Origin of the sequence: Hyphomonas sp. UBA3195, from assembly GCF_002366485.1 — a bacterium.
In the GTDB taxonomy this organism is placed as follows: Bacteria; Pseudomonadota; Alphaproteobacteria; order Caulobacterales; family Hyphomonadaceae; genus Hyphomonas.
In genome coordinates, this window is record NZ_DEXB01000041.1 from 2,189 (window position 1) to 59,063 (window position 56,875).

51 protein-coding genes (1 of these 51 only partly in view) are annotated in these 56,875 nt (G+C 59.4%); 35 read left to right on the plus strand and 16 right to left on the minus strand.

Features of this window, described 5'->3' with window-relative positions; translation table 11 throughout:
- Positions 1-216: hypothetical protein (locus B2344_RS12440; protein WP_206993149.1), on the plus strand; the 216-nt coding region annotated here is incomplete at its 5' end.
- Here B2344_RS12440 and B2344_RS12445 read toward each other — a convergent pair.
- The 3 genes from B2344_RS12445 to B2344_RS12455 form a co-directional block, all read right to left on the minus strand.
- Positions 213-350: a hypothetical protein gene (locus B2344_RS12445; RefSeq protein WP_156947946.1), complete on the minus strand. Its 138-nt coding sequence runs from the start codon at positions 348-350 to the stop codon at positions 213-215. The two genes, B2344_RS12440 and B2344_RS12445, sit on opposite strands and share 4 nt — an antisense overlap.
- An 85-nt stretch (positions 351-435) precedes the next feature.
- Positions 436-1,776 carry an ATP-dependent DNA helicase gene (locus B2344_RS12450; RefSeq protein ID WP_206992133.1) on the minus strand — a complete coding sequence of 447 codons (1,341 nt, stop codon included), beginning with the start codon at positions 1,774-1,776 and terminating at the stop codon, positions 436-438.
- Between the two features lie 116 nt (positions 1,777-1,892).
- Entirely contained in the window at positions 1,893-2,417 is a 525-nt protein-coding gene (locus B2344_RS12455; RefSeq protein WP_034817126.1) for a GcrA family cell cycle regulator, read from the minus strand.
- 275 nt (positions 2,418-2,692) lie between these two features.
- Here B2344_RS12455 and B2344_RS12460 point away from each other — a divergent pair, with 275 nt between their 5' ends.
- Both B2344_RS12460 and B2344_RS12465 read left to right on the plus strand, forming a co-directional pair.
- A complete protein-coding gene (locus B2344_RS12460; RefSeq protein ID WP_206992134.1) occupies positions 2,693-3,529 on the plus strand; it encodes an ABC transporter permease in 837 nt (278 codons plus the stop codon).
- A gap of 91 nt (positions 3,530-3,620) precedes the next feature.
- A complete protein-coding gene (locus tag B2344_RS12465; RefSeq protein ID WP_290485325.1) occupies positions 3,621-4,235 on the plus strand; it encodes a hypothetical protein in 615 nt (204 codons plus the stop codon).
- Between the two features lie 72 nt (positions 4,236-4,307).
- Here B2344_RS12465 and B2344_RS12470 read toward each other — a convergent pair whose 3' ends face one another.
- Positions 4,308-6,443, minus strand: coding sequence for a caspase family protein (locus B2344_RS12470; RefSeq protein ID WP_290485326.1), 2,136 nt, complete (start codon positions 6,441-6,443; stop codon positions 4,308-4,310).
- A 57-nt stretch (positions 6,444-6,500) separates the two neighbouring features.
- Positions 6,501-7,475, minus strand: a complete 975-nt coding sequence (locus tag B2344_RS12475) for an endonuclease/exonuclease/phosphatase family protein (protein ID WP_206992137.1) — start codon at positions 7,473-7,475, stop codon at positions 6,501-6,503.
- Between the two features lie 874 nt (positions 7,476-8,349).
- Here B2344_RS12475 and B2344_RS12480 point away from each other — a divergent pair.
- Both B2344_RS12480 and B2344_RS12485 read left to right on the plus strand, forming a co-directional pair.
- A complete protein-coding gene (locus tag B2344_RS12480) occupies positions 8,350-9,681 on the plus strand; it encodes a Na+/H+ antiporter NhaC family protein (RefSeq protein WP_290483807.1) in 1,332 nt (443 codons plus the stop codon).
- Positions 9,682-9,903: 222 nt separating this feature from the next.
- Positions 9,904-10,797, plus strand: a complete 894-nt coding sequence (locus B2344_RS12485; protein WP_290485327.1) for a hypothetical protein — start codon at positions 9,904-9,906, stop codon at positions 10,795-10,797.
- 565 nt (positions 10,798-11,362) lie between these two features.
- Here the strand turns inward: B2344_RS12485 and B2344_RS12490 are convergent.
- Genes B2344_RS12490 through B2344_RS12500 form a run of 3 tightly spaced genes read right to left on the minus strand, consistent with a single transcriptional unit; the run spans position 11,363 to position 16,653 of the window.
- Positions 11,363-12,082 carry a hypothetical protein gene (locus tag B2344_RS12490; RefSeq protein WP_290483805.1) on the minus strand — a complete coding sequence of 240 codons (720 nt, stop codon included), beginning with the start codon at positions 12,080-12,082 and terminating at the stop codon, positions 11,363-11,365.
- A 24-nt stretch (positions 12,083-12,106) separates the two neighbouring features.
- A complete protein-coding gene (gene uvrB, locus B2344_RS12495) occupies positions 12,107-14,302 on the minus strand; it encodes an excinuclease ABC subunit UvrB (RefSeq protein ID WP_290485328.1) in 2,196 nt (731 codons plus the stop codon).
- Positions 14,303-14,334: 32 nt separating this feature from the next.
- On the minus strand, positions 14,335-16,653 hold the full coding sequence (locus tag B2344_RS12500; protein WP_290485329.1) for a hypothetical protein: 2,319 nt from the start codon (positions 16,651-16,653) through the stop codon (positions 14,335-14,337).
- Between the two features lie 201 nt (positions 16,654-16,854).
- Here B2344_RS12500 and B2344_RS12505 point away from each other — a divergent pair, with 201 nt between their 5' ends.
- From B2344_RS12505 to B2344_RS12515, 3 genes are all read left to right on the plus strand, one after another.
- Positions 16,855-17,292 carry an ester cyclase gene (locus B2344_RS12505; protein WP_290483530.1) on the plus strand — a complete coding sequence of 146 codons (438 nt, stop codon included), beginning with the start codon at positions 16,855-16,857 and terminating at the stop codon, positions 17,290-17,292.
- A 96-nt stretch (positions 17,293-17,388) separates the two neighbouring features.
- Complete coding sequence (locus B2344_RS12510) at positions 17,389-17,745, plus strand: PilZ domain-containing protein (RefSeq protein WP_206992145.1); 357 nt, start codon at positions 17,389-17,391, stop codon at positions 17,743-17,745.
- A gap of 849 nt (positions 17,746-18,594) precedes the next feature.
- Positions 18,595-20,052: a sigma-54-dependent transcriptional regulator gene (locus tag B2344_RS12515; RefSeq protein WP_206992146.1), complete on the plus strand. Its 1,458-nt coding sequence runs from the start codon at positions 18,595-18,597 to the stop codon at positions 20,050-20,052.
- Between the two features lie 66 nt (positions 20,053-20,118).
- Here B2344_RS12515 and B2344_RS12520 read toward each other — a convergent pair whose 3' ends face one another.
- Both B2344_RS12520 and B2344_RS12525 read right to left on the minus strand, forming a co-directional pair.
- Entirely contained in the window at positions 20,119-21,090 is a 972-nt protein-coding gene (locus B2344_RS12520; RefSeq protein ID WP_290485330.1) for a bifunctional helix-turn-helix transcriptional regulator/GNAT family N-acetyltransferase, read from the minus strand.
- Positions 21,091-21,187: 97 nt separating this feature from the next.
- Positions 21,188-22,087: a hydrogen peroxide-inducible genes activator gene (locus B2344_RS12525; protein WP_034816385.1), complete on the minus strand. Its 900-nt coding sequence runs from the start codon at positions 22,085-22,087 to the stop codon at positions 21,188-21,190.
- A gap of 121 nt (positions 22,088-22,208) precedes the next feature.
- Here B2344_RS12525 and B2344_RS12530 point away from each other — a divergent pair, with 121 nt between their 5' ends.
- From B2344_RS12530 to murG, 12 genes are all read left to right on the plus strand, one after another.
- Positions 22,209-22,769: a peroxiredoxin gene (locus tag B2344_RS12530; RefSeq protein WP_034816389.1), complete on the plus strand. Its 561-nt coding sequence runs from the start codon at positions 22,209-22,211 to the stop codon at positions 22,767-22,769.
- A 221-nt stretch (positions 22,770-22,990) separates the two neighbouring features.
- Positions 22,991-23,524 carry a carboxymuconolactone decarboxylase family protein gene (locus tag B2344_RS12535; RefSeq protein WP_206992148.1) on the plus strand — a complete coding sequence of 178 codons (534 nt, stop codon included), beginning with the start codon at positions 22,991-22,993 and terminating at the stop codon, positions 23,522-23,524.
- A gap of 420 nt (positions 23,525-23,944) precedes the next feature.
- Entirely contained in the window at positions 23,945-24,457 is a 513-nt protein-coding gene (locus tag B2344_RS12540; RefSeq protein ID WP_290480488.1) for a division/cell wall cluster transcriptional repressor MraZ, read from the plus strand.
- Positions 24,457-25,479, plus strand: coding sequence for a 16S rRNA (cytosine(1402)-N(4))-methyltransferase RsmH (rsmH, locus tag B2344_RS12545; protein WP_206992150.1), 1,023 nt, complete (start codon positions 24,457-24,459; stop codon positions 25,477-25,479). Before B2344_RS12540 ends, rsmH begins: the two co-directional genes overlap by 1 nt.
- Positions 25,476-25,817 (plus strand): cell division protein FtsL, encoded by a 342-nt coding sequence (gene ftsL / locus B2344_RS12550; protein WP_206992151.1) that lies wholly within the window; start codon positions 25,476-25,478, stop codon positions 25,815-25,817. Before rsmH ends, ftsL begins: the two co-directional genes overlap by 4 nt.
- Positions 25,814-27,442: a peptidoglycan D,D-transpeptidase FtsI family protein gene (locus B2344_RS12555; protein WP_206992152.1), complete on the plus strand. Its 1,629-nt coding sequence runs from the start codon at positions 25,814-25,816 to the stop codon at positions 27,440-27,442. Before ftsL ends, B2344_RS12555 begins: the two co-directional genes overlap by 4 nt.
- Entirely contained in the window at positions 27,439-28,878 is a 1,440-nt protein-coding gene (locus B2344_RS12560; protein ID WP_290485331.1) for a UDP-N-acetylmuramoyl-L-alanyl-D-glutamate--2,6-diaminopimelate ligase, read from the plus strand. The genes B2344_RS12555 and B2344_RS12560 overlap by 4 nt, the downstream gene beginning before the upstream one ends.
- On the plus strand, positions 28,875-30,308 hold the full coding sequence (locus B2344_RS12565; protein ID WP_290485332.1) for a UDP-N-acetylmuramoyl-tripeptide--D-alanyl-D-alanine ligase: 1,434 nt from the start codon (positions 28,875-28,877) through the stop codon (positions 30,306-30,308). The genes B2344_RS12560 and B2344_RS12565 overlap by 4 nt, the downstream gene beginning before the upstream one ends.
- Positions 30,308-31,501 (plus strand): phospho-N-acetylmuramoyl-pentapeptide-transferase, encoded by a 1,194-nt coding sequence (mraY, locus tag B2344_RS12570; RefSeq protein ID WP_290485333.1) that lies wholly within the window; start codon positions 30,308-30,310, stop codon positions 31,499-31,501. The genes B2344_RS12565 and mraY overlap by 1 nt, the downstream gene beginning before the upstream one ends.
- Before the next feature lie 10 nt (positions 31,502-31,511).
- Entirely contained in the window at positions 31,512-32,927 is a 1,416-nt protein-coding gene (gene murD / locus B2344_RS12575; protein WP_206992155.1) for a UDP-N-acetylmuramoyl-L-alanine--D-glutamate ligase, read from the plus strand.
- A 38-nt stretch (positions 32,928-32,965) separates the two neighbouring features.
- Positions 32,966-34,075 carry an FtsW/RodA/SpoVE family cell cycle protein gene (locus B2344_RS12580; protein WP_206993152.1) on the plus strand — a complete coding sequence of 370 codons (1,110 nt, stop codon included), beginning with the start codon at positions 32,966-32,968 and terminating at the stop codon, positions 34,073-34,075.
- A complete protein-coding gene (gene murG / locus B2344_RS12585; RefSeq protein ID WP_206992156.1) occupies positions 34,068-35,165 on the plus strand; it encodes an undecaprenyldiphospho-muramoylpentapeptide beta-N-acetylglucosaminyltransferase in 1,098 nt (365 codons plus the stop codon). Before B2344_RS12580 ends, murG begins: the two co-directional genes overlap by 8 nt.
- Here murG and B2344_RS12590 read toward each other — a convergent pair.
- Entirely contained in the window at positions 35,162-35,650 is a 489-nt protein-coding gene (locus B2344_RS12590) for a DUF3291 domain-containing protein (protein WP_290483538.1), read from the minus strand. The two genes, murG and B2344_RS12590, sit on opposite strands and share 4 nt — an antisense overlap.
- 189 nt (positions 35,651-35,839) lie before the next feature.
- Here B2344_RS12590 and murC point away from each other — a divergent pair, with 189 nt between their 5' ends.
- Both murC and B2344_RS12600 read left to right on the plus strand, forming a co-directional pair.
- Positions 35,840-37,264, plus strand: a complete 1,425-nt coding sequence (gene murC / locus B2344_RS12595; protein ID WP_290485334.1) for a UDP-N-acetylmuramate--L-alanine ligase — start codon at positions 35,840-35,842, stop codon at positions 37,262-37,264.
- Positions 37,265-37,356: 92 nt separating this feature from the next.
- Positions 37,357-38,859 carry an MFS transporter gene (locus tag B2344_RS12600; RefSeq protein WP_206992159.1) on the plus strand — a complete coding sequence of 501 codons (1,503 nt, stop codon included), beginning with the start codon at positions 37,357-37,359 and terminating at the stop codon, positions 38,857-38,859.
- A 13-nt stretch (positions 38,860-38,872) separates the two neighbouring features.
- On the opposite strand, the gene B2344_RS12605 is transcribed toward B2344_RS12600, so the two are convergent.
- From B2344_RS12605 to B2344_RS12615, 3 genes are all read right to left on the minus strand, one after another.
- The gene (locus B2344_RS12605) at positions 38,873-39,478 is read right to left on the minus strand and encodes a TadE/TadG family type IV pilus assembly protein (protein ID WP_233347828.1); all 606 of its coding nucleotides are present in this window, start codon (positions 39,476-39,478) and stop codon (positions 38,873-38,875) included.
- Between the two features lie 5 nt (positions 39,479-39,483).
- Entirely contained in the window at positions 39,484-40,041 is a 558-nt protein-coding gene (locus B2344_RS12610; RefSeq protein ID WP_034816417.1) for a TadE/TadG family type IV pilus assembly protein, read from the minus strand.
- 123 nt (positions 40,042-40,164) lie between these two features.
- The gene (locus B2344_RS12615) at positions 40,165-40,608 is read right to left on the minus strand and encodes a pilus assembly protein N-terminal domain-containing protein (protein WP_051607959.1); all 444 of its coding nucleotides are present in this window, start codon (positions 40,606-40,608) and stop codon (positions 40,165-40,167) included.
- Between the two features lie 306 nt (positions 40,609-40,914).
- Between B2344_RS12615 and B2344_RS12620 the strand changes: the two genes are divergently transcribed.
- The 9 genes from B2344_RS12620 to B2344_RS12660 all read left to right on the plus strand — a co-directional run bounded on the left by B2344_RS12620 (position 40,915) and on the right by B2344_RS12660 (position 49,976).
- Entirely contained in the window at positions 40,915-41,076 is a 162-nt protein-coding gene (locus tag B2344_RS12620; RefSeq protein ID WP_084333459.1) for a Flp family type IVb pilin, read from the plus strand.
- A gap of 148 nt (positions 41,077-41,224) precedes the next feature.
- Positions 41,225-41,740 (plus strand): A24 family peptidase, encoded by a 516-nt coding sequence (locus B2344_RS12625; RefSeq protein ID WP_206992160.1) that lies wholly within the window; start codon positions 41,225-41,227, stop codon positions 41,738-41,740.
- A 100-nt stretch (positions 41,741-41,840) separates the two neighbouring features.
- Positions 41,841-42,683: a Flp pilus assembly protein CpaB gene (gene cpaB, locus B2344_RS12630; RefSeq protein WP_051607960.1), complete on the plus strand. Its 843-nt coding sequence runs from the start codon at positions 41,841-41,843 to the stop codon at positions 42,681-42,683.
- Between the two features lie 2 nt (positions 42,684-42,685).
- Positions 42,686-44,251, plus strand: a complete 1,566-nt coding sequence (locus B2344_RS12635; RefSeq protein WP_290485335.1) for a type II and III secretion system protein family protein — start codon at positions 42,686-42,688, stop codon at positions 44,249-44,251.
- Between the two features lie 10 nt (positions 44,252-44,261).
- A complete protein-coding gene (locus B2344_RS12640) occupies positions 44,262-44,972 on the plus strand; it encodes a CpaD family pilus assembly protein (RefSeq protein ID WP_051607962.1) in 711 nt (236 codons plus the stop codon).
- A 26-nt stretch (positions 44,973-44,998) separates the two neighbouring features.
- Positions 44,999-46,387 carry an AAA family ATPase gene (locus B2344_RS12645; protein ID WP_206992163.1) on the plus strand — a complete coding sequence of 463 codons (1,389 nt, stop codon included), beginning with the start codon at positions 44,999-45,001 and terminating at the stop codon, positions 46,385-46,387.
- 19 nt (positions 46,388-46,406) lie between these two features.
- On the plus strand, positions 46,407-47,915 hold the full coding sequence (locus tag B2344_RS12650; protein WP_206992164.1) for a CpaF family protein: 1,509 nt from the start codon (positions 46,407-46,409) through the stop codon (positions 47,913-47,915).
- A gap of 3 nt (positions 47,916-47,918) precedes the next feature.
- A complete protein-coding gene (locus tag B2344_RS12655) occupies positions 47,919-48,947 on the plus strand; it encodes a type II secretion system F family protein (protein WP_290485336.1) in 1,029 nt (342 codons plus the stop codon).
- A gap of 9 nt (positions 48,948-48,956) precedes the next feature.
- Positions 48,957-49,976 (plus strand): type II secretion system F family protein, encoded by a 1,020-nt coding sequence (locus B2344_RS12660; protein ID WP_206992165.1) that lies wholly within the window; start codon positions 48,957-48,959, stop codon positions 49,974-49,976.
- Between the two features lie 76 nt (positions 49,977-50,052).
- Here the strand turns inward: B2344_RS12660 and B2344_RS12665 are convergent, their stop codons facing one another.
- Complete coding sequence (locus B2344_RS12665; RefSeq protein ID WP_290485337.1) at positions 50,053-51,024, minus strand: tetratricopeptide repeat protein; 972 nt, start codon at positions 51,022-51,024, stop codon at positions 50,053-50,055.
- A gap of 119 nt (positions 51,025-51,143) precedes the next feature.
- Here B2344_RS12665 and B2344_RS12670 point away from each other — a divergent pair, with 119 nt between their 5' ends.
- Positions 51,144-52,505: a leucyl aminopeptidase family protein gene (locus B2344_RS12670; protein ID WP_290485338.1), complete on the plus strand. Its 1,362-nt coding sequence runs from the start codon at positions 51,144-51,146 to the stop codon at positions 52,503-52,505.
- 26 nt (positions 52,506-52,531) lie between these two features.
- Positions 52,532-53,446 carry an alpha/beta hydrolase gene (locus tag B2344_RS12675; RefSeq protein WP_290485339.1) on the plus strand — a complete coding sequence of 305 codons (915 nt, stop codon included), beginning with the start codon at positions 52,532-52,534 and terminating at the stop codon, positions 53,444-53,446.
- A 20-nt stretch (positions 53,447-53,466) separates the two neighbouring features.
- Here B2344_RS12675 and B2344_RS12680 read toward each other — a convergent pair whose 3' ends face one another.
- Positions 53,467-54,144 carry a hypothetical protein gene (locus tag B2344_RS12680; RefSeq protein ID WP_206992169.1) on the minus strand — a complete coding sequence of 226 codons (678 nt, stop codon included), beginning with the start codon at positions 54,142-54,144 and terminating at the stop codon, positions 53,467-53,469.
- 60 nt (positions 54,145-54,204) lie between these two features.
- Between B2344_RS12680 and B2344_RS12685 the strand changes: the two genes are divergently transcribed.
- Both B2344_RS12685 and B2344_RS12690 read left to right on the plus strand, forming a co-directional pair.
- Positions 54,205-55,062: an SDR family oxidoreductase gene (locus B2344_RS12685; RefSeq protein ID WP_290482250.1), complete on the plus strand. Its 858-nt coding sequence runs from the start codon at positions 54,205-54,207 to the stop codon at positions 55,060-55,062.
- Between the two features lie 107 nt (positions 55,063-55,169).
- Positions 55,170-56,875, plus strand: partial view of a tetratricopeptide repeat protein gene (locus B2344_RS12690; protein ID WP_290482251.1) — the 5' portion only. It continues 22 nt past the right edge of the window; 1,706 of the gene's 1,728 nt are visible here — the first part of the coding sequence; the start codon lies at positions 55,170-55,172; the stop codon falls past the right edge of the window.

Consider the following 56,875-nt stretch of genomic DNA (forward strand, 5'->3'; position numbering starts at 1 on the left):
ATGGTCGTCCTCATTGTGCTGATTTCAGTCGGCGCAGGTGTGGTGAACAACTATCTGAAACTGAAAGCCAACGCCAAATCCGACAAGGGCGCGGACGAAGACATCCGGCGCGTCCTCGGTGAGGTCGACCGGTTGAAGGAACGTGTTCGGGTTCTGGAAAAGATCGTAACCGATCAGGAGCGTCAGCTGTCCGACGAAATTCGCAAGCTGGCCTAGTTGCCGCCGCCGCCGGGGATGCGCATACGCCGTCTTTGTGCAGCCACTTGTGACAGCGTCTTGCGTTCGCTTGCTGCGCCCATGTCGCGCCTGAGCAGGCAGCGACGCTGACGGCGTTCAATGATGGCATTCATGACGTGTCTTTCTCTTGTTGCGGAGTATAAGAGATGATCAGAATGCGGCGTCATTGTGAGTGAAAGGTTAATGCCTCGGAATGGCCTAAATCAGGGCGCCATCGGCCTTAGCGAAGCGTGCGAGCAGATAGGCATCGGTATCTTCGATCGTGTCGAGCTTGCCGAAAGCGAAAGCCTCCCGGTCCAGCACGAGGTCTCGCGGACGCAGCTCGCGACTGATCGACAAGCCATCTAGAGATCGTGCACGCGAAAAGGCGACATAGGCTTGTCCGTGGGCGAACATACCTGAATCGAAATCGATGAAGACCTTGTCGAGCGTCAGGCCCTGTGCCTTGTGGATGGTCACGGCATAGGCAAGGCGCAGCGGCATCTGTTTGAATGTGCCGACCACTTCGCGCTTCACTTTTTTGGTTTCGGGGTCCAATTCGTAGCGGTATTTTTCCCAGGCCGTCGGTTCGATTTCGTAGACATGATCGTCGATCTCGACAATTACGCGGGTTCCGGAAAACCCGGCGACTGTGGCCAGAGTCCCATTCACCCAGCGCCCTTCGGGATCATTCTTGATCAGCATCACCCGCGCGCCTTCCTTTAGTTCGAGGTCGGCTTCGGTCGGATAGGCCTTCTCATCGAACTGGCCCTGCACGTCAGCCTCAAATGTTTGCGATCGTGTATTCAAGCCTTCGAGCCGGGCCTGGTTGATACGGTAGGCATTGGCATTGTTGGGCGTCAGGACAACATGGGTTTCAGAGGCTTCGACAGCAGATCTCGTGCTGACCAGTCCGCGCAACACGGCCTCGTCATTTGGCGTGACCCGTCCGGTGCGCAGCGCGCCCAACAAGGCGAGGAAGCGAGGTTCGGCCTGCCGAAACACATGTTTGAGGGCCAGCAGGGAGAATTCGGCATCTTTGAAGGCAGGTGCGTTGAAGAAATAGCTTCCGCCATAGCGCTCACGCAGGATCGGCGCTTCCTGGCCCGAGACAACCGGAGGCAGCTGGTGCAGGTCGCCCGACAGGATCATGCGCACGCCGCCAAAGGGCCGTTTGGAGGCGCGGTTTAGCTTCAGGCTTTTGTCGATGGCATCCAGCATGTCAGACCGGACCATCGAGATCTCGTCTATGATCATCGTGTCGATGGCCTTGACCAGCCGTGTCGAGCGCAGCCGCTTGATGTCCGTGGGCTCGATCAGGCGTGGTGGGAATTTGAAGAAGGAATGGATCGTCTGCCCGCCGGCATTCATGGCCGCCACACCCGTGGGAGCCAGCACGATGGCCTTCTCGCCCGCGCCTGCCAGGAACTTGCGCAACATCGTGGTCTTGCCAGTACCTGCGCGGCCAGTGAGGAACAGATTGCCCTGTGCGCCGGTGCCGGTGGCGACCCAGTTTGCGGGCGTGGCATAGATGGTGTCGGGGGTGGTTTCGGTGGTCACGTGTCTGGCTTAACGGCGTTTTGCGCGGAAGGCGAGGGTGGCCCTGCCGGGAGTGGAAAAGCCCCCGAAGAAACACTTCGGGGGCTTCCAGTCAGCCATAAGAATGCGTGCCGGGTTTAGCCGGCAATACGGCGGACATAATCATAGGCGCCTTTGCGGCTGTCCCGTTTGCGTGCGGGCTGGAACGCCACTTTCGCATGTTCGGAACAGTATGGACCGCAATCAGATTTGCGTCCGCAGAAAGCGAATTTCGGATCGGCTGGATCCCCAATCGGCCATTTGCACATGGAGTCGCGCAGCGTGAGGATCGATGCGGGTTCCCCGTCAGCCTGTTGCAGCGGCGGCAGCGGCGCCATCACTTCTGTGCGCTCTACCGGGCGCGGAGCCGCGGTCTCCGGAGTTGCCGGGGTTGCCACCTTGACGCTGCCATCAGGCAACACGCGCGGCTTCGGACGGGCCAGCCGTGGGGGGCGCTTTACCGGGCGGGATGGTGTCGCGCGACCCGACAGGCCCAGGCGATGGACTTTGCCGATAACAGCATTGCGAGTGACCCCGCCCAGCTGTTTGGCAATCTGGGAAGCCGAATGGCCTTCCGCCCAGAGTTTCTTCAGCACGCTTACCCGTTCTTCGGTCCAGGACATGGTTGATGTCTCCCAGCTCGGTTCAAGATCGTTAACACTTACGATCCATCAGCCCCTATATATTGAGATGACTTGATACACGTCATCCGCTCAGCACCTAGATATCGTATCAGCAGCGAAACGAAACACAACATGCAGCGCAGGCTTTCCACAGGCTTTCTACATATTGTGGTTAACTGCATCAGCCTGTGGACAAAAGCGAGGCAGCCAAATTTCCGAAGTTTTTCCGCGTCTTGCCCCTCGCAGACTCAGGTAAAGACGCCTAGATACTGCGCATGACCGATACAGCTGCTGACCAGACCTCCGCCCATCGCCTTGTCCGCCAGTATGGCAAAATGAACGGGTTGGGACTCTGGACCCTGTTCAAGCGCGAGATCGGCCGCTTCCTGAAAGTGTGGATGCAAACCGTGTTTGCGCCGGTCGTTACGACACTTCTTTTCATGACGGTTTTCAAGCTGGCCTTCGGCGAGCGCGGTCGGCTGACGGGTGATTTCGAGGGGCTGAGTTATATCGAGTTTCTCGCACCTGGCCTGATTGTCATGGCGATCCTGCAGAATGCGTTTCAGAACACAAGTTCCAGCCTCGTGCAGGCGAAGTTCAATTCCACCTATGTCGACTTCCTGATGCCGCCGCTTTCCCCCATGGAGCTGACCATCGGCTTTATCGGCGGATCGGTTGTGCGCGGCCTGCTCGTCGCCTTTATTTCCGCCATCGGCATCCAACTCAGCGGCCTTGCTGATCTCAGCGTGGCGCATGTCTGGCCAATCCTGTGGTTCAGCATCACATCTGCGATCGCGCTTGGCGCACTAGGTGCCATCGGTGGGATCTGGGCCGACAAATTCGACCACTTGTCTGCCGTGACCAATTTCGTGATCGTACCGCTCACATTCCTGTCGGGCACGTTTTACGACATCAAGGTCATGTCGGAACCCTTCTACACAATGGCTCTGCTGGACCCTTTCTTCTACATGATTGACGGGTTTCGGTATGGTTTCCTGGGCGTTGCTAACAGCTCCGTGATTGTTGGGGTCTGGGTAACGGGATTGCTGTCTGTTGCAGGCATATTCGCTGTCTGGCTCATGTTTCGGTCGGGCTACAAGCTGAAAGCCTAAGACTCCCCTCAGGCGGGAGCAGCATTGACGCTCCAGTTCCGTCCCCCTTGAATGCCGGAAATCCCGGCAGGGGAAAGAATTGGAGAAAATCATGGGTAGTGGGAAATTCCTCGCAGTTGCGATTGCTGCAACGGCACTTCTGGCGGGGTGCCAGATGATGCCGGCTGAACAGACAGTCGGCGAATATTGCGCCAATCCGGACAAGGCCGACGAGGCTGTTTGCAAACTGAAAATGGAAATCGACGGCAACAGCACCGCGCTGGCCGATACTGATATGCGTCTGTCACAGGCTCGGAACATCGCGGATAGCGCCACGGAGGCGGCTGCGCGAGCCCAGGCAAGCGCAGATGCGGCGAGAGCGCGCGCGGACGCGGCGATGGCGCTGGCCGAAGAGGCTAATGGCAAGGAAGTCCAGTGCGAAACCCGCACCATACAGAATTCCGACACGGGTTCCTGCCGGCCCGGCTATGCGCTGACCAGCTGCACGCAAACCCGCTACACCTATCGGGCAGGGGGCATGTCTATCCTGCGAGAGATCAATGACGAGCAGTGCCGCTTCAACAGCCGCGTGCTGGAAATGCAGGTTCGCTGCTGTGCGGTGTCCGGGTCGGCGCCGCAGCCGGAAGACACGCTGATCGAGAATGAGGTCCCACCGCAGCCGCCTCAGCCGGAAGCTCCGAAAGAGCCGGTGCCGGTCAGCCCGTAACGCAGACTGTCAGATTGAACTTCAGAGCCGCCGGAACCGTGTTCCGGCGGCTTCTTTCTTGCGCTCCATTGCTCAGTTGCTGTCCTGAACGAAGTAAAAGTCGCCACCCGTTGTACCATCGGTGTAGATGGGGCGCTGTTTCTGTCCAGTGCGTGCAGCGACGGCATCCTGGACACGCTTGAACACGACATTGGCCGGATCATCGAGGGTGCTGATGAGGGCGGAGAGTTCTTCAGAATAGACTCCGTCATCAGCGGCTGTCTTGCCGGGTTCCGTTGCAAAGGCCTGGAACACGCCGGACGCCCAGCCGACCGGGCTGTAGGCTCGCATGAGGCCACGGCTCTGATCATCCATTACCGTTCGGCAGGCGTCAAAGACGATGAACGAAGTCGGTGCGACTGTGGTCGAGACACGGTTGAAGATCTGTTCAAAACTGACGCCAAAGTCGCGAATGTCGTCCGGTGACGCGCCGGGAATATCGGTCGGCAAGATGAAGTTCGTACCGTCGACGTTCACGCCATGACCCGAATAATAGAAGAAGGTGACCGGATAGGCTCCTGCATCCTTGCGTGCCTTGGCCATGCGGCCGAGCAGACTCAACGCGCGAACCGTCTGGCGTTGGCCGAGATCTTCGCATTGCAGGACCGAGAAGCCGACGCCAGTCAGTGCCGCGGTGATCCGGTCGCCATCGTCATGGGTCACAGTCAGGCGACTGACAGGGGGCGTATAGGCCAGATTGCTGAGCACCATTGCCTGACGGTCCGCATTCGGGCCGGCGACCCATGTGCAGCCTGCGATCTCGGTGTCGGGCAACAGGCCGGTCGCCGCGTTGGCAATATCGGCGGGGCTGGAAAGCGTTGACGGGTTTGATGCGTTGGTGGGCGCCAACAGTGTATTTGCGCCGCTGAGGGTGGAGGCCATGTCAGCTTCAGGCGCAGGGGAGCGACTTGCGACCGAGGTTGCTTCAGCAACCGGCCCCGGATCGACCAGCAATTCTTCAATCGATGTGACCTTGATTGAGAGTGGTATGGTTTTCACGGCGCGGGCAAACCGTTCGCCATTCACGTCGACAGTTTCCGATACGGTGAAGGTCAGATTGGGCGTTCCAGCCTGGCGTGGCGTGACCTGCCACTGCCAGAGCGTTGGCGACCCAGGCAAGACAGGCTGCTCAGAAGGTGTGGTGGCGACGAAGTCGTAACCCTCGCCGGAAGCCGAGGCCGTCATCACCTGGCTTGCGCGGACGGTGTCAAAGCGGAGCGACATGGCACTTTCTGAGCTGCCTGGCGCAAGGCCCGTGCCCATAATGCCACGTAGCGATTCATCCACTTCGGCTTCACTCGTGTTGCGCTGAAGAGGCTGGATGGCGACTTCGAGGAAATAGGGCTGGCCGAGCACCATCTGTTCCGGCGCATGGTGTGCGATGCGGCCACTGTCGAAATCGTTCGCCGCTTCGGCTGCGAGTTCTGAATATCGATAGTCCCATTCTGGGCACGGCCGTATGAGTTGGGCGTCGTCCAGCGTCACGGTCTCGCTCCAGAAACAAAGCGGCTTTTCGACGATGCCGACTTCATAACCGTCTCCTGCAAGATCAATGGCGAGCGCATCCAGCGTGGTAATGAGGTCGCCATCGATGCGATGGATGGCCTGCGTAAACGTCTCGGCATTCATATCCGTACAGGTAACGAGCAAGGTCCGGGGTGCGGAAATCTCCGCTTGGCAGGTTTCGGAATAGCCCGGACCCGCCGCGGTGGCTTCAAGATCCGAGAAATCTCCTTCCTCAAGGGCTGCGAGCAACTCAAGCATGGCGGGATCATCTGCGTACAGCTCACGAATATCGTCGATTTCATCAGCCGGTGCCGAGGCTTCATTTTCGTAGGCGTCTTCTTCGTCGGAATAGCCCCACTCGGATCCGGCATCTCCATATTCGCCATATCCTGTTGACCAGTCGGGCTCGTCTTCGACCATCGCCGGTGGCGGAGGTGGCGGAGGTGGCGGAGGTGGCGGAGGTGGCGGTGCGGTGGGGCGAGGAGGTTTTTGCTCCGGACGGTAAGGGGCCGCTGTGGGCATCTCCTGCCGCTCTGATGGACCGGGGTCGGGCGTGACGACTTCAACTGAGGCGGGCGCGCGTTGAGCGGTCTCCGAGGTCTCGCACCCGACGAGGATGGTCGCCAAGACCATCAAGCTGATAGTGAGTGTAACTGGCCGCATCACCATCCCCCTGTTTATGGTTAAGCAGAACCTACACAGTAATCAGAGGGATGCCAATCAAACCGACCGCAGTTGAAAACCATAAAGCATTGGATAGTGATCTGATCCGCATGGGCGAAGGCGCCGGATGGTCACGAGGTCGAAATCCCGTGTCACAAAGGCGTGGTCCAGCGGCCAAGCCAGGAAAGGGTTTTTCGCGCCATAGGAATTGTAGAGACCACGTCCACGCTTGGGATCGCAAAGGCCGGCATGTTGCTTGAACTCCCGCACCATCCAGGACCAGCCGACTTCGTTGAAATCGCCGATCACCAGAGCAGGTCGCTCCTGCTCGCGCAATTCATCGGCGACGATCATCAACTCGTCATCAAGATGCTGTGTGTCGTCGCGGGGGCGTGGCGGGCGTGGGTGGATGCAATAAAGACGCACCTCACTACCAGCCATGTCGATGTCCATCGTGAGTGACGGCACGTGATCCTGACAGAAATAGCGTTCCTGGGCCTGATTGATCGGGTAGCGTGAATAGAACAGAAGGCCGTTATGGTCTTCCTTGTCCAAAAGGTAGGTGTGGGGATAGTCCTTTTCGAGGTCGGACAATGCATCGCGCCAGCGCGCATTGGTTTCTGACAGGAAGAGGACATCGGCATGGCTATCGCGAATGCGGGAAATGACGGCGGTGTGGTCCTCATTCTCCTGCAGCACATTTATCAGCAGAATTGAGAGCGGCGTACCGTTGGCACCTGCTTTCGCGCGGCGCAGTTCGCGTTTGCGGCCCGGTAGGTAAGGCTGAATGTCTGCGGCGCAGATGAGGAAGGCGACGGCATAGGCCATCAGCAGGCTGGCATTGCCGAGTTCGGCGGCAGGGTAGAGTGAGATGTAGAGGGCAGCTGCAGCGAGGAGAACAAGGCAGGTTTGAAGACGACCATAGACCCAGACACGCATCCACCAGATTTCCGTGCGCAACTTCGGCGCGATGGCGGCGAACAGACCCCATGCGCCGATCAGGCCGAAGACGGGTTCGATCAGGGCGAGCATGGTGAAGGGGCCTTTCGGGTATAGCGGGGTTTCTGGGTGGGTTCGCTGAAGTTACGCGTGAAGGGCAGGGGAGGTTGCGGGCATGCCTGTGCGCGAGTTCGCCTGAGGCGCGAAATTTGGATTTCACCGGGCGCAAAAAAGGTGTGATCGCGGACGATCACACCTTCTCTGGTGTTTCGAATCAGACTACCGAGACACTGTGCATGCACTCGTTGTCGGTCCTCGATGGACACCGGGTTCCAGATCAGGCTCGCGGAAGCGGGCCTTTTCTTTTGCCCTTTGTCAGGATCCGGTCTGGTCGCCGCCACATTCTTGCGAGCGGGCATGCGCCCAAGGCCGTCTCCCGGATCAGTTTCAGACATGTAATCGCACGGGCGAATTACGTGCTGTTCTGACCTAACCGCCGGTAATCCCAAGGGATTTTCCTTTGGTCACGTGTTTCGGATCGCGCTCCGGTCACGCCTCACAGCCCTTCGCTCCGGGGTCTAGCTCCCCTGATCGAAGACATCGCCTGCTTTGTCTCGCGGTCCTTCCAAATCCTTTGCGCCGCTGCTCTCACAACCTTGCTTCTGGCCTGGCCCTTCCTGCGAGGGCGACGTACTTGCCACCGTTCCTGAAGCGGGTCTGCTCCCGCCTGGATGTCGTTGGCTTACCGAAATGATTCCCCAAAAACGGGCATGAGTCGAGTCCCTTCTGAGGAGAATTTCACAGTTTTGTGATGGCGGCCTGAATCCGCGCATTTCTGCGTCACATCCCGGCTTGCACCTCTCGATGCACGCAGGGCGCTGGGCATCGGGCGGCGAATGCGCTTAGGTGAGGGGCTTGCACACAAGGAGGCTGGGCCCTGGAAATCCTGACTGTACTGCCGCCGGTATTGGCGATCCTCGTCGCGCTGGTGACGCGCAATGTCTATGCTGCGCTGGGGCTCGCCTTGCTGGCTTCGGAGACGCTGATCGCCAGCTTCCATCCCGGCATGGGCGCACTGGGCGCGATTGACCGTGCGGTCGGTGTGTTCGAGAGCACGGGCAATACGCGCGTCCTGCTGTTTTGCCTGCTGATCGGCGCGCTGATCGCGTGGATGCGCGACTCTGGCGGCGTCGAGGCGCTGGTCAGTGGCCTGATGAAGCGCGGCCTCGCCTCGACCCCGCGCCGCGCGGCCCTCGCGCCGGCTTTGGCTGGCACAGCCATTTTTGTCGAAACGAATGTGAGTTTGTTGAGCAGCGGCGTGCTGGGCCAGCGCCTGTTCGACGCGCATGGGCTGAGCCGGGAGCGGCTGGCCTATATCATCGACTCCACGTCGGCGCCGGTCAGCACACTGATCCTGCTGAATGGCTGGGGCGCCTACGCCCTCGGCCTGGTCGAGCCGTTCGGCTTCGAGAGCCCGATCGGCGTCGTGGCCGGCACGATCCCGTGGAATTTCTACGCCCTGCTGACGCTGGTCGGCGTCTATTTCACCGTGTTCACAGGCCGCGTCTTCGGCCCGATGAAGACCGCCGGGCAGGGCCGCAGCGTGCTGGCCGAAGACGAGGAACCTATCGCCCCGACCCGCGCGATCTACATGTGGCTGCCGCTGGCCGTGATGATCCTCGGCGCGCTGGCCTTCATGGCCTGGACGGGCGGCGGCAACATCTTGGCCGGCAGCGGCAGCCAGTCGATCCTGTGGGCCATCTGCCTCGCCATGCTGGTCGCGGCCGTGCTGCTGGCGATGGGCAAGGCCTTTCCCAAGGGTGGACTACAGGAACGGGGCTTTGCCGGCATTGCCGAAATGGTGCCCGTGGTGACGATCCTGTTCCTGTCGATTGCGCTGGGCGACAGCCTGCGCGTGCTCGGCACGGGCGCGTTCCTGTCAGGCGTCGCGGCGCAGTTTGTCTCGCCGATCATCGTGCCGGCGGTGCTGTTCGTCGTGGCGGGCGTCACCGCCTTCATGACCGGCACGAGCTGGGGCACGTATGGCATCATGATCCCCATCGCCATGCCGCTGGCCGCCGCGCTGGGCCTGCCGCCCTCGCTGGTGCTGGCGGCGGTGCTGGGCGGGGGCGTGTTTGGCGACCATTGCTCGCCGATTTCCGACACGACGATCATCGCCTCCCTGGCGGCGGGCTGTGACCATATCGACCATGTCCGTACCCAGATGCCCTATGCGCTGGTGACGGGCGGAATTGCGGTGATCCTGTATCTGATAGCGGGCGCGGTAACCGGGGGATAAGGCGCGCCGTTCGGGCCTCGAATCTGGCCCATAAAGAGCCCATAAACTGTCCATAACTGGTACCGAACTGGCCCAGAACCGGTCCAGAACTCTGGGCCATGTCCGGGCAATGGGGGAGGGGCGCGCCGCTCTCCTCTGCCTCTGGGGGCGGGATCGTCCGCCGCGCATGGCCTTGCCCCCGGAGCAATCCGATGGGGCCGCGTCCGTGGCAGTCTGCCCGGCATGAGTGATGCGCCCAGCCCCTCCAACCGCCAACGCCGCACGACGGCGAGCCTGACCGCCCTGCGCCATCTGGCCCGTGAGGCCGCCGAGGCGGGCGAGCCGATGCGGGAAATCGCCCGCCGGCTGGACCTGCCCTGGTCCACGCTGACCAAATGGGCGCGCGAGGATGGCTTTCGCCACAAGGACATTGCCGCCCGTCAGGCCGAAGCCGCCAAGGCGCAGGACGAGGCCGACCATATTCGCCAGCAGGCGGAACTGGCCGCGCGGCGCACCCTCTTGCGTGACGAGGAAGACGAGGAAGAGAGCGATGAGCCGTTCACGCCGCGCAGCCAGACCGATGAGGAAATCACGCTGGCCCGCGCCCGTGTCGGCGCGCTGTTGGAGGCGGGATATATTCCGGAGGCGGAGCAGGACATGCGCGCAGCCCGCCGCCTGACCAGTTTGCAGAGCTTTGCCGCCCCGGTGCGCGCCGCAACCGAGGCCGCCACCCAGCAGATGCGACAGGCGGAGATGAATGCCGCGCTCTACCGCGCCGCGCTACAGGTCTGCGCCTGTTGGGAGGCGGGGGACACGCCGCCGGACCATCTGCCCTGGATCGTCTCGGCCACATTCCAGAAACGTCTGGCCATTGCGCGCGAAGTGGTCCGCGGGTTCGACCCGGACGATAAGGGCAGCGATCAGGAGCTGACGGAACACATGATCCTGCTGGCGGCGCAGGGCTGGTTCCGCAATTTCCACCCGCTGCTTCGCGAGGCGATCACCACACTGACCCTGCAGGGCAAGCACGCCCTCGCCGAAAAGGTCGGTGGCTTCCTCAAGGCAGAACAAGCCGCCCTCCCGACCCTCATCCAATGGTGCCACGCGAACGGGTTTGGGTATCATGGGGAGGTGTAGCGATCAGAAATCGCACCGCGATTTCCGCGTAGGCTGCCCAAGCGCAAGCGCCGGGCTGTATCTTCCCGCACGCCATTACGTCGTCACCCCCGATGGCAAAGCCATCTGGGGGGCCATCTCCTGCAGGTGCCTCATGCGGACATCTTTCCATGACGCTCCCGCCACCCCGTTCAGAGATGGGTCCCCAGACGCTTCGCGTCGGGGATGACGCCAGGAGGGAAGCACGTACCTCTGTTCCCACACACCGTATCCCCGGCGGACGCCGGAGCCTCCGCCGGAACGACGCGGAGCCAGCGCCCGTGCTTCGACTTCGCTCAGCATGAGCGCGTCGCAGGGGCCGCAAGAGGCGGACTCATCCTGAGCGGGGCCTGCCCCGGTGAAGGCCGGGGTCGAAGGATGAGTAGGGGGCGGACGGGCGGCCCCGCTGAGTCCCGGATAAGCGCGATGCGCTTTCCGGGATGACAAGAAGAGAAGGTAGGGCGGGTCATGATCCGCCAAGCAGCAAGTGCGAATGGCGGGTTTCGCTTCAATAACCCGCCCTACAGCATCGCGGAGCGGTGCGCTTTTAGACGTCGGTGATCATTCGCTCAATCAAGTCATAGTCGCGAGGTCCATCGACCCAATTGCTACCACCAAAGATCTCCCAGATCAGTTTGGATACTGCCTTCTCTTCATCATAACCGGGGCCGGAAAACTCAATATGACGAAACGCATGTTTGAGATTATTGAGTACTCTAAATATCTCCGGGTCTGCTATCGGATAGTTATGCATTACAAAATCAATCTGCTCCGCAAGCATCTTAAAACCGAAGATGATCTCTCGGAACTCGGGAACATCTGCGCTCATGTGATTTCTGAACGCATAGAAACCTTCGTCTGCTTCGCGACCGCCTACAAACGCATCTCGGAATCCTTGGACCGTGCTGAGCTTTTCAAGTGTCTCCGTATCTGCCGTCAAATCATTTCGCCCCCCTTGTTGGCTAGCAAAAATGACTTGGTACAGAATATCTTCTTTGATGCGTTTATATTGAAAGGATAGATTGCTCTTAATGGCTTCTCGACGCCGATTTTCTGGGACTACGACGACGAGGTAATAGAAGAGAAAGGAAATGCATATTCCTAGAAAAAAATTGGAGCCAACACTGAATAGACTCTCAAATGGTCTCAGAGTACCAACATTTTGATCAATACTGTCGAGCGTTTCGAATACTAAATAGAATACGACGACAGACAGAAAAATCGTTAGCAGGCTTCTGGAAATTAGTCGTTCAATCTTCGTAAGCATCTTTCATTCTCGAGTTTCGAAAGATTAAAGCCCCAATTCCTCTTCCCTCAGCCGTTTCACTTCGTCCCGGAGGCGCGCAGCTTCTTCGAACTCGAGGTTCGCGGCGGCTTCGCGCATTTGTTTTTCCAGGTCCGCGAGGACGGCTTTGAAGTTGTGGCCGGATTCACCTGCAAGTGGCAAGGCTTTTGTCTCGGTGACGCCGCGTGACTTGCCCTTGTCCTTGCCGCGGCCGCGGGCTTTCGGGGCGCTGCCGGGCTTTTCGCCGAGTTCGCCGAGAATGTCGGCGACGGCGCGCTTGATCGTGGTCGGCGTGATGCCGTGTTCGGTATTATAGGCGACCTGTTTCTCGCGGCGGCGGCTGGTCTCTTCCATGGCGCGCTGCATCGAGCCGGTGATCCGGTCTGCATAGAGCACGACGCGGGCGTCGGCATTGCGCGCGGCGCGGCCAATCGTCTGGACCAAACTCGTCTCTGAGCGGAGGAAGCCCTCCTTGTCCGCATCGAGGATGCCGACAAAACCGCATTCGGGTATGTCGAGCCCCTCGCGGAGCAGGTTGATGCCGACCAGCACGTCGAATACGCCGAGGCGCAGGTCACGGATGATCTCGATCCGCTCGATCGTGTCGATGTCGGAATGCATGTAGCGCACGCGCACGCCATTTTCGTTGAGGAAGTCAGTCAGGTCTTCCGCCATCTTCTTGGTCAGCGTGGTGATCAGGCTGCGATAGCCCTTGGCGGCGACGTCCTTGACCTCGGCCATGACATCATCAACCTGGTTGGCGCCATCCTTGGAGACGGGGCGGACCTCGACCGGCGGGTCGATCAGGCCGGTGGGGCGGATGACCTGTTCGGTGAACACACCGCCGGTGCGGTCCAGTTCCCACTTGCCGGGCGTGGCCGAGACGTGGACGGTTTGCGGGCGCATGGCGTCCCATTCCTCGAATTTGAGGGGGCGGTTGTCCATGCAGGAGGGGAGGCGGAAGCCGTATTCGGCCAGCGTGGTCTTGCGGCTGAAGTCGCCTTTGTACATGGCGCCGATCTGGGGCACGGTCTGGTGGCTCTCATCGGTGAAGACGAGGGCATTGTCGGGCAGGTATTCGAACATGGTCGGCGGCGGGTCGCCGGGCTTGCGGCCGGTGAGGTAGCGGGAATAGTTCTCGATGCCGTTGCAGGAGCCGGTGGCGGCGAGCATTTCGAGATCGTACTGGGTGCGCTGCTGGATGCGCTGGGCCTCGAGCAGTTTTCCGTTGGCCTCGAAATGGGCAATCGTGGTCTTCAGCTCCGCCTTGATCTTGTCGATGGCCTGGTTGAGCGTCGGGCGGGGCGTCACATAGTGGCTGTTCGCATAGATCTTGATGGCGGGCAGCTTCTGCATGGTGCGGCCGGTGAGCGGGTCGAACTCGGTGATGCTCTCCAACTCGTCGCCGAAGAAGGAGAGCTTCCAGGCGCGGTCTTCGAAGTGGGCCGGGAAGATGTCGACCACGTCGCCCTTCACGCGGAACGTGCCGCGGGTGAAGGCCATGTCATTGCGGGTATACTGGTTGGCGACGAGCTGTTCGGCGACGCGGCGCGGGTCGATGCGCTGGCCCTCTTCGAGCTTGAACGTCATCGATGTGTAGGTCTCGACCGAGCCGATGCCGTAGATGCACGAGACCGAGGCGACGATGATCACGTCATCGCGCTCGAGGATGGCGCGGGTGGCCGAGTGGCGCATCCGGTCAATGGCCTCGTTGATGGAGGATTCCTTCTCGATGTAGAGATCGGCGCGCGGTACATAGGCTTCGGGCTGGTAGTAATCGTAATAGGACACGAAATACTCCACCGAGTTCTCGGGGAAGAAGGATTTGAACTCGCCATAGAGTTGTGCGGCGAGCGTCTTGTTGGGGGCGAGGATCAGGGCCGGGCGCTGGGTCGCCTCGATGATCTTGGCCATGGTGAAGGTCTTGCCGGTGCCGGTCGCGCCGAGCAGGACCTGGTCGCGCTCGCCCGCGCCGATGCCTTCGACGAGTTCGGGGATCGCGGTGCGCTGGTCGCCCGCGGGCTCATATTCGGAATGCACTTTAAACCGCTTGCCGCCCTCCAGCTTGACCCAGTCGCGGTCAGGCCGGTGGGGCGTCCAGTTGTCGGACGGCAGGGCGCCGGCGGCATCGCGCGCGAAGCCGTCAAGCGAGAACACGCTGGGCGCTTCGGAAACGCCCTTGGAAGGAGGAGGAGGAGCCATACCCCCGATATGGGGCGCGGGCAGGGAGGTGTCTAGGGTGTTCTTGTTTTGTGCGGTGGGGTGGTGGATAGAAGGTCTGTAAGCCGGTTGCGCAACTGGTTGGCGATAGTTCCGGCCTTCAAGCGCGCGGGGGCGGCGGCATCTGTCTGGGCCATAAGTTCCAAAAAGCTCATGGTTTCTTCGATTCTCGAAAATTCCCGCCACGCGAAACAGAGGTCTGCGTACCGCTCCATCGCGTCATAAACAATCTGACGCATCTCACTGCGGCCTAGAACGACGTTCGGAACGCGATTGAATTTTCCCTCGATCTGACGGCGCCAAGCAGGCGCTACGGAGTCGGCAGTGTCAGTGAGTGTGTGGGAGGCAAGAGCAAGCAGAATGAATTGACCGCGCCGTTCGCTGAGATAGTCGATCGCCAGGGAGTGCGCGTAGACGAATTCAGGCAAGTTGCTGATATGCTCAAGAAGCTTCAGTAGGGTGTTTGCTTGGTTCAGAGCGAACCATTTGTTATTGTTCGCTCCGGCCTCAATCAGGTCGTCTAACAGTCGCTCGAATTTCAGTTTTTCGTTTCTTATCGTGTTTTTGGCAGCAGCCCTCCTTTGCGGGTGGCTGGTTGCCCGATATTGAGTGTACAGCTCTCGGAAGTCGCAAGGCTGCCGCCATTGTTCTTCCAGCTGTGAAAGTTGTTCGGCAGGTGGCCCGGCAAGTACCCGATACTCACTTACCATCCATTCGGCACCTGCCTTCAGATCAGGGTCTGGAGAGTTCAGCAGCTCGCTAAGTCGGCGTGGACTGTAAGGAAATGCGGGAAGCTTCAGCTCTTCTCTGGCTTCTCGATGCTTCTCAACGCGCTTTCTGAAGCTGGGCTTGGGAATGTATTTCTTTTCGTTGTGGTCGTATCGTATGCCACGTTCAAAGAATTCCTGTTCCGTGAAGGGATCAAAAGCGTTGATGTGGCCCGCATCGTACAGGCGCTGTTGGGCGCGGCTGCGTTGCCATATGCCAAATGCCTGAAATAGAGCCGCCATGATCACGAGGTCGACCAGAGCGCGTGCGGCGAAGGTCAGGTGCTTGGCGAGTGCGGGGTTGCCGACATTGTCGGATACTGAAATGGGGGTGTTTACTTCGACCTGATAAATTTCCCACCAATCGACAAAAGGTACGGCCTTCGCCAGTTCTGCGCCAAAGAAGCTGATCCACGCGTAGAATTGCTGTGTGGGGGGCATGCTTGCAAGAGATTGCTCCGTATCGAAAGCAAAGCTGAACTGTTCTATCTGGAACAGCGCCAAGGGGACCAAAACAAAGAAGGAAACATAGCCCAATAGGGCTTCATCCTTGAGGTCGTTGTCAAAGCCAATATGAATATCCTGCGATTTTCGGAAGTCTGTCGATTGAAGGCGTGAAGCTGTTTCCCTGTCTGCTTCCACCCATGCCCATCTCCTGCCGAGCGCTATAACGATCAACATTGCAAGGAATATGGGGATGAGACCAAAGGGGCTGCTCAAAACGAAGCCGATGGCGGATAGTGGAAGAATCAGACCGACTACCAATAGGTGAGGCACGGGTGCTCCATGCTGGGTTGCGCCGGACAAGGGGGCTACAAGCCGGACAAGGATCGAATCCAGTCGGCTGACCCATACTTCCGGAGCAAAACTGGCGATGCCGCCCGCTGCGGTGCTCGCCCGTGCTGTGCGATTTTCTTCGTTTTGATTCAGATGACGCGTGAGATGTGGCGCGATTATGAAAACCAGGAATGCGATGATGACTACAAGGTAGATGATGACACCCAGATCCTGATCAATCGAGAAGAACCCGGCGCCAGCGGCCCACGCCAAAAGGAGAATGCCGCCAATGGCTATGAAGCTCGTGATCAACGAGTTGCGAGACACGACATCTGTCCTGAACAAAGGCGATTTGCTTTGCTTGGCTTCTGCTGCAGCCATGCGTGCGATGGCTGTCAAAATTGGAAGGAAAGCCCCCGCGAAAAAGGCGCAATAAATTGCGATATGTAGAAGACTGCGTTCCGCGTCCGAGCCTCGCAATCGTATATGCTCAAGTTCCGAAATCAGGGGGCTGCCAGATACGAAGGCCAGCACGGACAGGGCCAAAAGTGAGAGCAGCAGATAGACGAACAGCTCTTTCAAGCCTTGGGCGATGATTTTTTCATCACTGCGCGTACGTCTTGAGGGGTTCACGGCGAGCGCGGAATGTAGACGGGCCCATATCTGGTGACTCCGGAAAAGTCCCGCCGCCACAGCTCCCACCCATAGGGCGGCCAGCAGGGCATAATTCGGTGTTTGTTGTCGGTCGGCGTCTGATAGCGGCCAAAGAAGCAGGCATATCGCCGTCATCGAGACCACGGCCCCTGTTCGGATGCCATCCGACGCGTCCAGGGACTTAAATCCCATCCATTGCGGGCGCCGAAACCCAAATTCAACTCCGAGAGACATATGTACACCGTCCTCCTCACCCAAGTTGAACTTTACCTTTCGTTAATGCTTGCGCAACCTTGGATCGAGGGTGAAGGTCAAAGAAAATGAATGGGGAAGACAATGACCAATCTGACTGAAGCCCGTATCGCGAACGTCCGTAACCATATGGCGTTGGAGGTGACGCATGATTGGGATGCGGTGATGGCGACGTTCGCGCATCCCCGGTATGAGATGCATGGCGGCGGGCAGGTGTTCGACGGGGAGGCCGCGGTGCGGCGCTATTTCGAACTGTCGCGCACGCCCTTTCCGGATCAGGACAATGAAATCATCTCGATTGCCGTTGATGAGGCAACCAACAAACTTCTGGTCGAGTTCTGGCTGACGGGCACGCATACCGGCCCGCTACAGGTCGGCAAGACCATGATTGAGCCCACCGGGCGCCGTTTCAAGGTGCGCATGGCGGCAACGTTTGAATTCGCGCCGGGCAGTGACCGGATTATCTGCGAACGCCCCTATTATGATCAGGGCGCCGTGCTGCGCGCGCTGGACCTTGTCTGATCGTGGCGGCGCGTCGGCCGAGGAGGCCAGATTGCCCGGACTCTCGTCAGGGTAGGAAAAAAATGAACCAAATGGGGGCTGGGGCATAGTAGGGGCATGACCCAACTCGTTTCCGTTCCGACCCAGGCCGATTCCGCCCCCGCCGAATTGCGGCGCAGCACGCGCGTTCGCCTGCAAACGTCCGGGCGAGTTGTCCTGATGGATTATAGCGAGGCGCGCAGCATTCTCGTGCAGGATTTATCGGTGCACGGGGCCTGTCTGAAAGTCGGCGATTGGGCCGATCTGCCAAACCGTTTCCACTTGCTGCTGCGCCGGACCCCGTCGGAGCCGCATTTCCAGGTCGATTGCACGGTGCGCTGGCGCGTTGGCCCGGCGGTCGGGGTTGAGTTTGATCGTGCGATGGCCGGTTATATTCTGGCCGAACTGATCCGCCAGCCTGCGTTCCGTCACTGAACGCGGCGTCCGCGCCTAATCTTTGGTGTCTGAATCCTGGCTGCGCTCCTTCGAGCGCAGCTGTGCCATCAGCTCCTCAAGTCTCGCAGAGGGTGGCGCTTTCAGACTCTCCTCAAAGGATTTCCTGAGTGCGTCGCGCAATGGATCTGCGCTTGTGTCCTCTTCCGTGTCTTGTGCGCTAGAAATAGACTGTCTCTTTTCCTGCATATCTGCGTCCCCAAACCCGCGCAGCTACTATAATCCGGTTCGAGCTTGTGGGCCCGAACAAAGGACGGTCTCTAGGAAGTTTTCCCCCCCTTGTCGATGCCCGGATCGAGACCGGAATCGCTCATGTCCGAGCGGGCTTCGATTTTATGATTCGTTGATCCGTCACGCTTGCGGATATTGGCGCTCACGACTCGGGGCCAATCGGCGCAGGACGTATCCGATCGGGGCTGGCGCGCCTTCCGCATCGTGTTGTGCGCGCTACAGGGGCATGGATGTGAAGTGGGGCGGGGGATACAATCGGCACGAGAAAACCACCGGGTCTGAGGGAAACTTTCAGGTTTTTCACTTTGTAACAATCTGAAATAAACCGTGTGGATGAGCGCCACGATTTTCGCGAATGTCTCCGTGCCGCATGGCCATGGCGGCCAGCTCGAAGGTGAGGCCGCACCCGCGAGAGCCTGCGCGCGCAACGCACACTTCAGATTTGCGTCAAATTTCACCTTTCGATTCAACCAGACTTCCACCTCGCTGTGTCAGAACGGGGCGTAACGATACGGGACGGATGTGTTCCGCTTTGTATCAAACATCTGGTTTCGGGAGCGGGCGATCCGTCGGTTCCTTGTAGAGAAGGTAGTAATCGCAATGGCCAAGACGGTGCTTGTAATTGATGACGATCCGACCCAGCGCCGCCTGCTTCAGGCTGCGGTCGAGAAGGCTGGATTTGCCTGTCGCACGGCGCCGGATGGCGAGGCGGGACTTGCGCTTGCCTCTGACCCGAAGGATGGCATCGACGTGGTCCTGCTGGACCTGACCATGCCGGGCCTGTCGGGCATGGACACGCTGGAACGCCTGTCGGCCAAGCGCGCTGACCTGCCGGTCATCATGCTGACGGCGACCAGCGGCATTGACACGATCGTTCAGGCCATGCGCCGCGGCGCGGTGGACTTCATCGTGAAGCCCGCCAATCCGGAGCGCGTCGTCGTTTCGATCCGCAACGCCCTGAAATTGCAATCCCTGTCAGGGGAAGTGAAGCGCCTCTCGCGCAAATCCGAAGGCGGCATGAGCTTTGACGACATGATCGCGACCGCGCCGCCGATGCGCCAGGTCGTGCGTCTGGCCGAACGCGCCGCGAGTTCTGATATTCCCGTCCTGATCCTGGGCGAAAGTGGTGTGGGTAAGGAAGTTGTTGCCCGCTGCATTCAGGGCGCATCTGACCGTGCCGGGAAACCATTCGTCACCGTGAACTGTGGTGCGATCCCGGAAAACCTGGTCGAGTCGATCCTGTTCGGTCATGAGAAGGGCGCCTTTACCGGTGCCGTCTCAAAAGCGCTCGGCAAGTTTGTCGAGGCCGATGGCGGCACGCTTTTCCTCGATGAGGTGGGTGAGTTGCCGCTGGATGCACAAGTGAAGCTGCTCCGTGCCCTGCAGGAAGGGGAGGTGGATGCCGTTGGCTCGCGCCGCCCGACCAAGGTGGATGTACGGATCATTTCCGCAACCAACCGCGATCTGTCGCAACAGGTTGCCGAAGGCACATTCCGCGAAGACCTGTTCTATCGCCTCAATGTCTATCCGGTTGACATGCCGTCGCTGCGCGAACGCCGTGATGACATTCCGGCGCTGGTCGACCATTTCGTGAATCGCTTCAATGCCAGCGAAGGCGCGAAAGTGACCGGTGTTGCCGACGAGACGATGAAGATGCTGTACGCCTTTGACTGGCCGGGCAATGTCCGCCAGCTGGAGAATGCTGTCTTCCGCGCTGTGGTTCTGTGCGATGGCGACCAGTTGCGCCCGCAGGATTTCCCTCAGATTTCCGGACAGATGCCGGATGTGAGCAACCTGCCTTCATCGCCCTTCAACAAGGCCCCCGATATCGCCGAGCCCGTTCAGTCCGGCGAGAACGGCCCGGTAGCCATTCAGGACGAGGCGGGCGAGCTGCGCACGCTGAGCGATATCGAGCGCGATATCCTTCAGTATGCCATCGACTTCTATGAAGGCCATATGAGTGAAGTGTCGCGTCGTCTCGGCATTGGCCGCTCGACGCTCTATCGCAAGGTCCGCGAATATGATCTCGATGTGCGCCAGGAGCGCGAAGCGAGCTAGGCCAAGGCCAAAGGGAGATGCCGGCACAGATCGGCGACAAAGCCCCGCCCCACCGGCGGGGCTTTTCTATGAGCGGGCAGGCATCGCATAGGACATGGTGACGTTGCAGCGCTCATAGCGGTGGCCATAGCGGCGCATGATGTCGTCATCATGCCGGAAGCCGTATTTCTCGTAGAGCCGGATGGCCGACGCGCATTTTGAATTGGTCAGCAGGAAGAGATCCTGGATTTCCATCTGGCGGGCGCGCTTCAGAATCTGCCGCATCAGGAAATCTCCCGCCCGGCGACCGCGCGCGGAGGCCAGAACGCCCATCTTGGTCAGTTCCACGCTGCCATCCGCCATGGGCATCAGCGCGCAGGTGCCAATGATGCCGAGTTCCGGATCCTCGACGAACAGGATGGTGCCGCCCTTGTCGATCACCTTGGCACGTGGGTTTTCGATCATGGCGATGTCTTCCGCTTCCAGCCGGAACATCTCCTCGACCCATTCGCGGGAGATGTGGTCGAAATGCGGGGCGAGTTCGTCCGAGAATTCCACGATCTTCAGGCCCGCAGGATTGGCCAGGGTCTCGATCCGCGCCGACAGGGGCTGCTCGGCGAGACGCGATTCCACGAGGCAGATTTCCGCCAGCAAGTCATGGTCTGGGTAGAGACAGAGTTGCTCGGCGGCCTCCTGAACGGCGGGCCAGAAGCTGGCGCGCATTTCGGACACCAGCGCTTCCCCGGCAGGCGTGAGGAAGATTTCCTTCTGGCGATTGTCGCCCTCAATCGGGCGCGTGTCGGTCAGGCCCATCATCTGGAGCGCATTGTGGATGCGCGTGATGGCGGGCTGGCTAACGCCGGTGGCCTCGACGGCCGCGCTCACACTGAGCGGGCCGTTGGCCTCAAGCGCGGCGATCAAGGGAAAGTGCGTCGTCTGGATCGGATAGGCGCGATTGTCGAACACGCTGACAGCTTCTGCCTGCAGCCGGTCGGCAAGACGCTTCAGCCGACTGGCCAGGCCCAGATAGCCAACTTGTGCGAGAATATCCTGGCTCATCACGGGATTCCATAATCAGTTATATAACGCGTTATATGATTAGGCTTGGCCACGGGAACCGTCAAGATGAAATCCCGATTATCAGAGGGGAAGCGGTCTAGTGCCGGGTGGCGGCCTTGACGATTTCACCGATCTTGCGGGCATCGGCCTCGCGTGGGCTGCCGGTGCGCCAGGCGATACCGATCTGGCGGCCGACCACGGGACTGACGAATTCGCGTACGGCGACGTCCGGTCCGATGTTCAGGCCGTTATCTGTGGCGAGTTTGGGCAGGAGCGAGACGCCAAGGCCCCCGGCAATCATGTTGACCAATGTTCCGAGTGAAGTAGCGGCCACCTGATCAGTGCCGTTGCCGGTCTTCATGCGACAGATGGAGAGTGCATGATCGCGCAAGCAGTGCCCGTCTTCGAGCAGGAGGAGGTTCTCGCCCGCCAGGTCTTCTGGCGAGAGGCCGTTCTTCTTGGCCAGCGGGTGTGAAGCGGGCGCGGCAAACAGGAATTCATCATCGAATAGCGGCAGCATCTCGATGCCCGGAACGTCCCAGGGCAGGGCAATCAGGGCGGCGTCCAGAGTGCGCGTGCGCAACTGGTCGATCAGGCGCGGTGTCTTCTCTTCGTGCAGGTAGAGTTTGAGCTGGGGATATTGCTCGCTGAGGGCGCGGACTGCCGCTGGCAGGACGAAGGGCGCGATGGTCGGGATCGCGCCGAGATGAAAGGGGCCCGTGAGCAGAGCGCCGGCGCTCTGAACCGACTGGACCAGGGAATGGGCATCATTGATCAGCGCATTGGCGCGCGAAACCGCCAGCTCTCCGGCATGAGTCAGCTTGGCGCCGCGCGGTTCGCGTTCGGCCAGTTTGACGCCCAGCAAATCCTCCAATTCCTTGATCCCGGCTGACAAGGTGGGCTGCGTCACATAGCACGCCTCGGCGGCCCGAGAGAACGAGCCGGTCTCTCCAAGAGCCACTAGATACTGCAGTTGGCGAAGGGTCGGTATAATCATAGAGACAATCTATACCGGCAATGGGAATTATCAATTTTCCTTTTTGCCGCAACTGCGAGAAAGCACGGCCACCGGGCCCACCGTTCCGGCAGCCTCAACATCTTATCCCAGGAGATCCACTATGCTTGGCATTGGCGAAAAGCTTCCCGAGTTCACAGTCACGGGCGTAAAGCCGAAATTCATGCAGCATGAGCAGAATGGCGAAAGCGCATTCGAGCCCATCACGCAGGATTCCTTTGAGGGTAAATGGAAAGTCATCTTCTTCTACCCGAAAGACTTCACCTTCGTTTGCCCAACTGAAATCGCTGAATTCGCCCGCCTGTCCGGCGACTTCGAAGACCGCGACGCGGTTGTGCTCGGCGGGTCCACCGACAACGAGTTCGTGAAGCTGGCATGGCGCCGCGACCACGCAGACCTCGCAGAGCTGCCGATCTGGCAGTTTGCGGACACCCGCGGTGAGCTGGTTGATGGTCTTGGCGTGCGTGAGCCGTCTGAAGGCGTTGCCTATCGCGCGACATATGTTGTCGACCCGCACAACGTGATTCAGCACGTTTATGTGACCAATCTGAACGTCGGCCGCAGCCCTGCAGACACGCTCCGCGTGCTGGATGCCCTGCAGACCGATGAGCTGTGCCCATGTAATCGTCCGGTTGGCGGAGATATTTTGGAACCAGCTGCCTAGGTTGCGCATAGATAGAGCGCAACGCTGAAACTTCCGGGAAGATGTCTCACTCCCTCCCCCACCCATGAGGCATCTTCCCTTCAGCGTCGCGAAAGGTCCGGCAGGCCTTCCGTCCACCCAGTTCCGGACGTTGGCACTCCCACCCCTCTAGCCTGCAAGGCTTGTCGGACCCATTCGCCCCCACCCCATCAAAACAACGAATTCCGGAAGGATGAGGATTCATGTCTATCGAGTCCCTGAAATCTTCGCTGCCTGACTATGCGAAGGATTTGAAGCTCAATCTCGGCTCGCTGATGAACGAGACCCTGTTGAGCGACCAACAGAAATATGGCTGTTTCCTCGCCTGTGCCCATGCTGTGGGTGAACCCCAGACGCTGACGGCGCTGGAAGCGGAAGCGGACGGAAAGCTGAGCCCCGAAGCGATCAAGGCTGCGAAAGCTGCCAGCGCGATCATGGGCATGAACAATGTCTATTACCGGTCGATCCACCTGATCAGCAATTCGACGTACCAGACCTTGCCAGCCAAGCTGCGCATGAACGTGATCGGTGCGCCGGGAATCGAGAAAGCGGACTTCGAGCTTTATTCCCTTGGTGTGTCCGCCGTGAATGGCTGCGGCATGTGTCTCGATGCGCATGAAGCCGAATTGCGCAAGCACGGCTTGTCGACCGAGCAGATCCAGGCGGGCATCCGCATCGGCGCTGTGGTCAATGCTGTCGCCCGCGTGCTGGCTGCTGAGGCGGTCACGGCCGGCTAGTTGCGCGGCGAATGTTCCAAGACCCAAGGAAAGGCCCCGAAGCATTGCTTCGGGGCTTTTTTTGCGATTCGAAGCATTCGCGAAGTGATACGGGGCCGAAACGAACAGATACTGGGCACTGCCGAAACGAGCTGTGGAAATCAGCAGAAAAAGACATGTTCCGTCCCCCGTGCCTTTCTCGTCACAGCAGGGGAGGGCAGCGGCCTGATTCAGAAAGGAAAATTACCGGCCGCCCATTTCGGCCCATTCGACCGTTCCGGTATGTTGCCGTAATATTTCATCTTTGTTCCGGTAGTTTACGGATGTGGATATTTCGATTCATCCACAGTGCCCATTGAGGCCCATACTGTCCCATGATACTCCACGTTAAGACATGGTTTACCCATGCGGGGTTTAGGCAGACAAAGTCAGGGTTGGCGGGTGTTCGTTTCCACCTATGAAAGCGCTATTGATGCAAAAGGTCGGGTTTCCATACCCGCTTCCTTTCGCGCTGCGCTGGGCGGTGGAAACCGGATTTTCCTCTGGTCGGCGCTCGACGGATCCGGTTGTCTGGAAGGCGGCGGTGAGGCCCTGATGGCAATGTATCGGGCGACGCTGACCCGGCTCGCCCCGCACTCCCCCGCCCGCAAGGCCCTGGTCACGCGCATCATCGCGGGCTCTGCCGACCTGAAGATGGACGATACCGGCCGCATCAAACTGTCTGACGAGTTGATGAAGGCGGCAAACCTGACCGATCGCGTCAAATTCGCGGGCAATATGGACAGTTTCCAGATATGGAACCCGGATCGCCATGCTGAACATTTCGACGCCATGGCCGCCGAGGCTGCGAAAGAAGACACACTGGAAGCGCTCGGGCATGCCTATTCCGAAGTGCTGCACCAGCAGGCCTCGGGGAATGCCGCCCTGAAGCTCGTGGATGGGGGCGACAGCTGATGACACAGGACGCGCCCCTCGCTCCCGACCCTGGCCACAAACCGGTCATGCTGGATGAAGTGCTGGAATGGCTCGCCCCCAGGGATGGGGAGATCATTGTTGACGGCACGTTTGGCGGCGGCGGTTATAGCCGCGCCATTCTTGGGTCTTCCAAATGCACCCTGATTGGCATTGATCGCGATGTGGATGCCATTGAGCGCGCCCGGAAGATGGCGGAAAAGACGGAACGCCTCGTACCCTTGCTCGGTCGCTTCGGCGAAATGGACGACATCGTCCGTGCGGCGGGATATGAACATGTTGACGGCGTTGTGCTCGACATCGGTGTTTCCAGTTTCCAGATTGACCAGGCTGCGCGCGGTTTTTCCTTCATGAAGCATGGTCCACTGGACATGCGCATGGGCGATACAGGCCCAACGGCGGCGGATGTGGTCAATATGATGAGTGAGCGCGACCTCGCGAACATCATCTTCCGTCTTGGCGAAGAGCGCCAGGCACGCCGGATTGCCCGGGCGATTGTGCTGCACCGTGATGACACGCCGTTCGAGACAACCACCGAACTGGCCGATGCGGTTGAAAAGGCCGTGGGCGGGCGCAAGGGCGCGCGTATTCACCCGGCGACGCTGACGTTTCAGGCCATCCGCATGTATGTGAATGATGAGCTGGGAGAGTTGGCCCGTGCGCTGCACGCTGTCGAACGCCTGCTGCGTCCGGGCGGCCGTCTCGTGATCGTGGCCTTCCACTCGCTGGAAGACCGTATGGTGAAACAGTGGTTGAAGAACCGTGCCGGCAAGATGGGCGGCGGATCGCGTCATTTGCCGGTTGCGCAGAAAGGCCCCGACTCCACGTTCGAGCTGGCTGTTTCCAAGGCGGTTCTGCCGTCTGATAACGAAGTTGAAGGCAATCCGCGCGCACGCTCCGCCAAGTTGCGGGCCGCAATCCGTACCAGCGCACCCGCCATCGAAGAAGAGGCCAGCGACGGCATGAATCTGCCGCCCCTGTCAGACCTGGAGGATGCCCTATGAGCCGCCGCGCATTTCTGTTTGGATTGGTCGTTGTCGGCCTGCTGATTGTCAGCCTCTATCGTGCCAAATATGGCGCCAAGGACACCGCGGCTGAGCTGATGGCGGTTGAGGCGCAGATCGAGGAGGCGCGCCAGGAAAAGGCGCTGCTGGAAACCGAGCTGTCGCACATGAGCCGCCGCGAATGGATTGAGGAATATGCCCGCACCGAACTGGGTATGGCACCGCCCAAGCCGGAGCAGATGGCTTCCGAGGGGGATCTGGATGCACTGGTTGGCAAGCCCAACAGCCTGAGCGTCCCGGCGCCTGCATCCACCGAGAACGGGGAGGTGCCCGAGTGAGCGAAGCCTCCCGGAACCGGACACGGCTTGCTGGCCTCGCGGTCAGTGCGCTGTTTGTCGTTCTGGCTGGCAAGGCCGGCTACCTGTCCCTTGCGGGCGGGGCGGCACCTGCGCATGCGGCAGGTCAGAAGGCCGAGCGTATCGTGCGGGCCGATATTGTTGATCGCAATGGCGAACTGCTCGCCACATCCGTCTCCGCCTACTCGCTTGTCGCCAATCCGAAACTGATCTGGGATGGCGGCGAAGTGTCCGAAGCGCTCGCGACGGTCCTGCCGGATCTCGACGTGGCGGAGATGACCCGGCGCCTGTCAGATCAGACCCGTGAGTTTGTCTGGGTAGAGCGCGGCCTGACCCCACGCCAGCGCAAGGCCGTGTTTGACCTGGGCCTTGAAGGGTTGCGTTTCGAGGAAGAGAGCCGCCGGGCCTATCCACGCGGCACCTTGGCCGGACATTTGCTGGGCTACACGAATGTGGATGGCCTCGGCGCAGGCGGCATTGAGTATAGCCAGAATGAACGTCTGGCCGCCGGTGGAGAGCCGGTCCGCCTGACCATCGATAATGGCGTGCAGGCAGCGGTCGAGGCTGAGCTGTCAATCGCCGCTGCCGAGCATGAAGCTGAAGGTGGCGCCGCGATCCTGCTGGATGCGCAAACCGGCGAAGTGCGCGCCATGGCCAGCTGGCCGCCATTTGACCCGAACCGGTCAGTCGATATTCCGATGTCGGATCCGTCCCGCCTCAATCGTGCGACCGGGGCGGTCTACGAACTCGGATCCATCTTCAAGCCCTTCACGGTCGCCGCTGCGCTCGAAGCCGGCGTAGTGCACCCGACCGAATTATTTGATGTGCGCCGCCCGCTGGAAATTCGCGGTTTCCGGATTGAGGATGATCACCCATTCCATGGCGATGCCGACATCACACACATCATTTCCCAGAGCTCCAATATCGGCACGGTCCGGATCAACGAGAAGCTGGGGCCGCGGCGCCAGCAGGATTTCCTGACCCGCGCCGGTCTGATGGAGCGGGTGAAGATCGAACTGGCGGGCAGTTCAGCGCCAATCCTGCCCGAGCGGTTTGACGATCTCTATTCTGCTACCGTGTCCTATGGGCATGGCATTGCTGTATCGCCCATGTCTTTCCTGGCTGCCTTTTCGACCTTTGCGAATGGGGGTGAGCGGGTTCAGCCGACCCTGATCATGAACAATCGGGATCGCCCTGCGCCTGTAAGAGTGATGTCTGCTCTGACGGCTGAAATGGTGAACGTGATGATGCGCGAAGCGGTCGTCACCGGCACCGGCAAGAATGCCGAAGTTGCCGGGTATCGCGTTGCGGGAAAAACCGGCACGGCGGAGAAGCCGATCCTTGGCGGGTATGATGATGACCACAATGTCACGAGCTTTGCGGCTGTCTTTCCCTATGATCGCCCCCAATATGCCCTGATCGTGACCCTCGATGATCCGAAGGCCGGATCAGGGGCCGGCGCCACGGCGGCCTACAATGCGGCTCCGGCGGCGGGACGAATGATAGAACGTGTCGCGCCGCTTCTGGGTCTTGCGCCACGGTTCGAGGATATTCGCCCGGCGGGCGCAGCCCTCCGCTCCGGCCAGGAGAAGAGGAGTTCCTTGTGACCAAACTGAAAGACCTGTTCCCGCTCGTCGAGCAGGGAGACATCGAAATCAAAGGCATGACGGCTGACAGCCGTCGGGTAGCGCCGGGCTATCTGTTCGCGGCGCTGAAAGGCACCGTATCGGATGGTCGGGACTATATTCCGCAGGCAATCGAAAAAGGCGCTGCGGCGATCCTGTCCGAAGGCGGCGTTGCGGTAGATGGTGCTACGCATGTGATCGCGGATGAGCCGCGCCGCGCGCTGGCCCTCGCCGCGAAGCGCTTCCATGTCGCGCAGCCGAAAACGATCGCTGCCGTGACAGGTACGAATGGCAAATCCTCGACGGTGGATTTCTGTCGCCAGATCTGGGCGAATGCAAACCTGTCGGCTGCCTCGATGGGCACGCTTGGTGCCATTGGCCCGAAGGGCAAGATTGATGTCGGCCATACGACACCTGATCCGGTTACCATTCACGAGACCCTCCACGAACTGGCCGGGCAAGGGGTCACCCATTGTGCGATGGAGGCGTCCAGCCACGGCCTTGAGCAACATCGCCTTGATGGTGTGGACTTGTCGGCTGTTGCTTTCCTGAACTTTACCCAGGACCATCTCGACTATCACGCCACGATGGAAGAATACCTCGACGCCAAACTGCGCCTGTTCCGCGACTTTGGCGGACAGGGCATGCCAGCCATCGTGAACGCCGACAGCGACCATCGCGAGGTCTTCGAGAAGGCCGCAACCGATCATGGCCTGCAGGTCGTGTCCTTCGGCTGGCGCGGCGAGCATCTCTGGATCGACGAAATCATGCCGCGCGCGACCGGGCAGGTGCTCAACCTGTTCTGGCGCGATGTCGAATTGAAGCCTTTCGAACTGCCGCTGATCGGCGAGTTCCAGGCGTTGAATGCGCTGGCGGCGGCGGCGATCTGCTTGTCGCTGGGCATGGACGTCGACGCGGTGATGGACGGCCTGTCCAAGCTGAAGCCCGTTAAGGGGCGACTCGAACTGGTCGGCAAGACCGAGGCAGGCGCGGGCGTGTTTGTCGATTATGCCCACACGCCGGACGGGCTCGACGTGTTGCTCCGCGCCGTTCGTCCGCATACAGCCGGCCGACTGAAAGTCATCTTTGGGTGCGGCGGTGACCGCGATGCCAAGAAGCGCCCGCTGATGGGCGAGATCGCAACGCGTCAGGCCGACGATGTGATCGTGACCGACGACAACCCGCGCTCTGAAGACCCGGACATGATCCGGCATGCCATTCTCGAAACCGCGCCGAATGCGCGCGAGATTGGCGATCGCGGAGAGGCCATCCGGACGATTATCGCCGAACTGAAAAAAGGCGACACGCTGGTGATCGCTGGCAAGGGCCACGAGACCGGCCAGATCATTGGCGCGGATATCATCCCGTTCTCAGATCAGGACACGGCGCTGGATGCGCTGAAAGGCGGCGCCGGATGAACGCGCCGCTCTGGATCTCTTCCGATATCGCGCTCATTACGGGTGGCAGGGCGACGGATCCGTTCTCTGTGACGGGTTCAGTGTCGATCGACACACGCAGCCTGAAGCCGGGCGACCTGTTCGTGGCGCTGACGGACCAGCGCGATGGGCATGATTTTGTCGAGGCGGCCTTTGCTGCGGGCGCGGCGGGCGCACTCGTGTCGCGTCAGGTCGGGCTGGGACCTCAGCTCGTTGCGGATGATGTGCAGGAAGCGCTGGAGCAGATGGGTGTGGCCGCGCGGGTCCGCTGTGGCGCGCATCGCACGGCCGTGACCGGTTCAGCCGGCAAGACCAGCGTCAAGGAAATGCTGGCACAGATCTATCGCGCCTTCGGTCCGGCGCACTGGAATGTGAAGAGTTTCAACAATCATTGGGGTGTGCCGCTGACTCTGGCGCGCATGCCGGAAGACACCACGCGCGCCGTTTTCGAGATTGGCATGTCGACTCCTGGCGAGATCGCGCCGCGCAGCCAGATGGTTCGTCCGCATACCGGCATCGTGACCTGTGTTGCGGGGGCGCATCTTGAAGGGCTCGGCTCTCTCAGCGCAGTTGCGCATGAGAAGGCAGATATCTTTACCGGCATGGAGGCCGGTGGGACATTTATCCTGCCTGCCGATGACGAATTCTTTGACTATCTTGCCGGACGCGCGCGGCGCTTCTGCCCGACCGGAAATCTCGAGAGTTTTGGCCGGAGCGCCAATGCGACGGCGCGTATTGTCGGATATGAGACAGACGGCAATGAAAGCCGGATCCAGCTCGACATTGTCGGCAAGCCGGTGCTTGTCACGATCAATGCGGTTGGTGAGCATTGGGCCATGAATGCGGCAGCGGCGGTTCTGGCCGCCAGCCAGTCCGGTCTGTCGGTCGAGGACTGCGCCGAGGCACTTTCCGGTTACACGCCACCTCCCGGTCGGGGGGCAGCCGAACAGCTCACCCTGCCACAGGGTGGACACATTACGCTGATCGATGATGCCTACAATGCAAACCCGGCGAGCATGAAGGCCTCATTGGCTGCGCTGTCCCGTCGGGGCAGTGGACGTCGGCTGATTGCGCTCGGCGAAATGCTCGAAATTGGCGAAACGTCGGATGCTGAACATGCCGCGCTTGCGGATCCGGTGGCGGATACTGGGCCAGCTGCCATTTTCCTGGCAGGCGACAAAATGACTCATCTTTCGGACGCACTTCCGCCTCAGTTGGAGCAGACCTGGACTCGCAATTGGGAAGAGCTGTGGAATCCTCTGCAAAATGCGCTCCGAGATGGAGATGTGCTCTTGATCAAGGGGTCGAATGCGTCCGGGATGGCGAAACTAGCTGACCGAATTCGCCAATGGAGCGACTCGGCAATGGGTAAGATGGAACGCGGGGCAGAAGGCGCCGCAGAGGTTGGGTGATGCTATACGAATGGCTGGCCGCAGACAGCGGTATATTTAACGTTCTGAACTATATCACATTCCGGTCCGGCGCGGCCGTGGTGACGGCGTTCCTTGTGACCGTCCTGTTCGGAGACGCAATCATCAACTTCCTCCGTGCCCGGCAGGGTAAGGGCCAGCCGATCCGCGACTTGTCGCTGGAAGCGCAGCTGTCGAAGCAGGGCACGCCGACAATGGGCGGTTTCCTGATCTGGCTGGGCCTGGTGGTCGGCGTCTTGCTCTGGGGCAACCTGACCAACCCTTATATCTGGGCCACACTGTTCGTGACACTGTCTTACGCCGTTCTTGGCTTCCTGGATGATCTTGCCAAGGTTTCCAAGCAGAGCGCGGATGGCGTTCCGGCGAGCGTGCGCCTGCTCGCGGGCTTTGGCATAGCGGCGATTGCCTGTGCGTTCATCATGGGCCTGCACGGCGCGCACACGCCAGCGGGTCATGCCGAATGGGGCCCGCTGAACGGATTGGCTGAGAGCATTGCCAGCCTGGCACCTGAAACAAGCGTCGAGCCTGCCGACCCGGCTTTTTCCGGCGGCGTGGCTGTGCCCTTCGTAAATGACTATTTCTTCCCGCTTGGCGGCTTCTTCATCCTGTTTGGCATGATCGTGGTTGTCGGCAGCGCGAATGCGGTGAACTTCACCGACGGTCTGGATGGCCTCGCCATTGTGCCGATGAGTTTCGCGGCTGCCTCCTATGCCCTGATTGCTTACCTGACAGGTAACTTCGTCTTCGCCGACTATCTCGGCATCCAGTTCACGCCGGGCACCGGCGAGCTGACCGTGTTGCTCGCCTCCATGATCGGCGCGGGCATGGGCTTCCTCTGGTATAATGCCTATCCGGCCAAGGTCTTCATGGGCGACACCGGATCGCTCGGACTTGGAGGAATGCTGGGTGTCGTTGCGGTGGCGGCCAAGCACGAATTTGCGCTGGTTATCATTGGCGGTCTGTTCGTGATGGAAGCGGTGTCTGTGATGATACAGGTCGGCTGGTTCAAGGTCACCCGCAAGCTGACGGGGGAAGGCAAGCGCATCTTCCTCATGGCGCCGCTGCACCACCACTTCCAGAAGAAAAACTGGCCAGAAACGCGCGTTGTGGCGCGCTTCTGGATCCTGTCCGTCCTGTTCGCCCTCGCGGGCCTCGCAACGTTGAAGCTGAGGTAAGCCGAGACCCATGATTCCGATTACTGAATATGCTGGAAGAGATGTTGCTGTGTTCGGCCTTGGCCGGACAGGCCTCTCGGCTGCCAAGGCCCTCAAGGCCGGGGGCGCGCGTGTTCATGCGTGGGATGACAATGAAGAGACCCGCGCAAAGGCGGAGGCCGCCGGCCTGACCCTGTCAGACATCAACAAGCGCGACTGGCAGACCTTTGCCGCGCTCGTCCTTTCCCCCGGCGTGCCATACAAATTCCCGCAGCCGCACCGGATTGTGCGGATGGCGGAAATGACCAATGTGCCGGTCGTCGGCGACATGGAATTATTCGCCCGCGCTGTGCAGGCCCTGCCAGAGCGTGGCCGTCCGAAGATCGTGGCCATCACCGGCACGAACGGGAAGTCGACCACAACCGCGTTGATCGGGCATATCCTGAAACATGCGGGCCGTGATGCGCGCATCGGGGGCAATATCGGCACAGGCGTGCTGGACCTTGCCCCACTGCACGCCAACGCAACCTATGTTCTGGAGCTCTCTTCCTACCAGCTGGACCTGGTGAAGAGCCTGCATTGCGATGTCGCCGTGCTGCTCAACATCACGCCGGATCATCTGGACCGCCATGGCGGCATGGACGGGTACCAGGCTGCGAAAATGCGCATCTTCCAGAACCAGACCGAGAAAGATGTTGCGATCATTGGCTTTGACGATGTGATCACCCAGTCCATCGCCATCGGCCTGTCGGCAAATGGACCAGCGCGTGTTGTCCAGGCTTCATCCACCTATGCGCTCGGCCGGGGCGTCAGCGCCGTGGACGGACGACTCTATGACAGCAATAGCGGTCAGGCGCAGTTCGTCGGTAACCTCTCCGACTGCATGGCGCTGCCGGGCCGTCACAACCACCAGAATGCCGCGGCAGCCTATGCCGCCTGCCGGGCGCTGGGCCTCGACCCACAGACCATCATGGATGGTATTCGCACCTTCCCGGGTCTTGCCCACCGACTCGAAATGGTTGGCGAGATTGATGGCGTGAAATTCGTCAATGACTCCAAGGCGACCAATGCCGAAGCCGCCGAACAGGCGTTGAAAGCCTACAAGAAAGCATACTGGATTGCAGGCGGTGTTTCGAAGGCTGAGGGCATCCAGCCATTGGCGCCGCTGTTCCCGAACATCACGAAGGCCTATCTGATCGGGGACTCCGAAGAAACCTTCGCCGCAACGCTGAAGGGCAAGGTGGCCCTGCAAACATGCGGCACGCTCGAAAATGCAGTTCAGGCTGCATTTCGTGATGCAAAAGTGGTCGGAGACGAAAATCCGGTCATTCTTCTTTCACCTGCCTGTGCAAGTTTCGACCAGTTCCGCGACTTTGAACATCGCGGAGATGTGTTCCGGAGCATCGTCCAGTCAATGATGCCGCAGGAGTTGAAGGAGTTGGCTTGACCTACGTAGCATCCTCCCCATTGCTCGCACGCTCGGACATGTCCTGGCTGACCGAGTGGCGGCGGACGCTCGATTGGGGGCTCTTCGGCGGTGCGTTTTTCCTGATTGCCATTGGCCTGCTCATGTCGCTTGCGGCGGGGCCGACTGCGGCGGCGCGGATTGGCTATTCGGATGAATACTTCTTTGTGTTCCGTCAGGTCTGCTTTGCCGGTTTGGGCGCGACCATCATGGTGGTGGTCAGCATGCTGGACCGGACCTGGGCGCGGCGGTTTGCAACGCTGGTCTTTATCGTCAGCCTTGCCCTGATGTTCTTCATTCTCGTTTGGGGACACGAGGCCAAGGGCGCGCAGCGCTGGTTGCGGTTTGCCGGGTTTTCCCTGCAGCCGAGCGAGATGGTAAAGCCTGCCTTGATTGTCCTGAGCGGTTGGTTGCTGGCGCAGCGAGAGCTGTATCCGACCGGACCTTGGGCGATCATTGCCTTCCTGTTCTATGCGGTCACGCTCGGCCTGTTATTGCTGCAACCGGATGTCGGCCAGTCGGTGTTGCTGAGTGCGGCCTTCGTCGTGACGTTCTATGTCAGTGGCCTGCCGTGGAGATGGGCGGCAGGGTTCGCGGTTGGCGGGGTCAGCTTGTCGGCGTCGCTTTATGCCTTGCTGCCGCATGTTCGCTACCGGGTGAACAGCTTCATCAATCCAGACTCTGCCGATACGTACCAGATTGACCGCGCCGCCGAAGCCATCGGCCGGGGGGGATTGTTTGGTGTTGGACCGGGGGAGGGGCAAGTTAAGATCCATCTGCCGGACGCGCACACTGATTTCATCTATGCGGTCATGGTCGAGGAGTTTGGCCTGATCGCGGCGCTGATGCTGATGGCGGTTTTCGTATTGCTGATCCTGCGGGGCTTCCGTGCCAGTTCACGTGTGGAAGATGGCTATGCGCGCGCTGCGGCTGCCGGACTCTTCACGCTATTCGGCCTTCAGGCTGCCATAAACATTGCCGTAAATCTGGCCCTTATCCCGCCAAAGGGCATGACACTGCCATTTGTGTCCTATGGTGGCTCGTCCATGATCGGGACGGGATTGACACTGGGCCTTGCGCTGGCACTTGTGCGCGGACAAGGTACGCGCACAAGGGGCCGGTATGGCTGAAGACAGAGACAAGCTTGTCGTCATCGCAGCAGGTGGCACAGGGGGGCACATGTTCCCCGCCAGAGCCTTTGCCGACGAGATGATTGCAAGAGGCTGGAAGGTTGGCCTGATCTCTGACAAGCGCGGCGCAAAATATGCCAAGGAATTTCCAGCCGACTGGCTGGAACAGATTCAGGCCTCTTCCCCCAATCTCCGCAAGCCATGGACTCTGCCGGCGACGGCCATGAAGATCAATGCGGGCATATCCCGTGCGAAAACCCTGATCCGTGAAACCCGGCCCAGCCTGATCGCAGGCTTTGGTGGCTATCCGGCCTTCCCGGCACTGGCTGCGGCGCGCCGCATGAAGGTGCCGATCATCATCCATGAGCAGAACGCTGTTCTCGGGCGGGTCAACCGACGTTTTGCCCGGCAGGCCAAACTGGTCGCCAGTGGGTTCGAGCGGCTTGACAGGCTACCCTCCTGGAGCGCGCATCTGGCCGTCGGCAATCCGGTGCGTGAGGCCATACTGGCGCGGCGGGAGGATCCCTATCCCTCCACGGACGATATGCTGACCATCCTGATTACGGGCGGAAGTCAGGGGTCCAAGATCATCGGTGAAACGATCCCGACGGCGATTGTTGATTTCGTGCCGCCCCCGCTGCAGGCGCGGCTTCGCATCATCCAGCAGGTGCGTCAGGAACAGTATGCCTTTGTCGATAACATGTATCGGCGTGTGAAGATTGAAGCCGAGTTGTCGCCGTTCTTCTCGGACATGCCGCAGAAGCTGTCACAGGCGCATCTCGTCATCGCGCGATCCGGCGCCGGCACAGTATCGGAGATTGCCGCGGTCGGTCGGCCGTCCATCCTGATTCCGCTGGCGATTGCCATGGATGATCATCAGGCCGCCAATGCCGAGGCCCTGACGGAGATTGGCGCCGCCGACATGGTGCTGGAGAGCAATCTCTATCCGCAATTGCTGGGCGCGCTGATAACGGCCCGTCTGCAGGATGCCGACGATCTGCGCGCACGGGCAGCCGCAGCCAAGGCGTCTGCCAAGGTCAACGCCGCCAAAGAGCTGGCAGACATGGCCGAGCGGGTGGCGGAGCTTTAGGCAACACGGGGCGCGCAAGCGTGCGTCTTGTGCAATTCGGCTTCACGCAGCCATTCCCATCCGAAGGCTTCATCCGTGTCGCCATCTTGCTGGCGGCGGGTCAGTCGTTCCAGTGCTTCGTCCAGTGTCGGCTCGTGGCCCTCTGGCACCCACCACATGACGAAATGCATCTCGCGCATCATCTCGAACCATTCAGCGCGGCGTTCGTAGAATTTCCGGTGGATCGTGCCCCAGACAAAGGTTTCGAGGCTTTGTACGTCTTCCCAGACGGTCAGATTGGCAACGAATTGCGGATCGCCATCGATCTTGGCTTCCGTATTGCCCTGGCCGGGCTCACCCGATCCTTCCATCATCCAGACGAAACCGGGCATGGATTTGCCGATCCCGTTGATGAATTCGAGATTGTCCATGAAATCTTTCACGCGCGGATCATCCGTCGGCGCGACGAGGTGGCCGACATTGAGCTGGGCCAGATGCATTTTCATGAGTGCGGTTCCCCTCGCTACGAAGCACCCGAATTGTGCCTCATTACAGTCATTTTGGGATCGCACGATGCCCATTCAAGAAAAACGCCTCGGATTTCATGAATGCGTCATGCGCAAGCAGTCCTTGCTTCGCGCTCCCGCGTCACGGTATCGCTAAGCGTTCCCGTTTCCTCATTTGGACGATCCTGCATGACTTCTCCCACTCCGTTTGATCTTGGTCCCGCGCATATTGTCGGCATTGGCGGCATCGGCATGTCTGGCATCGCCGATGTCATGATCACGATGGGCTATCAGGTGCAGGGCTCTGACATACGCGAGTCCGACAATATCCAGCGCCTGCGCGAGCGGGGCGCGAAGATCTTCATCGGGCACGCCGCCGAGAATGTGGAAGGGGCCGGTACGGTCATCATCTCCACCGCGATCAAGTCTGGCAATCCAGAGGTTGATGCGGCGCGCGCCACAGGTATTCCGGTCGTGCGCCGGGCTAACATGCTGGCCGAGATCACGCGGCTGAAGTACACGGTCTGCATTGCGGGCACACATGGCAAGACGACGACGACCTCGATGGTCGCGGCGCTGCTGGATGGCGCAAATATCGACCCGACCGTCATCAATGGCGGGATCATCCATGCCTATGGGTCGAACTACAAGGCAGGCGAGAGCGACTGGATGGTGGTCGAGAGTGACGAAAGCGACGGCACTTTTGCCAAGCTCCACCCGACCTGCGCCGTGGTCACCAATATCGACGCCGAACACATGGACCATTACGGCTCCATGGAGAAACTCCGCGAGGCGTTTGATACTTTTGTCGAAAATTTGCCTTTCTATGGCTTTGCCGTCCTGTGCACGGACCATCCTGAAGTGCAGGGATTGGCTGCGCGCGTTACGGACCGGCGCCGCATCACCTATGGCTTCAACCGCCAGGCCGATGTCCGCGCCATCAATCTGAAAACCGATCTGTCGGGCGCGCATTTCGATGTCGCGCTGCGCCGTCCCGGCTCTGCCCAGCCGCGGATGATCGAAGGGCTGACTCTGCCGATGGCGGGCGAGCACAATGTCCAGAATGCGCTGGCCGCCGTTGCCGTCGCGCTGGAGCTAGGCGCCACAGACGATCAGATCCGGACCTCGATGGGGCAATTTGGCGGGGTGAAGCGCCGCTTCACACAGGTCGGGGAATGGGTGCCGGTCGAAGGCAAGCCGCCCGTCCGCATTATTGATGATTATGGTCATCACCCGGTAGAGATTTCGGCCGTATTGAAGGCTGCCCGCGCCATGCAGGGGCAAGGCCAGCTGATCGCGGTTTGCCAACCGCATCGCTATACACGTCTGCGCGACCTGTTCGAGGATTTCTCCCGCTGTTTCGACCAGGCTGACCATGTGTTGGTCGCGCCGGTCTATGAAGCGGGCGAGAGCCCGATTGACGGGTTCAACCATGAGACCCTCGTCGCCAGCATAGTCCGCAATGGCCATCGCGGTGCTGCAACGATCCCGTCCATGGAGGCATTGCCAGAGACATTGAAAGCCCTGGCTGAGCCCGGCGCGATGGTGGTTTGTCTCGGCGCGGGGGACATCACCAAGTACGCGGCCGAATTGGCGGAAAAGCTGTCGGCCTGACGTTGCGACAGCGGCAAAACCGCTTTCACTTTCTTTCCGAATGTGCACGCTAGTCGACAGATGCCGGCAAGCGGCACTTGGGAGGATACCGCATGACCGAGACATCCATTTCGCCCGGCCAGGACGAAGAAGCTGCAATTGTAGCTGCGCAAGGCGCGCACACGGCCGGGGAGGGCGGAGCGCTCGGCAAGACGGGCTTTGCGTGGGCCTGGTTCGAATGGGCGCGCAATCCCTATTATATCCTCATCATCATCTATGTGTTCGCGCCCTATTTCGCCCGCGACATCATTGGCGCGGACATAATGGCCAGCGGAGAGCTGGAAGGGATGGACCCGGAAACCGCGCGCCAGGTTGCTGGCGCAAAAGGACAGGCCGTGGTGGCGTCCCTGTCAAAATGGGCGGGCGCGATTGCGGCGCTGACGGCGCCCTTCCTCGGAGCGGCATTCGACCGGGGCCTGAGGCGCAAGCCGCTCCTGATCCTGTTCCTCGGTGTCCTGTCTGTGCTCAGCTTCCTGCTCTGGTGGGCCGTGCCTGGCGAATCCGGATTTTCCACCGGCACAATCATCGCCATCCTCATCGCAGCCTATGTCACCTACACATTCAGTGAGGTGACGCATAACTCCATGCTTCCCGACGCCGCCCGGCCAAGCGCCCTCCCGGCCGTGTCGGGCTTTGGTTTGGCACTCGGCAATGCGGCGGCGACGCTGTTGTTCGTTGCAATCGTCTTCATGTTTGCCCTGCCGGATATGCTGAACTGGCCATTCGCGGAGCCCCTGTTCGGTATTGATACCGCACGGTACCAGCATTTCCGCATTGCGGGACCGATCTGCGCGGTATGGCTGGCCGTGATGATCGTTCCGTTTTTCCTTTACGCCAAAGATACGGGTGTGAAGGGGACCCCGTTTTTCCCATCGGTCAAAGAAGGGGCTGCGGGGGTTGTCCGCACAGTGCGCAAGGCAGCTGAATATCGGGAAGCGTTCAAATTCCTGATTGCGCGTACCATTTATGCCGATGGCATGTTCGCCCTGCTGGCGCTGGCGGCCGTCTATGTCAGCCTGTTCCTCGGCTGGGGCATTGTCGAGCTGACCGTCTACGCAATCTGGGCCTCGATCTGGGCGGCGATTGGCGGTGTGGCGGGCGGCTGGTTCGACTCAAAGCTCGGCCCGAAGAATGCGCTCCTGATGGAGCTGATGGCAATCGTCATCATCTTGTTCTTTGGCTTGTCCGTGACGCGGGATTCCATCCTGTTCGGCCTGATCGAGAACCGCGAACTGTGGCAGGCACCCGTTTTCTCCAGCCTGTCTGACGTCACCTACCTGCTGAACGGGGCGCTGATCGGCGTGTTCGCCACGGCGAACATTTCGTCGAGCCGGTCGATGCTGGTCCACATTGCACCAACGCATATGCGGGGGGAGTTCTTCGGGCTTTATGCGATTGCGGGCACCGTCACTGTCTGGATCGGGCCCTTGCTGATCGAATTGTTCACGACATGGTCGAACAGCCAGCGAGTCGGCATGTCTGCCATCGCGCTTCTGTTCTTTTGCGGCTTTGCCGTACTGACAACCGTGAAAGTGTCCAAGACGCCTGCTGAATAGAGGGCAGGGGACCCTAGCTGGTCGGGCCGAAAGAATCGCCTGTTCCGAGGGTCACGCGGGCAATTGCGTCGACACGGCGAGGACGGAGATAGAATTCATCGTCGATCGTCATCGTTGTGTTGAGGAAGCCACCAATCTTGCTGTCATACTCATAGACGACTTCGGACAAGATGATCGATCCTGGCGACGAGATGATCCCGCTTGGGACCGTGACCGTCGCGCCTTTGGAATAGGCGGTCATCTTGTAGGCGTCTGACCATGCGACAACGGCCTTGCCGTCTCCACTGTCGACGATGCTGGTGATCCGCATGGTGGCGCTCTGTGCCTCATATGGCTGCATCATGACTTCTGCGGCGGCAAACATTTCTTCCATGTCTTCGTCGGTCACCGTTGCGAGACGTGCGGTCAGGTCGCCAAGGCTCGCCGTGGTTGATGTGACGCGGCGATCCACCCGCATCAGCAGGCTCAGCTCGACCGCGCCCAGATAGATGAAAATCAGGATTGGTGCGATCAACGCAAATTCGACCGCAGAGACGCCTTCCTCATTATAGCGAATGCCGCGCACACCGCGCCATTTGAGACGGGGATTGAGTCGAGAGAGCAGGGATTTCTTGGTCATGGTCATCAATCTCCGAAAGGCTCGTTGCGGAACACCGCATTGGCCTGAAGCAGGTGGCGATTGTTTGGAAGGTTGGACAAAGGTGTCGATACCCACGGGGTCATGAGGGACCACTCATAATAGACACGCACAGCCACAATATCATTGGCCGAGCCGGGATCATATTTGAAGTCGGTATCATCAATTTCACCGTCACCGGCCAACGGCGTGGTCAGGTCGGCGAGGCTGAACTTGTCGAGCGAGCGCACGTCAATATAGAGGCGATCATCGCAATTGAGCAGATTGTAGAACTTTGAGCAGACTTCGTTCCGGAACTCGACTTTTGTGAAGCTGTTGTCCTGGGCCTGTCCGGTACGGATCTTTCTGGAGGCTTCCGCCAACGCATGTTCGAGTACTGTGGACATGATGAATATCAGGCAGATTTCCAGCAGGCCGAAGATCAGGAAGAAGAAAGGGACGGATACGAGCGCAAACTCGACGGCGGTCGCACCGCGCCGGTTTTCACACCATGCCTTGAACTTGCTGCGCAGTCGTGGCGCAAGAATGCCAAGTTGTAATGTCATTGTCGTCACCCACACAGACCCATTTGATCAGGTGAGGTGTCTATCAGATGTGGGTGATCAGCCAGTTTCGCGAATCTGTCGAATTTTATGTATTCGGGTCAGAGAAACGGTACGAACCGTCAATCAATTGCTGTCGGACAGTGCCTTCACGCCCGTTTGCTGATCGATATACTGTTCGAAGTGCTCCGGAGCATCGCCAACGCTGAGGGTTGAGCGGCAGGTAGGTGCACAGTCATATGTATAGTTGGATCCTGACCGGTTGATCGTCACCACATTCGCTTCATTCGCGACAACAAGGATGTCTGTGGAATAGATCTGGCGGCCAGATTTGTCGAAAATCAGCAAATTGGTGGTGCCAAACGTCTTGCCTGTAATGAAGATGAGCTTCTCATCATGGACCGCAACGTCTGCGATTGTCTGATTGCCCAGGACGACGCTGGCAGCTGCACTGCGCAAGTGAACCGGTATGGTTTTGTTCACCTCTACCGACAGAGGGCCCGCGACTGCGATTTGGGATACAAGCGCAGCGGCAACCGGCAGTGTGCAGATTTTCGCGAACAGATTCATCTTGCTGTCTCCAGACTTAATTCAGCCCGCGCACATTCTTCCAATAAGGTTGCACGTTTCCTAATAGCGTACCCACGACGACCAGATTTCGCTGTTCTAGTCATTATAGGGGACTGGACCGGCAATTTCCGAATCACCAAAAGCCCAATATTTGCGGGCACTAAGAAGGTAAACGAAACCCTGTTTTGCCTTCACGGATTTTCTGTTTTCTTTCACGCGATATTGAGAATGAACCGGTAGTGTCAGTCATGTTCCGGGTAGAGGATTATTGCCGGGGCAATAACAATTGCATGATGGGAGTTTCCAATGTTTGCACGTTTTCTGAAAGACGAGTCCGGCGCTACGGCTATTGAATACGGTCTGATCGCTGCGCTTATCGCTGTTGCTATCATCGGCGGTGCTACCGCCCTCGGTAATTCTGTGAACGAAAAGTTCCAGGGCGTTGCCGACGACATGAACGCAGCCTAAGACCAAGACTTATTTAGTCTTGCTATACAAATGGAGCCGCCGGGGAAAACCTGGCGGCTTCTTTTTTATGCTCATACGGCGGAGCTTAAAAACTTCCTTCAATCTTTTGGGTCAGCATGCTTCGCAACAGACTTGAAGGAAACCCTCAATGATCCTGGCCATGATTGCCGGCCTGTTCCTGGCCTTGTGCGTTTTTGCAGCGCTTCATGATGTGAATCGCCTGACGATTCCGAACTGGTTGAACGTGACGCTCGCAGTGTTGTTCGTGCCGGCAGCGTTCGTTTCAGGCGTTCCGATGGAAATCATCGGGGGACACCTTATTACTGCCTTGTGTGCCTTCCTGATCGCGTTCGGCTTGTTCGCGTTCAATATCGTTGGGGGAGGGGACGCCAAGATGATCCCTGCCGTGATGCTTTGGGTCGGGCCGAGTGCCAGCATCACATTCCTGTTCGTGATGGCTGTAGCGGGTGGCGCATGCGCCATCCTCATCATTCTGGTTCGCAAGACCATGCCGGTTGAAGTGGTTCCGGGAGCTGTCCGCGCCCCTTTCGAGGAAAAGGCGGGCGTTCCCTACGGAGTCGCGATTGCTGCGGGTGTTTTTGCCGCCGGTCCCCAGTCGCCATTTCTTACCGATGTATTAAGCCGGATCAGTCTTTTCAGTTAACGATGCTTTAGTGGCCTTGTGAAAAGGTCGCCTTTGACCGGACCACTCTGAATCGTTCAGGGCCGTCCGCGGAGTCTTGTTTCCAGAGGAGTGGGGCCTCATGTCGCCAATTCGTCTAATCATCCTGATCGGCGCTGCGGTTGCCGCAATTGCGGCGGCTTTCCTTGTCCGCAATCTCGCGCAGGCACCTGCGCCGACGATCCAGACTGAGCAGCAGACCGTGGTCGAAACGCGCGAAGTGTCCGAGACGAAAGTGCTTGTTGCACGCCGTGACCTGGACATCGGTGACCTCGTGACCGTGGATGATCTGGAATGGGCGGACTGGCCGGAAAAGAGTATTGTTGCTGGCTATCGCACGGAGACCGATTCACCGGAGGCGATAGAGGAGCTGGCCGGCAGTGTCGTGCGGGTGCCTATATTCGAGAATGAGCCGATCCTGCCTCGCAAGCTGGTGAAGAAGGGTGATACGGGCACGATGGCGGCGCTGATTGAACCCGGCATGCGCGCCATGTCCGTCGAAATATCTACAGAATCGGCATCCGGCGGCTTTATTTTGCCGAATGATCGGGTGGATGTGATCCTGACATATCAAGCCACGATGCAGATGAATGGCGAAATGGTGCCGCAGACTGCCACCGAAACCATTATTCAGAACGTGCGTGTACTGGCGATCGATCAGGTCTACCTGACATATGATGAAGGCGGCGCCTCTCAAGTGGGCAATACGGCCACGTTGGAAGTGGATAGCAAGGAAGCCGAACTGATTGCGCTTTCGCAGCGCAAAGGCGCGCTTTCGCTATCGCTGCGTCCCTGGTCGGATGTTGGGGATAGCTATGACCGGGCAGCACGGATCGACATGCTTGAGAATGGCGGCAACAGCAATGGTGGCATTCTGATTTATCGGAACGGCAAAGCGTCAAATGCCGGGCCGGGGGGAAGCTGAAAATGAAATTGTCCAGGATTTTACCGAGTCTTGCAGCATTGGCATCAGCCATCGCGCTCGTTCCGGTGGCACAAGCCCAATCAGATAGTTTGGGGACACGGATCACGCATCCGGGTCAATCGGAATACAGCCAACAGGTCACACTCGGCCTGAACAAGTCGATGATTGTCGAACTCGACACTCCGGCCGCCGATGTCGTCATCACCAATCCGGACATTGCCGACGCGGTCGTGCAGACAGCGAAACGTATCATCTTCCGGGGCGTGAGCTTTGGACAGACCAATGCGTTCGTATTCGACAGTGCCGGCAATCAGATCCTCAATCTCGAAATCGGGGTCGAGATGGACATGGCATCGCTGGAGCAGCTCGTGGCACGCCATGTGCCCGGCGCCCGTGTGCGCATTGAGGGCATGAATGGTAGCGTTGTTCTGACTGGTTCGGCGGACAGTTTGAGCGCATCCAATGCCGTTGAGCGTCTCGTCTCTGCCTATGTGCAGGCTGGCGAAAACACGCAAGTCATCAACATGATCAGCATCGCTGCGAAAGACCAGGTGCTTCTGGAAGTGCGCATCGTCGAGATGCAGCGCAATGCCGTCAAGCAGTTGGGCATCAATTTGACCGGATCGCCGGGTTTCGGAGATCTGGCTGCATTGGTGGAGCGGCAGCTGTTTGTGGATAATGGAAGCGGTGTGCCGGTGGATTCCGGGACCACCGCGCTTGCGCCGGGCCTGCCATATTCTTTCAATGGCGATATCGGCAGCTCACTGAGCTATCCGGTTCAGGGACAGAGCCTTGGCGGCTTCGGTGGCACAATTGGTTACCAAAACTATGTCGGTACGGATTTGCAATCCAGTATCGGGGCCGAAATCAATGCATTGGAGCGGATTGGCGTCGTGCGCACGCTGGCCGAACCGAATATTGTCGCCATGTCTGGCGAAGCTGCGAAATTCCTTGCCGGGGGTGAATTCCCGGTTCCTGTCGGCCAGGACAATAACGGACGCATTACCGTCGAGTTCAAACCCTATGGTGTTGGCCTTGGCTTCACGCCGGTCGTGCTGTCAGAAGGGCGCATTTCGCTGAAAGTGTCGACTGAAGTATCAGAGCTCTCGTCAGAAGGTGCCTTTCAGGGAACCAGCACAACGACGATTGATGATTCCGGCAATGTTGTGACAGTGGAGGGCGTGACACTACCAGCCTTGTCAGTGCGGCGCGCTGAATCGACGATTGAACTTCCGTCCGGCGGCTCCATGATGATGGCAGGTCTCATCCAGACACGGTCACGTCAGAGCCTTGACCAAGTTCCAGGCCTGAAGAAGTTGCCGATCCTTGGGGCTTTGTTCCAATCACGTGACTTCATTCAGGAAGAGACCGAACTGGTCGTGATCGTCACTCCGTATCTGGTGGATCCAACGTCCAAGGATCAGTTGCGGACACCGGCAGATGGCTTCGCAAATGCGTCGGACGCCAAGACCATCTTCTTCGGAAAGATCAATGAGCAATATGGCAAGAACGGCGCAAAGGTAGACGCTTCCGACTATCGTGCACCCGTTGGATTTATTGAGGAGTAGGGGACCCAGGATGACCAGGCTATTGACTTCACCTCTTGCTCTGGCCGCGGCGCTCGGCGCCCTGACCGTGACGGGCTGTTCCAGCGCGGCACCGACTGCCGTGCCGGCATCATATCTTCAGGGTACGCCGCTTGATCGAAATCCCATTACTGTTGCAAAGCGCACGGAATTTCTTGAGATCGACATTCACCCGGAGGCCAGCCAGCTGAGCCTGAGTGACAAAGCTCGCATCCAGAACTTTGTGGCCAGCTACCGATCGGTTGGCCACGGCCCGCTGATCATGTCGCTGCCGGAATCGTCATCCAATCCCCAGCTCGCGGTATCCGCCGTTGCTGAAGCCCGCGAAATCGCGTGGGAAAATGGCGTGGAGTACGAAGAGATCTCGGGCAGCAGCCATGGTGCAGAATCGACTGTGTCGGAACCGATGATCCTTGCTTATCAGGCCTATGATGCGATTGCGCCGGATTGCCCGTCGCTCGCCTCCCTGAACATGGCAGACATTTCATCCAACAATGAGTTGCCTACTCTTGGCTGCTCAATCCGGACCAATCTTGCGGCAATGATATCGGATCCGGGCGACTTGTTGGGCCAGCGCGCTTTGGATGAGGGCGATCCCGTACGCCGAAGCACAATCCTTGGAAAGTTCCGCGAGGGCGAGTCAACCGGCGCCGAGCGGAGCGATGCCGAGTCAGGTTCTGTGTCGACTGCGGTCGGCAACTAGTGGGGACGAGAAGGACTTAGTAGATAATGTCAAACGAAAACGCATTGTTCGACGACGATTTCGAGGACGTCTTTTCCGAAGATTCGATGTCCGACCACACACCGTCTGATATCGACCTCAATGAGGTTGACGACAGCGTGGACCAGGCTGTTGCCGAAGGCGCACCCATGGGCCTGACTGCAGACAATGATACGCATGGCCTCGGACATTCAGAGCCGAGCGGTGGCGACGTCATGTTGCCCGCCATATCCATCAAGCTGTTCTATGAGCGCGCGGAAACACGCGGCCTGCTGGAAGTCAGCGCGCAAGACCGACGTATGGGCCGGGCTACGGTCGAATGCATCCCCGGCGGCATTCCCGCGGCCATTGCGTATATGAGCGAGAATCCGACTCCCAATCTGCTGATGATTGAATCGTCGGAATCGGCTGGGCAGGTTGTTCGTGAAATCGATGCGCTTGCTGAGCATTGCGACGAGACTGTCAAAGTCATGGTGATCGGTGCCGTCAACGATATCATGCTGTATCGACAGCTCATTGCGCGCGGCGTGAGTGAGTATCTGGTGCCGCCGTTCCAGCCCTTGCAAATCATCCGTTCAATCGGTGAGTTGTTCGTCAACCCGGACTCGCCATTTGTCGGAAAGCAGATCTCTGTTGTGGGCGCAAAGGGCGGAGTAGGGGCCTCGACAATCGCCCACAATTTGTCTTGGGCGCTTGCTGAGAACGTCAAGGTCAATACCACGCTTGTGGACCTGGACCTTTCCTTCGGAACGACAGCTCTGGACTTCAATCAGGAGACGCCCCAGACAGTGGCTGATGCGCTGCTCGCACCGGAGCGCGCCGACGAATCCGTTATTGAACGTTTGCTGGCCAAGCCGACAGACCGACTGTCCTTGTTTACAGCGCCCGCCACGATCAACCAGATCATGGATATTCCGGACGAAGCCTACACCACCGTGATTGAGGGCGTACGGCGTAATGTGCCGTACCTGGTGCTTGACTTACCGCATATCTGGTCAAGCTGGATGCTCAGCACATTGATTGCCTCTGATGAAGTGATTGTGGTTTGCCAGCCAGATCTCGCATCGCTTCGGAACGGCAAGAACATGATTGACCAGCTCAAGGCAAAGCGGCCGAACGACCATCCACCGCGTCTCGTGCTGAATATGAGCGGAGTGCCAAAACGTCCGGAAATTCCGGTGAAGGATTTCGCGGCTGCCATCGGTGTAGAGCCGGATGTCATTCTGCCTTTCGATCCTGAGCTGTTCGGTACGGCCGCGAATAACGGCCAGATGATCTCTGAAACGGATCCGGCGTCCAAGTCGGCGCAGGCCATCGACCATCTGGCATCCACGCTGACAGGCCGGGCGGTGGAGCCTCAGGAGAAGTCGTTCCTTAAGAAATTGCTGGGAAAGTGACCCCTAGGGGGAATTTCATATGGCCTTTGGAAAACGACCTGCCTCAAGCGCGCAACTAACAGCACCAGCGCCAGCTCCAAAGCCGGCCCCGGCGGCTGAGGTGAAGCCGAAGCCGACGCCCAAAAAGCCACCTGTGCCCGACCCGGTGCCGGTGAAGGGCGCGCCGAAACCTCCGTCGGCGGGTGGTTCCAAACCCGTGCGCGTGCAGGCGCCGGAAGCCAAGCCGGAACCGGTTCGCAAGGTGAACCAGCAGTCAGACCAGTATTATGCGACGAAGATGACCATCTTCAATGCGTTGATCGACACGATCGACCTGTCGCAACTCGCTCAGCTGGACGCCGAAAGCGCGCGTGAAGAGATCCGCGACATCGTCGTCGAGATTATCAGTATCAAGAATGTTGTAATGTCGATTTCCGAGCAGGAACAACTGCTCGACGACATTTGTAACGACGTTCTGGGGTACGGCCCGCTGGAGCCATTGCTGGCGCGCGATGATATCGCCGATATCATGGTGAACGGTGCCGATACGACCTATATCGAGGTCAACGGAAAGATTGAACGCACCAATATCCGGTTTCGTGACAATGCCCAGCTGATGAATATTTGTCAGCGCATTGTGAGCCAGGTCGGCCGCCGCGTAGATGACTCTTCCCCGATCTGTGACGCCCGCCTTCTTGACGGCTCACGTGTGAACGTGATTGCCCCGCCGCTGGCGATTGATGGGCCAACGCTCACAATTCGTAAGTTCAAAAAGGACAAGTTGCGTCTGCAGGATCTTGTGAACTTCGGGTCCATTTCAGAGCCAGGCGCAGAACTTCTACGTATCATCGGACATTCGCGCTGTAACATCCTGATCTCGGGCGGTACCGGTTCCGGGAAGACCACGCTGTTGAACTGTCTGACCGGCTTTATCGATCCGACCGAGCGCGTAATTACATGCGAAGACTCGGCGGAGCTTCAGTTGCAGCAGCCACATGTGGTGCGCCTGGAAACCCGCCCGCCCAATATCGAAGGCTCCGGCGAGATCACGATGCGCGAACTGGTCAAGAACTGTCTGCGTATGCGTCCTGAACGGATCATTGTGGGCGAGGTGCGTGGACCCGAAGCGTTCGATCTGTTGCAGGCCATGAACACCGGCCATGACGGCTCGATGGGTACGCTGCACGCCAACAGCCCGCGCGAAGCTCTCAGCCGTGTCGAATCCATGATTACGATGGGTGGTTTTTCGCTGCCAGCCAAAACCATCCGGGAAATGATCGTCGGCTCAATCGACGTGGTCGTTCAGGCATCTCGCCTGCGGGATGGCTCACGTCGTATCATGAACATTACCGAAGTCATGGGTCTGGAAGGTGAGACGATCGTGCTTCAGGATGTCCTGAAATACGAGATCGATGGCGAAGACGCAGACGGTAAGGTGCTCGGCACGCATAGAGGCACAGGCGTTGGCCGCCCGCGCTTCTGGGAGCGTGCGTCCTATTACAATATGGAGCGTGACCTCGCCACAGCGCTCGATGCATTGGGGTCCTGACGCATGGACGCAAACATGTTGATCTACGTCATCGGCGGGCTCGCTTTTCTGACAATTGCTGGTCTTGGCATCGCCTTGACTGGTGACAAATCCGACGCCGCGCGCAAGCGGGCCAAGGCGATTGGCACGGGTGGGTCCGGCGCGAGCAAGCGCGACAAGGCAATGGACGAAAATGCGAAGCGTCGTCAGAAAACCCAGGAAATGCTGGATACGATGCGCAAGCAGGACAAGGAGCGTCGCAAGTCCATTCGTCCACAGAATCTCAGCTCTCGCCTGACGCAGGCAGGGCTGGATGTGCCTGTTTCCGCCTTCTGGATTTTCTCACTTGTGCTCGGCATGGCGCTCGGCGGCACAGTCTATATTCTCGGCTTCGACGGGCTCGTGATCAGCGGCATTTCGTTCAAGAGCCGGCCAGCGTTGGTCGGAGGTGCCTTCTTCTTCGGCGCCGTCGGCTTGCCGCGGATTTTGCTCGGCATGGCCACCAATGGGCGCAACAAGAAGATGATCAACCAATTTGCGGACGCGCTGGACATCATTGTGCGGGGTGTGAAATCCGGTCTGCCGCTGAACGAGTGCGTTCGAATCATTTCCAAGGAATCACCTGAACCCCTGCGCTCGGAATTCGCCATGTTGACCGACAACCTGTCCATGGGGGCAGGGCTGGAGCGGTCGCTGAACACTTTCTACAAGCGCGTGCCGCTTCAGGAAGTGAACTTTTTCATGATCGTCCTGATGATCCAGTCGAAGGCCGGGGGCAACCTGTCTGAGGCCCTGGGCAACCTGTCGAGCGTCATTCGTGCTCGCAAGATGATGCGCGAGAAGGTCAAGGCCATGTCGTCCGAAGCCAAGGCGTCGGCGATGATCATTGGGGCGTTGCCCTTTGTCGTGGGCTCTCTCGTCTACATGACGACACCGGCCTACATCATGCAGCTGTTCACGACGGATACGGGTCATCTGTTTCTAACCATCGGTGTGGTGATGATGTTCATGGGCATCCTGGTCATGCGCAAGATGATCAATTTCGATTTGTAAGGGACAGAGATGACGGACATTCTTGCATCACTGGCCAAGCCTGACGCGATCGCAGCCCTGCTGATCGCACTCGCTGTCTTTGGTACGGTCATATCCGTGTTGCTCCCCTACTTGCAGACCGACAAGCTTGAGACGCGCCTGAAGGCGGTTACCGATCAGCGGGAAAAGCTGCGCAAGCAGAGCCGCGCAGCTCTGGACAATCCCAAAGGTCTTCGTCGAAAGGACGATTCTGTTGTCGGAAACATTTCGTCGAAACTGAACCTAGCGAAGGCGCTGGAAGATCCCAACATCGTCAACAATCTTGCCAAGGCGGGCCTTCGCGGCCCTGGGCCATTGTCGGCATTCTACTTTGCACGGATGACCATGCCGTTTGTCGGCGCGTTGCTGATGTTCTTCTACATCTTTTTCGTGAACGATCATGGCTTTGCACCAGTCTTGAAATATGGCTCATTGCTGTTTGGCGCGGCGGCCGGTTTCTACGCGCCCAATATCTATATTTCCAATGTCGCCCAGAAGCGTCAGCAATCCATCATGCGGGCATTTCCGGATGCGCTCGACATGCTGTTGATCTGCGTGGAAGCGGGCATGTCCATCGAACTCGGCTTTTCCAAGGTCAGTCAGGAAGTCGGCTCGGCATCTTCCGAACTTGCTGAGGAGTTTGGCCTGACGGTTGCAGAGCTATCCTATTTGCCCGAACGTCGCCAAGCCTATGAAAATCTCGCAAAGCGAACCGGCAATGAAGGTATCAAGGCAGTCTGTATGGCGTTGGGCCAGGCCGAACGCTACGGTACACCGCTGGGCGATGCGCTCCGTGTGATGGCGAAGGAAAACCGGGACATGCGCATGGCGCAGGCGGAGAAGAAGGCAGCAGCCCTTCCAGCTCAGCTGACCGTGCCAATGATCCTGTTCTTCCTGCCCGTGCTTTTCCTCGTAGTTCTTGGCCCGGCCTATATCGGGTTCAAGGCTTCGCAAGCCAGCGACGAGGCGTCAGTGCCATCGATCGAGCAGTCGGATACGAACTGGGGCTGAGGTCCGGGTGACTTCAGTGAAGCGCGCTCGCTGGCTGGTCCGGCGGGCGCGTTTCGTTTCTGGAGGGATGGTTTCGTCAGCCAGGCGTTCTGCGCAACCGCAGGCCGGTTGCAGCCGGAGCAGGGGCACTATCGTCGCTCTCCGCTTCAGACGATGGGCCTGCCAAGGCGAGAGTCTCTGATTTGACGGGTTTGGTGACACTGGCTTTTGGTTGGGTCGTCTTTGCAGGAGCAGAGGGCTCCACGGCCTCGGGCGCCTCTTGCAGCGCATCCCACGACCGGACTGGTTGGACCATTTCCTGTAGCAGGGCGGTATTCTTCTTTACGATGCTCTCGGGCGCATAGCGGCTGCTGACCTCAGCCATTTCCTCGTACCGGCCTTGCAGTCCCAGTACCAGGGCGAGGTTTTCGGTCACGCGCAAATCAGCATCGGGCTGGTCGGCGGCCAGTCTCAGTTTCGCCTCGGCGCCCGGCAAGTCTCCGGCGAGTGCCAGAGACAGGCCGTAGTTCGCGAGTGTCACAGTGCGAGTCGGTTCCAATGCCAGGGCCTTGTCATAGGCGGCCTGCGCCATGCCGTGACGTTCCATCTTGTCCAGCGTGATGCCGAAGGCTGACCATGTGTCGGGGCGTTGAGGTGCGACAATGGCAGCTTTTTCAAAGGCACGCGCGGCGCCGTTCAGGTTGCCCTCGGCGGAAAATACCTTGCCGAGTGCCATCAGCAGATCCGGATTTTCCGGATGCATGACCAGGGTCTGAGAAAGGACTTCGATCGCGCGCTCATTCGAGCCGATGCCGCGTAGCGCAGAGACGAACGTCATCGCCACGTCCAGATTCTTGGGATCCTTGGTGTGCTCATTGGCCCAGAAATTGGCCTTGGTCAGCGGATCTGAATTGTTTGCCGCTTCAATCTCTTCCGGGGTGGCGGGTTTCATCGCATCTTCAATTGCGCGGGCCATCTCTGCCTGGGCCTCTGCTTCAGGGTCTGGGGCAGATGCGCAGGCGCCCAGCGCGAGGATCAGCGCAGTCAGTGACGTTTTGGCTCTGGACATGAGCAGGCTCCGGGTTTGTATCTGAGACACTGCCAGCGAGTCTGGACTGAATGGCGTCAAGGATCAGTTAACGCCTCAGCAGATTCCATTAACTCTTCCCCCTGAAAGGGCTGAATTCCATGCACAAGAGCTTCACCGCCGACCCGAAGGGCGCCGTTGACGTCTTCCTCTACACTTCCAAAGCCTTCAAATCACTGGAGAACGATCCGTTCCCCTCCGCACGTGCCATTGCTGAAGGGCAGACTTTTACAGGCGCAACAGGGCAAGTCGTGCTGGTGCCGGGGGAGGCAGGCGGTCTTGCCCGGGTGCTGTATGGACTGGGCAAGGGCCAGGATGCGCTGGCTGTGGCTGGCCTGTCGGCGAAACTGCCAAAAGGATCGTATCGCATAGTCGAGGCAGGTGGCATGGCGTTCAGCTCGGTTGCGGCCGGTTGGGCAGACGGTGCGTACCGGTTCGACCGATATCTCAAAGACAAGGCGACGCCGCCTCAGCTGGTGATTCCGGCAGACGAAGATGCCGACGCGCTGAGCCGCGAGGCGGATGCCTGCGCGCTCCTGCGCGATCTGGTCAACACGCCTGCCGCCGATATGGGCCCGCAGGACATTCAGGCCACGATTTCAAACCTTGCAGAACGTTTCGGCGCGAAACTCACCACAATGATCGGGGATGCACTTCTGGAGGCGAACTATCCAATGGTGCATGCGGTTGGCCGGGCCGCGACGTTCGAGCCACGCTTCATGGAGCTGGAATGGGGCGACCCGTCCCATCCAAGCCTTGCCCTTGTGGGGAAGGGGGTGACATTCGATTCCGGCGGGCTGGATCTCAAGCCGGGTTCGGGTATGCGGATCATGAAGAAGGATATGGGTGGTTCGGCGCATGTGATCGCGCTGTCGCAACTGATCATGAGCGCGAATTTGCCGGTTCATTTGAAGCTCTACGTGCCTTCGGTGGAAAATGCCGTGGCCGGCAATTCTTTCCGACCGGGCGATGTGCTGTCCAGTCGCAAAGGCCTGACGGTCGAGATCGACAATACAGATGCCGAGGGACGTTTGATCCTTGCGGACGCACTTGCGCGGGCCTGTGAGGAAGAGCCGGACCTGCTGATCGATTTCGCTACATTGACGGGCGCCGCGCGCGTGGCGCTGGGGCCGGATCTTGCACCTTTCTACACCGATGACGAGGACATGGCGGACGCAATGGAAGCGGGTGCCAAGGCATCCGGCGACCCGGTCTGGCGCATGCCGCTCTGGGACCCTTATCTCGCGGATCTGAAAAGCCCGATTGCCGACCTCGTTAATTCGGGCGGGCGATTTGCCGGGTCCATTACGGCGGGCCTGTTCCTGAAGGAGTTTGTCGACGCCAAGAGCTGGATGCACTTTGATGTCTGGGCCTGGCGGCTCGGCAAATATGGTCGTCCGGAAGGGGGCGCGCCTTGCGGCCTGCGGGCGGTTTGGCAGATGCTCCAGACGCGGTACAGTTAGGCTTCGTATTTTCGAGGGACGAAATCATGTTGCGAACAAATTGGTTGGCCCTGACGGCTTTCCTGCTGCCGGTAAGTGCCCTTGCTCAGAGTTCGGACATGGTCCGTGTGCCTGCGCAAATTGATGAGGGTGCTATTCCGCTTCATGGCGCATATGTACCCGGCGCGGATGGCGGGGAAATCTGGACAGATGTCGGGACCGAAAGATGGGTGCGGAATGTCACTCAGCCGACACTCCTGCCGGTCCTGCCAGATGAACAAGTCGCGACCGGTGCGGCAGTCATCGTGGTGCCGGGCGGCGGGTTTCAGTTCGTGTCCATCGACAATGAAGGCTATCCGATCGCGCAATGGTTGGCGGACCGGGGCATTGCGGCGTTTGTTCTGAAGTATCGAGTGATGGAAACGCCGGTGCCGGAAGACGAATTCTCCGTACACATGGATCGCATGTTCGCCCCAACCCCTGAGACGGTGCCAATCGACATTCGCGAAGGAGTATCCGTGGCGGTCGTCGATGCACAGGCCGCGTTGGAACTTGTCGAAGCCCGCAGCGAGGTGTGGGGGATCGACCCGTCGCGGATCGGTATGCTCGGCTTTTCAGCCGGGGCCATGACAACACTCGGTATCACGTTGAAAGACGGCGACGCGCCGCGTCCGGATTTTATCGGCTATATTTATGGGCCCATGACGCCGGTCGATATTTCAGGCGAAGTCCCGCCCATGTTCGCGGCGTTGGCGGCCGATGATTCCCTGTTTGGAGATCAGGGTTTTGGTCTTGTTGAATCCTGGAAAGATGGTGGGGGAGCCGTAGAGCTGCACTATTATGCTAGCGGCGGGCATGGGTTCGGATCGTACAAGCGCGGTGTGACGGCTGATGGCTGGTTTGATCAGTTCATCAGCTGGATGAAAGCGCAGGGCCTGCTGGACTTTCCAGTCGAGGAGTAATCCGCACGCTCGCGCTCTTGTCAGTCGATGATTTCAGGGCTCAGCACGCGTACTTTCGACAGGCGAATGGCTTCGCGGACGCGGCCACGCAGGACGAGCGTGTCGATATTTTCCGGGTCGGCAGCCATTGCGGCGTCGATATCTGCCATGGCGAGATTCAACTGGTCGAGGTTGAGGTGGGCCTCGGCACGCAGCTGGCGAGCGATGCTCATGTTCGGCGCGAGCGTGATGGCTCGGTCAAGGTCTTCCTTGGCTTCGGCCCAGTCTTCCAGCATCAGATGGGCGCTTGCCCGATCCACGAGCAGATCAGGGATGCCGGGTTTCAGTTTCAGCGCATTGGTGAAGGTCACGATGGCTGCCTCCGGCGCGCCAGCCTGAAGCCAGGCGTTGCCGGACTGGGTGAGATATTCGGCGCGCTGCTCGACCGACCCGCCATCGACCGAATTGGCGAGCTGTTCCAAGCGCGCCGCACCTTCATCCGGACGGCCGAGCGCGATCAGCGCCATGGCCGTACACTGGCGCGCGCCGGGCCGGTTGCCCTGATAGATCCAGGCAAGTCCATCCTCATAGGCTTCCTCGGCATCCACTTCGATCTTGGCGACGCAGGCTTCGAGTCGGTCGGCTTCGCGCGCCTCAATAGTGGCGCTTGAGGACTGCGTCATCGCCAGTGTTGCGATGGCCAGGGCAAGGATGGACATGGATCAAGCGCTCCGGAAACTGTACACGGGTCTTAGACCCGACAGGAGCGACCAGCGCAAATGACAGATACGACATCTCTGCTTTTTGTTTTTGGGCTTGGTTATAGTGCCCTGCACTTGGCCAGACGCCTGAAAGCCAAGGGAATACAGGTCTCTGGCACCGTGCGAAGCGAGGACAAGGCGGCGACCCTGCGCGCCGAAGGTATTGCCGCACAGGTCTGGTCCGGGCAGGGGCTGCCGGATATTCCAGACGGCGCCCATTGGCTGGTGACCTTGCCGCCGGATGAGGGCGGATGCCCGGCGGCGCGTGTCGCGACCTATTCGGAGCCGGGCGCCGCGAGAATGACCTATCTGTCTACTACTGGGGTCTATGGTGATCTTGGCGGTGGTTGGGCGATGGAATGGAGCCCCGTTAATCCGGGGTCCGACCGGGCCAAGGCGCGTGTGCTGGCAGAGCGGCAGTGGATGGACGCGACCGATGGCGCGGCGCGGATTGTGCGCCTGCCGGGCATTTACGGGCCCGGTCGCTCGCCCTTTCAGAAGCTCAGAGATGGGAGGGCACATCGGGCGGTCAAACCGGGGCAGGTCTTCTCCCGTGTGCATGTAGACGACATTGCCAGCGGATTGGAGGCGTTGGTCCTGCGACCGCACCTGCATGGAATTTTCCATTTTTGTGATGATCAGCCCGCGCCACCGCAGGATGTGACGGCGTTTGCGGCGACCCTCCTCGGCATTGCGCGGCCGCCGGAAGTCCCGTTCGACGAGGCAGACCTCAGCCCGATGGCGCGCAGTTTCTATGCCGAATGCAAGCGGGTCTCCAATGCGCGCGCGAAAGCGGCGCTCGGCTGGCGGCCGGTATATCCGACCTATCGTGAAGGGTTATCTGCTGTATTGACTGCAGAATGCGGATCGGATTGAAAATTTTTTGATGTTTTCCTCCACTTTCGCGGGATTGTGGTAGGCTCCCTCTCAGGGTGTGGCCGTGACGAATGTTCGTCAGCTTCTGGCCACAAGAGGGACAAAAAATGACTTTACGACATTTGCTGCTCGCGGCAAGCCTGATCGCGTTATCGGGCTGCGCGTATACTGATAAGTTTGGAAGCGCGGAGGAGCCGGTAGCGGCTGAAACCGCATCTGAGGCTGACGCCGAGATGAGCTTGGCCGAGATCACAGAGAAAGCTGGCGCGCCATTGTTCGACGGCATGGGGGATTTTCATCGCCCCATCACCACGTCGAATCCGTATGCGCAGAAATATTTCGATCAGGGCATAGTGCTGGCATTTGGCTTCAACCATGCCGAAAGCATCCGCTCTTTCCGGGCGGCTCAGACGCTCGACCCGACCTGCGCCATGTGCTTCTGGGGCGAGGCGATGGCCACCGGCCCCAACATCAATGTGACCAGCAAGGGCAAGGCCGTGATGTCGGACGCAGACCGGCAGTCGGCTTTCGCGGCAATTGTCAGGGCTCAGGAATTGTCAGGTGGTGCGACGGAGCAGGAGAAGGCGCTGATCGTTGCCATGGCTGCGCGTTACAATGGTGATCCGTCCACGTCGCGTGAGCCGCTGGATGTCGCCTATGCACAAGCGATGGGCGACTATGTGGACTCAAATCCGGCGGATGATGATGCCGCGGCAATGTATGCCGAAGCCTGGATGAACACGATGCCGTGGGATTACTGGTCGGCCGATGGCGCGCCGAAGCCGGACACGGTGAAGGTGATCGAATCTCTGGAAGGCATTATTGAGCGGTCGCCGGAGCATCCGCTGGCGTTGCACCTCTATATTCATGCGGTCGAGGCATCCGAGGATCCGGGCCGTGCGGAGAACGCGGCCGACCAGCTCGCCGATCTGGTGCCGGGGTCTGGCCATCTCGTACATATGCCGGCGCACATCTACTGGCGTGTCGGGCGTTATGATGATGCCGCGAAGGCGAACATCACAGCGGCCTCCGTGGATGAAGCCTATATCGCCCAATGCAACGCGCAGGGATTTTATCCGGCGATGTACTATCCCCACAATATCCACTTCCTGTGGGCGGCGGCCAGCATGTCAGGTCAACGCGATATGGCCATCGACGCCGCGCAAAAGGTTGCAGACAATGTGAGGCTGGAGCAGATCGAGCAATTCCCGACCGTGGAATTCTTCAAGACCATTCCGATTCTGGCTCAGGTCCAGTTCGGCCAATGGGATGACATTCTTGCGTCCGATGCGCCGCCGGAGTCGCTTGATTATTCAAATGCCATCTGGCGTTACGCCCGGGGCGTAGCGGCGGCTCGTTCGGGCGACGTGACAAGCGCTTCAGGTGACCGGGCTGTGCTGGCCGGTCTGAAAGACAGTGTCCAGATCAGCTTCCTCGATACGGCGGACTATCCGGCCAGCGTGTTGCTCGGCATTGCCGATGCGCTCCTGCAAGGGGAAATAGCCATGGCAGAGGGCAATCCTGAACAGGCGATCCCGCATTTTGCGGCGGCCGTCACCGCGCAGGATTCGCTGCCCTATATGGAGCCGCCCTTCTGGTATTATCCGACCCGGCAGTCGCTCGGAGAGGCTTACGTTGCCGCGGGCAAGTTCGCCGAGGCCGAAAGCGTGTATCGCAAAGACCTTGAAGAGTATCCGAGAAATGGGTGGTCCATGTCGGGTCTCGTCAAGGCGTTGGAAAGCCAGGGCAAGACCGAAGCAGCCGAAGAGGTCGAGAAGACATTCGCGATTGTCTGGCGCCATTCCGATATCGA

What these genes read in the sequence shown, in the direction of transcription:
- rsmH (WP_206992150.1), top strand. Translation starts at nt 24,457, where the DNA reads ATGACACAGGACGCGCCCCTCGCTCCCGACCCTGGCCACAAACCGGTC.
- murC (WP_290485334.1), top strand. Translation starts at nt 35,840, where the DNA reads ATGACTTCTCCCACTCCGTTTGATCTTGGTCCCGCGCATATTGTCGGC.
- B2344_RS12510 (WP_206992145.1), top strand. Translation starts at nt 17,389, where the DNA reads ATGACCCAACTCGTTTCCGTTCCGACCCAGGCCGATTCCGCCCCCGCC.
- B2344_RS12640 (WP_051607962.1), top strand. Translation starts at nt 44,262, where the DNA reads ATGACCAGGCTATTGACTTCACCTCTTGCTCTGGCCGCGGCGCTCGGC.
- B2344_RS12660 (WP_206992165.1), top strand. Translation starts at nt 48,957, where the DNA reads ATGACGGACATTCTTGCATCACTGGCCAAGCCTGACGCGATCGCAGCC.
- B2344_RS12530 (WP_034816389.1), top strand. Translation starts at nt 22,209, where the DNA reads ATGCTTGGCATTGGCGAAAAGCTTCCCGAGTTCACAGTCACGGGCGTA.
- B2344_RS12535 (WP_206992148.1), top strand. Translation starts at nt 22,991, where the DNA reads ATGTCTATCGAGTCCCTGAAATCTTCGCTGCCTGACTATGCGAAGGAT.
- murG (WP_206992156.1), top strand. Translation starts at nt 34,068, where the DNA reads ATGGCTGAAGACAGAGACAAGCTTGTCGTCATCGCAGCAGGTGGCACA.
- B2344_RS12625 (WP_206992160.1), top strand. Translation starts at nt 41,225, where the DNA reads ATGATCCTGGCCATGATTGCCGGCCTGTTCCTGGCCTTGTGCGTTTTT.
- B2344_RS12670 (WP_290485338.1), top strand. Translation starts at nt 51,144, where the DNA reads ATGCACAAGAGCTTCACCGCCGACCCGAAGGGCGCCGTTGACGTCTTC.
- B2344_RS12620 (WP_084333459.1), top strand. Translation starts at nt 40,915, where the DNA reads ATGTTTGCACGTTTTCTGAAAGACGAGTCCGGCGCTACGGCTATTGAA.
- B2344_RS12680 (WP_206992169.1), bottom strand. Translation starts at nt 54,144, where the DNA reads ATGTCCATCCTTGCCCTGGCCATCGCAACACTGGCGATGACGCAGTCC.
- B2344_RS12650 (WP_206992164.1), top strand. Translation starts at nt 46,407, where the DNA reads ATGGCCTTTGGAAAACGACCTGCCTCAAGCGCGCAACTAACAGCACCA.
- murD (WP_206992155.1), top strand. Translation starts at nt 31,512, where the DNA reads ATGATTCCGATTACTGAATATGCTGGAAGAGATGTTGCTGTGTTCGGC.
- B2344_RS12460 (WP_206992134.1), top strand. Translation starts at nt 2,693, where the DNA reads ATGACCGATACAGCTGCTGACCAGACCTCCGCCCATCGCCTTGTCCGC.
- B2344_RS12445 (WP_156947946.1), bottom strand. Translation starts at nt 350, where the DNA reads ATGAATGCCATCATTGAACGCCGTCAGCGTCGCTGCCTGCTCAGGCGC.
- B2344_RS12590 (WP_290483538.1), bottom strand. Translation starts at nt 35,650, where the DNA reads ATGAAAATGCATCTGGCCCAGCTCAATGTCGGCCACCTCGTCGCGCCG.
- B2344_RS12470 (WP_290485326.1), bottom strand. Translation starts at nt 6,443, where the DNA reads ATGCGGCCAGTTACACTCACTATCAGCTTGATGGTCTTGGCGACCATC.
- B2344_RS12485 (WP_290485327.1), top strand. Translation starts at nt 9,904, where the DNA reads ATGAGTGATGCGCCCAGCCCCTCCAACCGCCAACGCCGCACGACGGCG.
- B2344_RS12500 (WP_290485329.1), bottom strand. Translation starts at nt 16,653, where the DNA reads ATGACGGCGATATGCCTGCTTCTTTGGCCGCTATCAGACGCCGACCGA.
- B2344_RS12675 (WP_290485339.1), top strand. Translation starts at nt 52,532, where the DNA reads ATGTTGCGAACAAATTGGTTGGCCCTGACGGCTTTCCTGCTGCCGGTA.
- B2344_RS12515 (WP_206992146.1), top strand. Translation starts at nt 18,595, where the DNA reads ATGGCCAAGACGGTGCTTGTAATTGATGACGATCCGACCCAGCGCCGC.
- B2344_RS12645 (WP_206992163.1), top strand. Translation starts at nt 44,999, where the DNA reads ATGTCAAACGAAAACGCATTGTTCGACGACGATTTCGAGGACGTCTTT.
- cpaB (WP_051607960.1), top strand. Translation starts at nt 41,841, where the DNA reads ATGTCGCCAATTCGTCTAATCATCCTGATCGGCGCTGCGGTTGCCGCA.
- B2344_RS12520 (WP_290485330.1), bottom strand. Translation starts at nt 21,090, where the DNA reads ATGAGCCAGGATATTCTCGCACAAGTTGGCTATCTGGGCCTGGCCAGT.
- B2344_RS12505 (WP_290483530.1), top strand. Translation starts at nt 16,855, where the DNA reads ATGACCAATCTGACTGAAGCCCGTATCGCGAACGTCCGTAACCATATG.
- B2344_RS12455 (WP_034817126.1), bottom strand. Translation starts at nt 2,417, where the DNA reads ATGTCCTGGACCGAAGAACGGGTAAGCGTGCTGAAGAAACTCTGGGCG.
- B2344_RS12685 (WP_290482250.1), top strand. Translation starts at nt 54,205, where the DNA reads ATGACAGATACGACATCTCTGCTTTTTGTTTTTGGGCTTGGTTATAGT.
- B2344_RS12605 (WP_233347828.1), bottom strand. Translation starts at nt 39,478, where the DNA reads ATGACCAAGAAATCCCTGCTCTCTCGACTCAATCCCCGTCTCAAATGG.
- B2344_RS12610 (WP_034816417.1), bottom strand. Translation starts at nt 40,041, where the DNA reads ATGACATTACAACTTGGCATTCTTGCGCCACGACTGCGCAGCAAGTTC.
- B2344_RS12565 (WP_290485332.1), top strand. Translation starts at nt 28,875, where the DNA reads ATGAACGCGCCGCTCTGGATCTCTTCCGATATCGCGCTCATTACGGGT.
- B2344_RS12475 (WP_206992137.1), bottom strand. Translation starts at nt 7,475, where the DNA reads ATGCTCGCCCTGATCGAACCCGTCTTCGGCCTGATCGGCGCATGGGGT.
- B2344_RS12665 (WP_290485337.1), bottom strand. Translation starts at nt 51,024, where the DNA reads ATGTCCAGAGCCAAAACGTCACTGACTGCGCTGATCCTCGCGCTGGGC.
- B2344_RS12525 (WP_034816385.1), bottom strand. Translation starts at nt 22,087, where the DNA reads ATGATTATACCGACCCTTCGCCAACTGCAGTATCTAGTGGCTCTTGGA.
- B2344_RS12600 (WP_206992159.1), top strand. Translation starts at nt 37,357, where the DNA reads ATGACCGAGACATCCATTTCGCCCGGCCAGGACGAAGAAGCTGCAATT.
- uvrB (WP_290485328.1), bottom strand. Translation starts at nt 14,302, where the DNA reads ATGGCTCCTCCTCCTCCTTCCAAGGGCGTTTCCGAAGCGCCCAGCGTG.
- B2344_RS12635 (WP_290485335.1), top strand. Translation starts at nt 42,686, where the DNA reads ATGAAATTGTCCAGGATTTTACCGAGTCTTGCAGCATTGGCATCAGCC.
- ftsL (WP_206992151.1), top strand. Translation starts at nt 25,476, where the DNA reads ATGAGCCGCCGCGCATTTCTGTTTGGATTGGTCGTTGTCGGCCTGCTG.
- B2344_RS12615 (WP_051607959.1), bottom strand. Translation starts at nt 40,608, where the DNA reads ATGAATCTGTTCGCGAAAATCTGCACACTGCCGGTTGCCGCTGCGCTT.
- B2344_RS12655 (WP_290485336.1), top strand. Translation starts at nt 47,919, where the DNA reads ATGGACGCAAACATGTTGATCTACGTCATCGGCGGGCTCGCTTTTCTG.
- B2344_RS12465 (WP_290485325.1), top strand. Translation starts at nt 3,621, where the DNA reads ATGGGTAGTGGGAAATTCCTCGCAGTTGCGATTGCTGCAACGGCACTT.
- mraY (WP_290485333.1), top strand. Translation starts at nt 30,308, where the DNA reads ATGCTATACGAATGGCTGGCCGCAGACAGCGGTATATTTAACGTTCTG.
- B2344_RS12490 (WP_290483805.1), bottom strand. Translation starts at nt 12,082, where the DNA reads ATGCTTACGAAGATTGAACGACTAATTTCCAGAAGCCTGCTAACGATT.
- B2344_RS12580 (WP_206993152.1), top strand. Translation starts at nt 32,966, where the DNA reads ATGTCCTGGCTGACCGAGTGGCGGCGGACGCTCGATTGGGGGCTCTTC.